This window comes from Enterobacter sp. 198 (assembly GCF_009025585.1).
Classification (GTDB): Bacteria; Pseudomonadota; Gammaproteobacteria; order Enterobacterales; family Enterobacteriaceae; genus Enterobacter; species Enterobacter ludwigii.
The window spans coordinates 1-57,020 of record NZ_WCIM01000025.1 but is presented as its reverse complement, the minus strand read 5'-3'; the positions used below and the strand labels follow the sequence as shown (position 1 = coordinate 57,020).

Below are 57,020 nucleotides of genomic sequence, written 5' to 3'. Positions count from 1 at the left end.
CTCATCGATGGGATAGCATCCGGCAATATTAAAGCTGTTCAGGTTCAGGCTGAAATCGAGCCCGGAAATCCTTGCTGGTGGCCGTTCATACTTCATCAGATACGGACGACGGGTCTTGCTGCAACGGCCGGTAAGCGTAACGCAGTTTTCGTCGTACGCTTTTACTGGCTCGTCCTTGGCCAGCCGGACTATGTATTCAGTCTGGCTGAGCTCAGGTTGTTTGTCGTCTCCGACGCTGCGGCTGTGCGCCGTAACCGAGGCTGTGATCCATTTGATGAAGCGGGTAAAGTCCCCTTCCTGAGACTCGGTGAACAGCATGACATTCTCTGTCAGTTGCCGCAGGGTATTCAGGTCCGCTGACGGCCCCAGGCCAACGGCAATGAGATTCACTTTACTCGCGTAGTGATCCTTCCAGCGCTTCACTTCTGCGGTTGTGTCGTCAGTCGGACGTCCGTCGGTAAGGAGATACACGACGGGTTTCCAGTCGCCTTTAGCCTCATGAGTGGTTTTTCTGACCTGGGTATCAATTTGTACGGTCAGCTCACGCAATGCGGCCCCAAGGCTCGTACCGCCGCCAACGGGAAGGCGGGGAGGGTAGAACGAGGCAATTTCGTGAAGAGGTACAATCGTACGGGCTACACCGGCAAATGCGATTACCGAAACCCAGGCTGTTTCAAGTGCGTGTGGATCCTTTCTTAAATCTCCGATGATCATTTGCAGACCATCAGTCATTTTTTTCAGGTTTTCACCAATCATGGACTCTGAACAGTCCAGGACAAAAAACACGGGAAGGCGTCTCATAATTTTCCTCGTACGGCTGGTACGGCCAGCAGAAAACGTTGCTGTACAGAAAGGTGCTGCCCGGAAAGCAGCACCTTTCTGTCTGTCAGAGCACCAGCTGGATTTCTGGTGGAGGAGGGGGAAGGGTATCAGTTCCGTTATTGATCCCCGCGCTTGTGCTGCCGGAAGACACGCTGGCCGATACCCATTTAAAGAAACCTGCAAACGCGGTTGAATCTAGCGTCTCCAGAGACACAACCTTATCGGTGAGCTGTTTTAAGTGCTCATGGCCTGCTTTAGGACCAACGGCGCAGGCAATGATGGATCCGAATCCCCGGCCGTGAATCGCTTTTACCGCTTCACCGTACGCCAGGGCATCAGAAGGGGTTCCATCAGTCATCAGGAATACCAGAGGACGCCAGTCTCCTTTTGTATCACCATCTGAGCGACGTACATCCCGTTCAACACACTGCATCAGACATTCAAGGGCAGCACCGGTGAACGTCCCGCCTGCGCTTGGCACAACGATGTCAGAAAACTGGAAGTCTTCCAGCGGCGTGAGAGGAATGAACTCACGCGCCTCATTGTCATAGGTGATAATGGAGATATGAACGCTTTCGAGGGCGTAGGGATCCTGGCGAAGAGCGCTAAGCATCGCCTGAATTCCAACGTTAACGGAATGGATGGACTCACCGCGCATCGAGCCGGATGTGTCGATAACAAGGTAAACAGGCAGGCGGCGCATCACATGTAATTCCTCAGGTGCGAGACAAACGAATCTGATTCTGAAGGCTCACCAATTGCCCTGAGTTTCCAGCCTGTAGCCTCGCGTATCAGCTCGGCAAAAACCATGGAGCGCTGGCTGGCGAAGGCGGGTCCGCCAGAAAGATCGAATCGTGCCATTTCAATATTACGGGCATCTACTGCCCGGATGAAGGCATTCTGAACTTTACCAAAGTGCTGCTGGAGCTTTTCACCATTGTAGATCTGAACGATGAACACAATTTTCTCGTACTGAGCGTCAAGGGAATTCAGGCGCACAATAATTTGCTCATCGTCACCATCACCGGCTCCGGTTCGGTTATCGCCCGTCAGCCAGATATTTCCTGACTTATGGCGAAGGCTGTTGAAAAAGATGATATCGCCATTCACAAGCGTTGGTTTACCATTTTCCACATTGCCGAGATCGGTCACCTTTCCGGCTGAATTACACAGGAAAGCGATCACATCAAGGTCGTATTCTTCTTCTTTTTTACCAAAGATCCCGCCGAGGAAACCTTTCTTTTCCTCATTAATATCCCAACCCAGGCCGATAGTAACGGACGAGAGATCGTATTCATTTTTTTTCAGGCTTACGCCCTGGCCTTTGCTCAGACTGACAGACATGACATCCCCTTAATTAATAAAATTATAAGACCACGTTTACTTCTGGCGGCGGCGGTGGCAGGTCTTCAAGACCGATCACTTCTTTTTTGCTGGACTCCACTTTCTGACTGCCTACCGAAATGCTCGCACTGACCCATTTAAAGAAAGCTTTAATCGTCGAACTGTCAGCTGTATCGAGCTGAACCACGATTTCAGTGATTTCTTTGAGGACGCTGGTATCGGCATCATGCCCGGCTGCACATGCCACAACAACGCCGGTTCTGGCCGCTTTAAAGTCATTCAGGCCTTTACGCCAGTCATCATTCGGACTTCCATCCGTCATCAGGAATACAAGGGGACGCCAGTCACCTTTAGTGTCAGCCGTCGTTTTCTGTACTTCTTTGGCAATGGAGCTGGCCGTCAGGGTAAGCGCTTCGCCAAGAGAGGTGGTGCCGCTGGCTGTTAGTGCTGGTATCTGGAAACTCAGGAGGTCTGTCAGGGGGACTGCCTGTCGGGCTGAAGAATCAAAGGTGATCACTGACACGTAAGCCGTTTCGAGTGCATACGGATCCTGTTTCAGCGTGGTAAGCAGCGTCTGAACGCCATTCTTAACCGCTTCGATAGGCTCTCCGTGCATAGAGCCGGACGTGTCGAGTAGCAGATATACGGGTAAGCGTCTCAAATGTAATTCCTTCTTAAGAGATCGGAAGAGGAGAGTAGTTTCAGGAAGAGGCCAGAGTTTGTAGATTTGATAAAACGGCACGACATCTGTCGGGTGGAGATTAAATACTCAGAAGCGGCATTAAAGAAATAAGTTAACCACCATTGAATTACCGACATGTGAATGGCCTCTTATCAGAGAAAAAAATTCAGACCGTACTGGAATATAAAATTTCTGAAAAAAACTCCGGCAAAAATAAACTTTCTTATGTATGAAAATCATCATACATCACAGATCTGCATGAATGGAGTGTAAATCGCCCAAAGATTGATGTGTAGCACAAGAGGATGTCAAGACACCAGGTTTTGTAGGCAGAAAGGCGCTGCTGACATTGCGGGAGGAGAATAGATCAAAACTCCGTCACGCAGATACAGAGGTGAAATATGACAAAACCGGGGTTTTCACCCCGGTCTGAGATTTAGCGTCAGGACTTTTTAGCGCTGTATTCTTTTATCAGTTCATCAACGGAGTGCAGAGCCAGCTTCTCTACCGCTTCACTTCGGGTCGAGCCACTCAGCGCAGCCAGACGGTCAATTTTTCTTAAAATCCGCATGCGTAGCGATAATGACACGGCTGTTTTTTTATCCTTATCGAGTACGACCTTCCCTGTGGACTCACCGGTTTTCAGTTCAGCATTCTGTGCGAGCGCTTCATTCATCCGGCGAAGGGTCTTTTTATCCAGCTGGCCCGGATTAACGAGATGGTATGAATGACCTGCCTTGCTGTATTTGATCTCCGCAGAATATGACTCGCGTAGCTCTTTGAGTGCCCGGGTTAATGTCGGCTCTGAGCATTCCAGACTGGTTATAATGTCGGCAGCGGAAACGGGCTTGCCGGTGCCCAGTAAGTTGGCAAGCTTAAAAATCCGGGCCTGTCTGGTATTTAATTGCATCGTAAGATTTAGCCTGCTTAAAGGGTTAGTGGTTCAATAGGCTGAAAAATGAAGGTACTGCTCATCTTTCGAATAACCGGTTGATCGCCTAACGCTTCAACCGGATCAATGTGTTCTAAGCCTGCAAAATTTACTGACGACATCTGGCTGCGACTGCATTTGCAGGACAGGATATACTCATCCTCCAGATAGCCGGTCCGCTTACTGACCCGTTGCGTAAAGCCTGACACAATCACGTTGTCGAACGGTAGCGTATGTAAAACGATACCGACCAGGCGGAACAAGCAGCCATGGACGTGGCGGGCATAGTTTTCGCGTACGGCTTTTTGCGTCATGGCTTTTTCCGTCAGCTCCGTGCCCCGGGCATTAACGCCGTAAATCTTATCAGGGAAATCTTCAATCTCAGCTAAATCAACATCCAGCAGGACTGCTGATAGCTCCGGCTTTACTTCAAATGCAACAAGCGTTTCACGCGGCCATTCAGTTTCTGCCAGCACACCCGCCAGGTATGATTCGAAAAACGCGGCGTCTGTCCGGAACTGCTGCCGGGCATCTGCCTGAGCCGTGGCGAGCCGTTTTTCATGTTCTTCAGCCTCAAACTTCCAGTTTGCATACTGTTCGGCCCAGGCCGTCCGTTGTTGCTGGTACCGGTGCTGTCGAAGGGTATTCTCACGCTCGACATCAATCAGCTCCTGCTGCCACCGGCGAAGATTTTCGGCGTGGCGCTCAGCTTTAGCTGATTCCGATTCAAACCATTTACCCAGAAAACTAATGCCTTCGCTCTCGGCAGGCTTTTCCGGCAATGCAAGATAGTCTGGCTTTTCTGGACGCACCGGTGCCGGAACCTGAAAAGGCGACGTTCTGTTATGCAGGTATACTGCTTCCAGCTCTGCCCAGCTGATGCCTGTTTTAGGATCCGGCGTCAGCTCGTGAATATTACGGATTGCGGTCACCGCTGACATGAGATCAGCGGCTTCCTCCTCAAGCGCCTGTCTGAGCCCCGGGTCGGTAGCCGTCCGGTTCCCACCTCCGGAACGCGCGGCCCGGTCAAGCCGGGTACGGTAACTCAGCCCGGTACCGGGCAAGCCCAGATTGGCATAGGTCCCCCGGCTTCCAAAAGAAACGGAAGCACCTCTCGGCCCGACACTCAGGCTCGGTGCACCGTTACTCAGGTTGAGGCGAACACCAGGAATAATGTTGATCGACTTTCTGAACCTGAACCCCATTATGATTTCCTTAATGATGCTGGGTCACGGTAAGTAATCTGATTCCATCAGCGCTTTGCTCGTTCTGTAACCCATAAAAACGAGCTCTGTCCAGAATGCCAGCCGCCCAGCGGCGATGTGTGGCGGGTTCACACATTGCTCCCTGCGACTTAAACACGGCCTGGGTAGAGTTCAGGATCCGCAGAGCGTCAGAATGCTCACCCTGAGTGACCATCAGCGCGTTTTGAATGACCTCTATCTGACCCGGGTGAATGGCCGTTTTCCCAACAAGCCCATGTGCCATATCAAGAGCCAGCTCTCTGGCCATTACGGCATGATCGTCAATATGCTCACATACGGGCGCGGTCAGGGCAAAATCACGCGGGCCGAAGACCGAAACGAGCATTTTGATGACGTAGCCCATCGGGCTATCATACAGCGTCAGGTCCCGGGGACGGCGAAGCGACACAACGTTCATAAGATCGTTGCCGCCGATTCGAAGCGCAATAATGCGGTCGTGGCAGGGATGTTCCACCAGACGGGTGGCCAGCTCCCGCATCTGAACCACGTCAAAGACGTCTTCTGTTTCCAGCGTTGGCATCATGCACAGGTGAGTCCCGCCCATGATATCCCACCATTCAGCTAACGAACTGAGGGTAAATTTCGGCAACACAAACCCGTCGACAGCGGAAAGATCATAATGCGCTTTTAACCATCTGCCCATGTCGGCATGCCGGGGGCGAATGAACACCAGAGGCCAGTCATTTTTACCCAGGCTACGCATGCTGTTACTGAGCTCGTGCAGCAGGTGCTCCAGATTTTTGAGGGCGATGGGGATGTCTGCTTCACTGACAGCATCCTCAAGGCAAATTACCAGAGAGCGCAAACCCGGGATTTTCCCATGCAGGACGGCATCAGCAATATCTTCCCGTGTTGCAGGCATGTATAGCGTGGCTCCCAGATTCCAGGGAGAAAGACGATTTTTCATCAGAGTACCTTCTTGATAATGGTTACAGCCCGATACTGGCCGAGGGTTCCCCCCATTTCTGTAACAACTATTCCCTTTTCACGAGCAAGCCCTACAAGCAAGGCAACGTCCGGGTCGTCAATAGAACGCACAAATATATGGTCCGGTACCCGACGCAATACAGCCCGGGTTGCTTCAGCAATACCGGGTTTAATACGATTGACGCTGTCCACTTTAAATTCATCGGCCAGGAACGCGATAACGTCGCGACTTGTCTGCCATAAGATCCGGGCTGACTCCGTATTCCAGCTCAGGGGAGCGAGGGATGTCGGTGTTAACTTCTTACGGAAATGAGCGACGGCATCGACAAGCATCCGGCTGCATTCGAATTCACTGAGATGCTCGCAAACCATGCACCCATGTAATCCTTCAGAGGACCATACTGACCGGGAGATCAGGCCTGATACCGGCGCACCCATGATGCCAAAAGGAATGAGCCAGTCATCATCACTTGCTGCAAGCCAGGAACAGCCACAGGGATCGGCCAGGACAACCAGTCGCGGCTGCTCAGGATAGCCCGGGCGATCTTTCAGTGCGCGTACAAGCTCTCCGGTAATTGCGCCTTTACCTGTCCATCCGTCAACAAAGACAATACCGCTGGTACCATGCCGCTCTTCAATGACGTCGAGTGCTGCACCGTCAATTCCACGATCCCGGATGATGCTGATGCCGTAATGCCATGAGGTTTTCCCCATGTCACGCAGGGCCTGGTGCAGCATAACGCCGAGCGGTACGCCAGCTCTGACAAGACTGGCCAGTACAATGGGCTCATCACCGAAGCGTTCGGCCAGAGAAATAGCGAGCTGTGTGACTTCTTTTGCAAGCCTCTCTGCGCCCCGATCCAGCGCCCGGTGAAACAAATCAAGATGCCATTGTGTTGGTGCTGGCTCCTGGCTGAGCATGTCTGAATAATGTTTCTTCCCGGACTGAATCAGCTCTTCTTTTTGATCAACCGGCGTCATCTCAATGACAACCGGCTTTAGCAGAAATTCCACGTCACCGGGCTGGTATGAGCCGGTAAATGTTTCATGTGGCTGCATTTTAATTTTCTCCAAAAATTCGCTGTGAAATGGCATCTGCAAACTGACTCTGACGCGGGATGCCAAACCAGCTGCACAGTTTCATAAAACGATGATCGCTCAGGCTGTCGCCCAGACCAATTACGGGGAAAACGCCGCGTTCAGCCCGAAGTTTTTCAAGCAGCCAGCTGACGGCCAGCCCTTTCTCAACCGGGGTGGGTAGCCAGGCCACGTTATTACTGTTGCGGTGGATGTAGAAGCCCTCGGTCGGAAACACCGTTTCTATCTCATCTGCAATGGCATTGAGCTCGTCAAGGCGGGTGCTGTCGCGGTGTTTCATCACCATATAAACCGCCGTTTCACCGTATTCGAAGTTCAGTCTTGCCCAGGCATTAATCCCTTTTGCGTCCATCATTTCAGTGATCAGTCGCTGCATCGATGTCAGCTTTTCCTGATAGGGAGCCAGCTGGCCGAGCATATGGGCCTTCCACTCCTCGTCGGGGTTGCCTTCAGGCGTGAGAATGACGGCCCCGTGCGTGGTGATTGCCCAGGAGTGGAAAGGGATCCGTACGCGGCTGATTTCTTCAGTTCCCCGTGCGGTAACGGGAATGAGTTCAGCCTGCTCCAGAAGCCAGTCCACTAACATGGACTGTTCTTCCGTCATAAAGCTTCGTGGATTCAGGGTACGATCAACGGCACCGGTACGGAATGGCTCCAGGGCCAGCTCGTCCACCATTTTACGACGGGTCTGAAAGAGCGTGTCGTCAAGGTCGCTCAGAACAACGGGTTTATTCATAGGTAACAATCTCCACGACGGGCGCAACCTCAGCCAGCGCCTTAAGAAGCTGCGCGTCAATACTTTCTGCGGGTGTCTCAGTACACACAAGAATGCGGTCAAACTGCTGGTGGGCGACGTTATAGACAAAATTGGGGATGCCCAGCCCGTAGTTATCCGTAAAGGAAATGGCGGACTCAATGGCATAACCAACGGCGATAGGGGAGCGGGTGGTCGAACCGTAAAATGCCTTTGCCCCGGCAGCTTCGAGCCGTTCTGCAAGCAGGAACGGCTCCCAGACGAATTCCCCTGTCCCGAGAACCAGAACACGCTCCCCTTTGCGGACGGAAACCTCATGGCCGAGATCGGCCGCAGGTGCGAGCATCCCCAGTCGACCCCATGACTGTTTCCCCTGGATGTCCCATTCTCCGCGTGAAGTTACGTTGACTTTCGGCATGTCCGGGACCGGTGCATCTGGTAATGTGGTCCATCCCCACTGACCGCTTACAAGAGAAACAGAAGTGACGGGTAAGGTGCTGCGCTCGGACAAGGCTTTGCCACTCCAGTCGGTAAGCGTAACGGCGATAACCTGTTCAATATGTTGAAGCTTGCCGGTATTACGCAGGGCAGAAAGCAGGTTAATAAAGGTATTACCGGTGGTTGCCTCGTCATCAATCAAAACCAGCGTTCGCGCGTTGGTAACACGACGTCTTTTCTCTTCATCATCTGGCAGATAGATCAGATGATCAGTGGCGTGGCTGTGTTCTTCCTTGAACTCGCAAAGCAACGTGCCATCAACCGGGTGACGGGTAGAGGTCAGATATACAGATTCACGATGCTGGTGGCGCACTTCATCAAACACACCGGCCCCAAGCCCAACGGCGGTTTCAGCCATACCGATAAACAGTACGGGCCCTGTCAGCGTTGAGGGGAACTGGCTGGCAAGCTGTCTGTAGGCCTGCCGCATGACTGAGGGTAGCACGGGAATGTGCCTGCCGAGTACTTTGCTGACAAACAGAAAGGCGCGTTTCGGGTTACGTCTTTCAGCGATATCAAACAGGTCATCGAGCGAAACTTCACCCTGATCGCGGATTACCTGAATCGTACCGCATGAGAGGGTACGGCGATAAATCATATCTTCGAGGTTATCAGACATAAACACGCCTTAATTCAAAAGGTTAGAGAGTGATTCCGGGTATGCAATTACATCCGTAATGGATCTCACCGCAACCGGAGAAAAGGTGTTTTTAGCGCTCTGGCGCACCATATCTTCAGACATCAGACCGAGCTTAAAGGCAGCAAATAACCCAGGAAGGTTCACCCCGCTGTGAAGGGTATAACCCACCCCCCCTGACGGACGCATGTTGGTTTCAAGCAGCACCGGGTTGCCATTCACATCGTTTCGCGTCTGAACATTCACCAGCCCGTCGGCCTTCATAACCCGGGCGCAGTCACACGCCAGTTCCCAGGCGCTACCTTCGTTTACCAGATACTGGATAGCCCCTTCCTTACGGCGTCCCACGGCTGCGAGTATTTCGCCCTTATCCGCGAGGATATCGACGGAAAATTCCGGGCCTGGCAGGTACGGCATCAAAACAAGGGGTTTAAACGACTCAGCAGCTGATGCTGCTGCAATATACTGTTGCGGACTGACCAGACGATGTTCGGGATGATTAAAGACGGCCATAGGCGAAGCACTGTCATCAAAGCGCCAGAATCCCATGCCATAGATACCCGTCACCGGCTTCACGCATACCGGGCTGTCAGTGAACGGCGGGGACGCGAGGTGTGTCTTTAATTCTGCCAGCGTATTCACCCGCCAGGATGGTACAACCGGGAGTCCCTTTTGCTCCATAAACTGAGCAAAAGTAACTTTTTCGTCAGCCAGAGTTAACCAGTCGACGCTCGTTGCACCGGTAGTAAGTGTGGCACCGGTCGATTCAATGTCTGAACGGTGTTCTTCAAACCACTGGCTGTTACGGCCAGTATGAATATGGTGGATGCCGTAGGTCTGAATGGTTTCCTGAATAAACTGGAGACGTTTTTGAGGATCTTCAGGTTCAGTCAAAGAATAATCGGCAACGGAAAGGATTTCATTTCTTTCGTTACGGTGGGAGGCAAAAACGGTAATGGCAAAATTATTTTTTTGTGCAAATGATTTTACCCCCTGAATAATATCTCGCTGGGAGGATAAACCTTCCATAAACCAAATTTTCTTGTTCATTTTTTTTAATTATCCGGAACGCCATGCAAATTTATGATTGAGAAGTGAGTCTATGAGTGTCTAAGCTACATGTCAATCATAATATGATTAATAACTTCTGTGGTTATGGAGTGAGTCAGTATTTTTTGGATTTCAGATAACGTATTGATATTTAAATTAAACATAGAAAATTAACACCCTGAAAAGATTTTCTTTTTGTGTTTTTACAGAAAACTACCAAAATTTCCCTTGTCATAGAACTTCATCATGATATGATTTTCTTCGTCAGTTAATAAACAACCCTTTGATTGTCTCGGTCATTACCATTTTAAGGAATAAAACATGGTTTCATTAGTTAAGAACCAGACGGTATCACTCAGCAAAGAATCATCTGCATTAAGCCAGCTTCATTTCGGTCTCGGTTGGGATCCGGTTAAGAAAAAAGGTCTTCTTGGAGGATTGTTTGGAGGCAACGACTCAATCGATCTCGATGCTGGCTGCGTATTAATGGACAGCACCGGTAAAACAATTGACACCATCTGGTTCCGCAAACTGGAATCCACCTGCGGCGCTGTTGTGCACAGTGGCGATAACCTGACCGGTGAGGGTGACGGTGACGATGAAGTGATTAAGGTCAACCTCTCCCGACTGCCTGCAAACGTTGAATACCTGGCGTTTACGGTAAACAGCTTCCGTGGTCAGTCGTTCAATGACGTCGAAAACGCGTTCTGCCGCGTTGTCGATCAAACCGGCAAAGAGCTGGCTCGCTACAAGCTGACTGAGCAGGGCTCACATACCGGGATCGTTATTTCTTCGCTGCGCCGTAATAACGGCAACTGGGACTTTACCGCCCTTGGCCATGCCTGTCGCGGCCGCACAATTGACGATATGCACTCCGATATCGTTTCAGCGGTTATCCGCTAATGAACCTGACGCCGGGGGGCAATGCCCCCGTTCCAGCCCAGGAGTTGCGGGTCCGGATCACCTCGGGCGGCCAGGTGGATGCTTCGGCGTTTCGCCTGTATGCCGACGGGAAGGTGCAGGGTGATGCGGACATGGTGTTCTATGGTCAGCCACGTAACGATGATGGTACCGTCAGCCTGGTCAGTGAAGGCCAGTACTCAACCTTTACTGTCGCGCTCAACCGGCTGAAACCTGATGTCCAAAAAATTGCGTTCACCGTGACCTGTGACGGTGGGCAGACGGTGTCCGGTCTTCGTAATCTTTCCATCGACGTGGAGCAAGGGGCTACCGGCCTGGTTAGCGGCAGTGTCGAATTGAGCGGCCGTCAGGAAGCAGCCTTAATTCTGGGTGAATTTTACCGTCGTAATAATGACTGGAAATTCCGCTTTGTTGCGCAGGGGTTCAACGGTGGACTTAAACCGCTGGCAGAGCATTTCGGCGTAAATATTGCCGACGAACCTGCTCCCGCAGCCCCGACTCCTCCGGTTGTAACCCCTCCGCCAGTTGAGACAAAAATCAGCCTGAGCAAGGTATCGCTGACAAAAGAGAAGCCTGCAATCAGCCTGACCAAACGGGATAACTTCGGTGAAATCCGGATCAACCTGAACTGGCACCGAGGCAGCGGCAAATCCGGCTTTGCAGGCATGTTCGGCTCCAAAGGAATCGACCTGGATCTGGGGGCCTTTGTTGAGCTTCAGGACGGGTATAAATCGGTCATTCAGGCGCTCGGTAATGCATTCGGTGATTATCGCGATGAACCGTATGTTCAGCTCAAGGGAGATGACCGGACGGGTGATGTATCAGACGGCGAGTGGCTGCATATCAATGGACGTGAATGGAAGCATATCCGCGAAGTGCTGATTTACGCCTTTATTTATGAAGGTGTTCCCAGCTGGGACAAGACTGATGGTGTGGTCACTATTCATGTGCCGGATCAACCGCCCATTGAGACCCGCCTGACCGAAGGTGAAAACCGTCGCACATTGTGCGCCATTGCCAGACTCGTAAACGAAAACGGTGCAATTAAAGTCGAGCGAATTAACCAGTACTTCAAAGGCCAGGACGAAATGGACCGGGCATTTGGCTGGGGATTTCGCTGGAGCGCCGGTTCTAAATAACACAGCAACAAAGGAAACAGGTATGAGCTTTTTCGACAAGGTAAAAGGTGCCATTAACTCTGGCCGGGACGAACTGACCCGCCAGGTTGGCCGTTTCAAAAACAAAAAATTTATGCACGGCACCGTTGCTGTATGTGCCCGTATTGCCGTATCGAGTGACGGCGTGAGTTCGGAAGAAAAGCAGAAAATGATGGGCTTTCTTCGCTCTTCAGAAGAGCTGAAGGTATTCGATACCAATGAGGTGATCGAGTTCTTCAATAAACTGGTTTCAAGCTTCGATTTCGATGTTGAAATCGGCAAGGGCGAAACCATGAAATACATCCTGGCGTTGAAAGATCAGCCTGAGGCCGCTCAGCTGGCCTTACGTGTTGGTATTGCCGTTGCAAAAAGTGACGGTAACTTCGATCAGGACGAGAAACTGGCCTCCCGCGAGATCGCTATCGCGTTGGGCTTCGACCCGGCTGAATTTGGCCTCTGATCCACATCCCTAAGGGTAAAATATGGTTTCCACACACATCGGCTTCCCGACTGAAACGGTCATTGTTTTTATTGCGCTTTCAGTCGGTGCCATCTTTATTGACCTGTTTATGCACCGTGATGACAAGCCAATCTCGCTTAAGAGTGCGGCGCTCTGGTCCGTATTCTGGGTTGTGGTTGCGATGGCATTTGCCGGTTTCCTCTATATCCACCACGGTGCTGAGGTTGCTAGTCTGTTTGTCACGGGTTATGCGCTGGAGAAAGTGCTGTCGGTCGACAACCTGTTCGTCATGATGGCCATCTTCTCCTGGTTCGCCGTTCCGGATCGTTATCGCCACCGTGTTCTCTACTGGGGGATCATTGGTGCCATTGTCTTCAGGGGCATCTTTGTCGCCATCGGTACGAGCCTGCTGAGTCTGGGGCCGTACGTTGAAGTTGTCTTCGCTATTATCGTTGCCTGGACGGCGGTCATGATGCTTAAAAGCGGTGATGACGATGATGAAATTGAGGATTACTCCCAGCATCTGGCTTACCGCATGGTTAAACGCTTCTTCCCTATCTGGCCGAAGCTCAGAGGGCATGCCTTCCTGCTTAACCAGAAGGAAGTGGATGCCGAACTGGCGAAACCAGAAAACAGCGATGTCACCATTGGCCGTGGTAAAAAAGCGGCGCTATATGCGACCCCGCTGTTCCTGTGTGTGGCTGTGGTTGAACTCTCGGACGTAATGTTCGCGTTTGACTCGGTACCGGCAATCATTGCCGTCAGTCGTGAACCGCTTATCGTCTATAGTGCCATGATGTTTGCTATCCTGGGCCTGCGTACTCTGTATTTTGTCCTTGAGGCACTGAAACAGTACCTGGTTCATCTGGAGAAGGCCGTTATCGTGCTGCTGTTCTTCATCGCGGCAAAACTCGGCCTGAATGCGACCGATCACATCTGGCATCATGGTTACAGCATTGCGGCAACAACCAGCCTGTATGTTGTACTGGGTGTACTGGCGCTGGGCATTCTCGCAAGCGTCATGTTCCCGGGCAAACCTGAATCTGAGGAAAAGGGGAGTTAATCCCCTTAAGTGTTAACCTGAACAATTACTAATCGAAGAGGTTATTTTATGAGTGTTTCTCTTTCCAAAGGCGGGAACGTCTCCCTGAGTAAAGCAGCTCCGTCAATGAAAAACGTCCTGGTGGGCCTTGGCTGGGATGCGCGTTCAACAGACGGTCAGGACTTTGACCTGGATGCTTCAGCATTCCTGCTGGCCTCAAACGGCAAAGTGCGCGGCGATTCAGATTTCATCTTCTATAACAACCTGACGTCATCCGACGGTTCCGTAACACACACCGGCGATAACCGCACCGGTGAGGGCGATGGTGATGATGAATCGCTGAAAATTAAACTGGACGCCGTCCCGTCTGAAGTTGACAAGATCATCTTCGTTGTGACCATCCACGATGCTCAGGCTCGTCGCCAGAGCTTTGGTCAGGTATCCGGTGCGTTTATTCGTCTGGTTAATGACGATAACCAGACTGAAGTCGCTCGCTACGATCTGACCGAAGATGCGTCCACTGAAACCGCCATGCTGTTTGGCGAGCTGTATCGCCACAATGGTGAGTGGAAATTCCGCGCAGTAGGCCAGGGTTATGCAGGTGGTCTGGCATCTGTATGTGCTCAGTACGGCATTAACGCCTCCTGATCGAAAAGTAACTTTTCATATCCGGGGCTGTTAATTCAGCCTCATTCAACTGTTTGCAGGAGCTAAAAATGGCAGTTTCTCTCGTAAAAGGCGGCAACGTATCTCTGACCAAAGAAGCACCAACCATGAATGTCGCTATGGTTGGTCTGGGCTGGGATGCCCGTGTAACCGATGGTCAGGGTTTTGACCTTGACGCTTCCGTATTCGCAGTAGGTGAAGACGGTAAAGTGCTGTCAGATGCCCATTTCATTTTCTTCAATAATAAAACCAGCCCTGATGGCGCAGTAGAGCACCAGGGCGACAACCGTACTGGTGAAGGCGACGGCGACGATGAGCAGGTCAAAATTGATCTGACCAAAGTCTCAGCAGACATCAAAAAACTGGTGTTTGCCGTTACCATCTATGATGCAGAAGCGCGTAAACAAAACTTCGGCATGGTGAGCAACAGCTTCATGCGCGTTTACAACAACGACAACGGCACGGAAATTGCCCGTTTCGATCTGTCTGAAGACGCCTCAACTGAAACCGCAATGGTCTTCGGTGAACTGTATCGCCATGGCGCTGAGTGGAAGTTTAAAGCTGTCGGCCAGGGTTTTGCCGGTGGCCTGTCAGCGCTTGCTTCCCAGCACGGCGTCAATGTCTAAAAGACGCTGAGTCTGACCCCGGCAATGCCGGGGTTTTTTTTGGGTAACGATCCGCTATCAGCTGTTGAATCTGAGAAAGGGGGCCGGGCGTTTTCAGAAAGCAGAGTAATGTTAATTCTGGCGTGAACCTTTTTGCAGGACCCGGGTTTATCTATGGTTGCTGGTTAAGCCAGTATTCCGTGCCTTATATCAACAGCATGCCCCTCGGATATATGTTACTTTTGCGATTTATGAAGGAACGGGATCTGGAACATAAGATACCCGGGCAATGAAAATTCAAATTCAACAGGTATAGAAACTTCAGCGTGATGAAATATGGTGTCACACCATATTTACGCCTCACCGAATATCCAGCGTCCTGAACTAAGCCTGGGGAACATATATAAACGCTGCGCTTTAAAAATAATCAAAAATCAGGAGAGTTAATATGAATCTACAATCCGGACAAAACATACCCCTTCAGCAATCTGCTATCAGGCTGAATCTTCAGTACCCTGCCAAATCCGGCTTTAAAGGCGAACCCGATACCTGCCTGTTCTTGCTTAATGCTCAGGGAAAGGTCAGTGGCGATTCTGACTTTATCTTTTATAATAATTTGTCTTCTCCTGAGGGGGCAGTCAAGCTCGTTACCGGTTCGCAGCAGTCCAGCATTGATATAGCACTGGATCGTGTTCCAGCGAACGTCAGTAAAATTGCGATCACCGTTGTCATTGATGGTGAAGATACCATCAGTGGGCTCAGTTTATTGAGCATTCAGGCTCCTGGTATCGCTGACTTTCAGGCTGAGACTCAGGGCCGCAGTGAGAAAGCAATCATCCTGGGTGAAGTATATCGGCACAATGGCGCCTGGAAGCTTCGTGCGCTCGGGCAGGGTTTCAACGGTGGACTTGAGCCTCTGGCCATTAGCTATGGCGTTGATGTCGCACAGCCAGCTCCGCAGCCAGCAAAGCCAGCTCGTATCAGTCTGGAAAAGAAACTGGAAACCAGATCTCCGCGCCTTGTAAGCCTCGCTAAAAAAGCCTCGGTCAGTCTCACTAAAAATAAACTGGACACCCTTGAGGCAGCGGTTGCATTTGTACTTGACGCATCCGGCTCGATGAGTGGCCAGTTCAGTAAGGGTAACGTTCAGTCTGTGCTGGACCGCATCGCCGTTCTTGCCGCCCAGTTCGACGACGACGGTGAAATGGATGTCTGGGGATTTGGAGAGAAGCATAAGAAGTATCCAAACGTCACACTGGACAACCTGGACACATATATTCAGTCCATTCGCGGGTCTGGAAAGCGTTCAGCCTGGGAGAACCTGCCGGGCCTTGGAGGGACAAACAACGAGCCTCCTGTGATGGAAGAAATAGTCGACTATTTTAAGGACTCGAAAATCCCAGTATATGTAGTATTTATTACCGATGGCGGGATCAGCAAGACCCGGGCGATTAAAGATGCAATCCGGCGTTCTGCCAACTACCCCATCTTCTGGAAGTTTGTCGGCCTGGGTGGTTCAAGCTACGGTATCCTCAAAAATCTGGATGACTTTACTGACCGCCGGGTTGATAACACCCACTTCTTTGCCATGGATGATTTCGGTTCGATTAGCGATGAAAAGTTATATGATAATCTACTGGAAGAATTCAGACCGTGGATCGATGAAACAAAAAGGTTAGGCATCCTTTAATACGCACCGTTTGAGCATGGTTGAATGAGCTCTACAGCAGCTTAATACTGTAGAGCCTTTCATTGGAAATCGTACAGGGAGGAGCATATGGACCGCATCAAGTACCTGAAATGGATAGCTGAAGAATCACCAACTACGGCTCAGCAGCTGGTGGCTTGGTTAAACAGAGCAAGGCACTATACGCCCGACATGAAAGAGCATCAGGCAGGTGTACAGATTCAAGAAAAGGGGATTGTTGTAGGGCTTAGACAAAGTACTAATCGTTACCAGGGAGATTGTCTGGCCATACATGTGGTACAGCTTCCGGAAGAAATACAAAACAAGGGATGGTTTAAGTCTTTTCTGAAGCTTTGCTGTGAAGCGAATCCCTGGGGCGATGTTGTAATTGAAGACGTAAAAAATCCATATTTATTAGGCTTTTGCAAGAAAATAAACTTTACTAAATTGGATGAGTTTTATTCGGATACGTTCATTGTAAACACAGATGCCATTATGAGTTTATCCATCCCACCCTTAGGGAGATACGAAACCTATCTTGATTAAACCTGCGAACCTTTACCGGTTGCGTGGGGATCGGATGGATCTCGGCTAAAGAAAAATCACATCGTGTATTTTGACCAGAAAAAACTAATCCGCCTGATGTAATGCATTTTTGCATTACTGGTTGCGTGTAATGCAAAAACGCTTTACATTAATATCTTCTCCCAACAGGAACTGAGATGATGGCAACGATAAACGTTCGGATTGACGATGCAATCAAAATGACTGCTGATGAGGTTTTAAAAAACCTCGATGTCAGTCAGACACAGGCGATCACTGCGTTCTATCAGTACATCGCTGAAAACAAAAAGCTTCCCTTTACTGCACTCATGAGTTTCAAAACTCAGGATGATCTTTTAAAGACGTTCAACGATATTTTATCCGAAGCCCTTGCCATTGTCTTAAACTTACAGGTATGGATTAATAAATCAGATATTATTGATGGCAAAATAATTCAGAAATATTATCGCAGACTTGACAGCTATTATAGCAGTGCTAAAGAGCAGCTGAATTTCCTTGAAAGCAGAACAAAAGCAGCTCAGGTTTTAAATGCGCTTAATAAAATTTTGACGGTAATTGTCGATTTCAGTAATTTTGGATACGGATATGAGCAAGTAAAAATTTCTCATCCAGAAAAAAAAGAATTCGAATCTTCTGTTTTCGATTTCGAAAACAGGCTTAAGGAAAGCTTTTAAAAAAAAGATGAGGTAGCAGGATGAAAAAAGTAAGAAACGCTGTATGCCCTCAATGTTCAGGTACGGGGAATGTTTCAGGATTCAGATCTGGAATCATAAAAATATACGCTCCCGTTCAGTACATACGGCTTGAAATGGATAATGCCATTAAAGGAATTCCAGTCTTTCGTCGATAACAGTTTCTGACCATCGCCATAACCATGTCATGGAGGAGACTAACCGTGTTTCAGAGGTGAGCTGGTGCCTGGCAAAACATACAAACTCAAATATCAGGAAGAGAGTTTAGTTGTTTATAACATGCAGTCGTGTAACTGATTAGGTACCGGCAAAAGGAGGAAATAATGTTTGAAAACTACGTCTGTAAAATCTATGTAAGTAATGATCCTCATTTTAGTAGCCATATCGAAGCAACTGCGTTTGGTTTCGATAATGGTCAGCAGCAAAAGATTCTCACCGCAGCCCATGTTGTTACCAATGCTCTTGGAAAAAACTATCCCCTTAGCAATACCCAAAAACTTTACATCAAATTTCTTAACCATCAAGGACTGCTGAACGAAGAGCCTGTTCTAGTCGATTTCATTCTCAATGAGGCTAATGATAGGGCAGACTTTAAAGACGGCATTCCGTTTGTTGACAGTGCAGAAATCGTATTACCAGCTGGAATACAACAGCCTGTAAGTAGTTACTTTAAGGTCCTAGCTCCCGCAGCTGGCATGGATACATTGGGTGTCGGATATCCAATGAATGAGAAAACAATTTCGACATTCCCTGGTGAATTTTTAGGCATTTGGCCTTTAAATTGCTCAAATCATTCTCCCCATCATCACACAACTCGCTTTGTAATCGCACATTACAACACCGAAGGATGCTCAGGTGGACCCTATGTCGTCTCCGAGGGTGACCAGCATTTTGTCATTGGAAGCCTGATTGGAATTATGTCTGGAACCAGTCCAGATATAAATCCGCACATGTCTGTTCAGTCCGCAACAGATTTTTAGGAAAGCCAGTTCCAAAGGGGCAACGGCACGGCAGTTATTTCAGGTCTGCCCTTACTAACAGCAACAGCATTAAAACTGACAACCGTGAACTGGAAAGTGCCCCAATAGTAAGTCATGATTTCTTCATCACTTTTATGGTGCACTTTTTCACCCATAACACAGCAAGTTAAGAATAAGAGGCCTGTAATGGACGCTACCGAAACTGAAGAGCTGGAAAAAATTCGCAAGAAGGCAATGGATGAAGTTACAAGTGCTCTGCAGGCGCTTGAAAATAAGTTCCCGGGTATTACTGAGGGCGCAGCAGCATTGGCGGGGTCAGGCGTCGGCGCTGCGGCTTCCTTCGGTGCTCTCTATACGCTTGGTACAACGGGAGTGTCAGCAGCAGGCATAACCTCCGGGCTCGCAACAGCAGGATCTATCGTAGGCGGTGGCATGGTGGCAGGAATTGGAATCCTGGCTGCGCCTGTAGCAGTGTTAGGGATTGGCGGATACGCGATAGTGAAACACAGGAAAAATGGGAAGCTGAAAGTCGCCCTTACTCTGGCCATTAAAAAGCTCTACGATGTTCAGGAAAAGTTAATGTCGAACGCTGAGTACTTTAAGGCAGAAATTGCTGTCATAAAGGCGCACATCGATATGCTTAATAAAAAAGCCCCCAAAGGGGGACTGGGCGCAGCGAGGTAAACACATGAGTCAGTCTCCTTATGATGATGAGCTCAGAGCCATCCGTTATATTCAGCTCCGTGGTCAGGATATCGCGAACGCTCACGAGACAATTAACAGTGATATAGAGAGCCTTAAGGCACAGTTGACCGGGCTAATCAGCGGCACTGAACTTGATGAAGCGGAGCATCTGGCGCTTAAAGAACATCATCTGCGAGAAATGACCCCCTCAGATGCTGCCATGCTTCAAACAGGCCTTAAAACCATCTATAGAGAGGCTAACCAGCGTGTATACGGTGATATTGGACTGGCCACAATACTCTCCACGGATGACCTGGCTGTTGTAGATGCCCGGATCCAGAATCATATTAAAGAATTTAATGATCGCTACGCACTCGACGCCTGGGATTATGCTATTGCCTGCGGATGCGGGCTCATAGCATCCATGCTGGATTTACTTTGCGTCAGAGCCCCGCCAAAACCTACGGTGAGCTTTACGGCAGAAGTGGATGGTATTTTCAATAAACAGGTCCAGAAAGCCTTCAATGCCATTTTGCCGGAGGACCTGAGTACAAAACTCTCAGATTTGTTTCCTATAGGGGCACCAGACAGTTCGATCAGCAGCGATTTAGTGGGTGCAGCCGTTGGCGTTTTGTCTCCCACAAATCACCGCTTAAGAGCTTTGTCACACGACCCCATACTGGGCATTATTTTCGGCATAAAGGATATGCTGAACGGGACCTGTACGGTGGTTCAGAATGGACAGATCGTGGTTTATCCTTCCAGTAAAGGCGTTACAGACGAAACCAATATTTTCAGGCTCATCGCCAGAATGTTTGGACACCTGGCATCGGATGTTAATGCCCCCTCAGCAAAAGGAAACCGTGGCATGGGTTTACCGGCTCCTTTTATGGGGCTACTTCGTATGCTTGAGGGGATCCCTGTGGGGAGTTCTAACTTCGGCAAACAAATAGAGTACATGTATGTCAACGGGTATGACTTTCGTCAGTTTATCGTGACAAGTATTCCGATGACCATAATGGAAGTTTTGATGCGGGTTTTCTTTGTGGCGAAACAGGTATCGCTGGGAAAAGGAGCTTTTGGGGAGACCTTACTGGATACCATGCCGTTGCGGCTAAATCCACGCTTCCGGATGATGCTTGCCCTGGGTTATGGAACTTCCAGTGCTGTTAACGCAGGTAAAATGTATATCACCGGCACTATTCTCAATGCGAATTATGCCTCCTGGATGGGGTTGGCCTGGAATGGTTTTCACTCACTCAAGTGGTCCCTTTATCAGCGACACTTAAAGCTTTGGGCCGGTATTGAAAAGGCGGAACTGGAAGAGCTTCAGAACAATATAGACAGCATCGAGGCATTGACCATCAGAGCAGGAAGCTTGCCAGTCAAGTAACATTCACCGGAGCACCTCTGGAACCCCATAGCCCACCAGCTGCTAAAAATGTCTGCCTTTGCTTTTAATACTCTGTTTGCCTCCTCCTGGAGGCAAATGGAAGGTCACAGCTCTTATACAGCTCACAACAGGGGCCATAAGATACTCCGGTTCTCGTTAACTGATGATCCTGACCTGTCAGCTCTCTTCCCGGATGCTGTACGAGCGTAACGGCTTATAATCGAAAGTTCTCTCATATCAAACGTCATAAAGATCTATGCTGTTACTTAGTAACAGCCTAAAGGTTGTATTTCATATTTAACAGCTTTTAGGCTGTTAATTTGATATTACAGCTTTTAGGGTGTATGTTTAGAAAACAGCCTGCAAGGTGTATCAGAGGAACTGCCGAGGCCAGCTTATGATCAATAATGATTACCCGTTAAACACGCTCAACCAGTTGCGTCCCTTGCTCATTGGTTTTCGCAAGGCGAATGGCCTGACGCAAAAAGACCTGTCCGAAAGGTTAGGGGTCACTCAACAGACATACTCACGTCTGGAAGCCAACCCTGCCAGTGCGAGCATTGAACGGCTATTCAAGGTGTTTTCCATCCTGGGCGTAAAAATCAGCTTCTCCTCGACAACCACCTCTTCAGAGAGGAAGCAGACGGAAGAAATGCTTAAATCAAACTCACCTGCACGACAGGAGAAATGGTAACGATATGAGCCGGAAACAGCAGCGCCTGGCAATCTGGATGAACGGAATCAAAGTCGGATACTGGGAAAAAAGTAAAGGGGTAGACAGCTTACAATACCTTCCTGACTGGAGTGCAGACGAACAGGGAAGGCCGCTGTCATTGTCCCTTCCTTTTACTCCCGGACAGCGAAGGCATACGCAGACGTCTGGCAATGCGTTACAAGGCCGATAGCCTGGAGCCTTTTGATCTGCTGACGGAGCTGGGAAAAGACTGCGTGGGCGCGATACAGCTGCTTCATGACGGAGACGAACCCACAGATTTATATTCCGTGAAGTGTCACCCTCTTACTGAATCAGAAATTGCGGCAACTTTGCGTAATACCACGGAGACATTGCTACCGGGCAGGCCAGAAGATAACGACGACTTACGTTTATCTATTGCCGGTGCTCAGGAGAAAACAGCCCTACTGTGGCATGAAGATCGGTGGTGCATGCCGGAGGGTAATACACCAACGACGCATATATTCAAGCTACCGCTCGGACTTGTGGGGAACATGAAAGCCGACATGAGCTCGTCGGTTGAAAATGAATGGCTCTGCTCGGTACTTCTCGAACAGTACGGGCTCCCCGTGGCAAGAACGCAGATTGCTCACTTTGAAGATCAGAAAGCGCTGGTGGTAGAACGTTTTGACCGAAAATGGTCAGGAGACGGACAATGGATCATTCGTTTACCCCAGGAGGATATGTGTCAGGCCCTGGGCGTTTCGCCATTACGAAAATATCAGGCGGACGGCGGGCCAGGTATATCGGAAATTATGGAAGTACTGAGTAATTCAGACCGCGCAGAGCATGACAAAGCGCAGTTTTTTATGACGCAGATAATTTTCTGGATGATGGCCGCAACAGATGGCCACGCTAAAAATTTCAGTATTTCTGTTGGGCCACAGGGACGTTATCACCTTACACCACTCTATGATGTGTTGTCGGCATGGCCGGTGATCGGTCAAGGGAACAATCAGATATCCTTGCAGAAGTGCAAACTGGCGATGGCCGTACGTGGCAGTAGCAACTATTACCAGATATATCGAATACAACGACGCCACTGGATCAGGCATGGTGAGATAACCGGCCTGAGTAAACAGCAGACGGAGGCGATGATAGAGGAAATCATCGCCAGAACCCCGGGAGTCATTGAACGTGTTAGCGGGCTTCTTCCGTACCAGTTCCACCAGCAGCTTGTCGAAAGTATTTTTGATGGAATGAGGCAGCAATGCAGGCGCCTGGCTGAGAAATAACAGCCGCAATTGAGAACTTGCTGGAGAACGTATGCACAGATTGTAGCTGATGCCACCAGCGGAGAAGATGGGCCTGATACTTACAAATGGAGTGTTGGGATCGCGCCTTAGCATCCGTCGGTCTGGGGATGAAAACGTACTTAACATCCAGCGAATTCCCAGACTTCACATTGCGACGGCCGCAATCACGTGAGAGAAAAAAATGGCAATTTTAGCAATGATTGCAGTTATCGCCCTGGGTGGATACGTCTACGGATTTATTAAAGTTCGTGAACTGGGTGCATTACGTAAAGAAATGAAACTGTACGTGGATCGCATGGAAGCGGCGGAGCTGGACTTACACGCAATCAGAAGCGTAGCGGAGCACCGGTTACACGGTGCAGGTAAACAGTTTGCCGATCTTTACAGCCGTATTGACGGTACAACTGTGACGCTGACACCCGAAGATCAGCTGTTACTGTCAACGATGCCATTTAATATCCAGGATGTAGAAGACATCGTAAACGAGCGCGGTCCAAAGACAATTAGCGGCCGTCCGTTCTGGGAAGTTGAGCCAGGCCAACATGACTATGAATATGGCCCGCAATATCCGTATTTCCCAGACCAGCGCTAGAAAGAGATCAAGATGAGAGAGCCAAGACCCCGCCATACCTTGCAAGTCATTCGAGTGCCTTCTCTGGAGGTTCAGAATCTGGGACTGACCAGCTTTGACAGCTGGCTTGACGAGAACGGTTATGACAAAACGAATGCCGGAAATAACCGTACCATCTGGGCGAGAGAAAGCGGATGGTATCTGAAACGTTGCAGAAATCTGAAAACTGGCACGGACGATTTCTGGTTTATCGCTTTCGATGGTAAAGGCGGAAACCTTTACCCGCTAAAAACCCAACGAGACTACCGGGCTGCATATCGTAAGCTCGAAGCCGAAGGATATGCGCCTGCGGTTATCGAGCAAATGACCACAGGCGCAGCATATAACCTGGCCTATCCACGTTCCAGCCTTAAACAAGCTGAGATGGCCATCAGCGAGCCGATGCGTAAACCTGACGTAGATATCATGGGTGAGCACTGCGAGCGTGTAGTGACGCAACGTAGTGGCGTGGCACAGGGTAAATTCAAAGTTCTGCTCATCGAGAATTTCTCGGGCCGTTGTGCGATAACCGGTTGTTTCCGGTGTGGATGGGTTGCGCTTTCAGGATGTGCAGGTGACTGCCGTAGAGAACACGCAAGACTGTAACGACAGTTATGAACGTTGATGGCATAGAATCTATGGGCATAATTCGCTGAATGAGCAGAACAAGGCTGGGCCCGAAACGGCTGGATTTGTTCTTAATTAATCTTAGTGCGCATAACAAAGATTATGTTAAATTCAATGGTAAAATCATTATAAATCAATATCTTAAATATCGAACAAGCCCCTTTCTTCCTCAAACCTCACTGTGGTAACTTTAAAAACAATGTCCGTTCCTGAGTTTGTGATGCCTTAAAGCCATGGTGAAGATAAAAGTTTTTGGCTTCTTCAGTCAGTGCATGAACCATAATCGCACGGACTCCAATATTCTCAGCTACACGGTAACAGCGCAGAACTGCATCATGCAGTAAATCGGCCCCGAGCCCTTGGCCACGGTATGAAACATCAACTGCCAGGCGAGCAAGTATGATTACGGGAATTGGATCTGGCATATTGCGCCTGAGGCTTCCCATTGCTTCCACGTGGTTAACGCTGCCGGTGGCCAGAGAGTAAAAACCGACAACCTGTTTAGTGTCTCTTTTACAAACGACGAACGTTCGTGCTGCACCAAGAGCTTGGTTTTTTAATCCCCTCTGTTTAAGCCAGTCATCAAGTACTGCCTCACCACTGACGAACTCTGCTAGTTGATGGGAGCTGGATAATGGTTCTGGTGCTGTTACACGTCCCACTGAGGTTTCCTTGCCAGAAGTTTATCAATAGCCGCCTCATCCGAAACCGGTGCATCGAGCATATCGATAAACTCTGCATACTGCTCATCGTTAAAATTAAATACGCGACGATCGAGGATCACATTCTCCGCAGCCTGACATGCCATTTCCAGGATGAAGTCCGTGCGTGATTTATGGAGAATCTCTGCTGCAGCATCAATAAGTGCTCTTTGAGATTCTTTAGCTCTAAGGTTGAGCTGAACATCTGATTTCATGAGTGCGCTCCTTGTATAGCGATTGCTTTACAAGCATATCATATGGATTCTGTATAGCAAAAGCTATACGGTTTTTTAAGTGCAGTGAAGATACGAAAGAGTCAACTTGCAACTATTAGGTAAAGCTCTTCCTCTAAATTATTTTCCTTGCTCTGGCCTACCAAATCAAACCCAACGCCCTGAATTTACTGCGTGCGATGCTTGCTAGCAGTCTCATCCGGACAATTAGCATGAAAACTATGGATTGTTATCTGGTCTAACATCTGGAAAAGTTACTGATGAGAAGGTAGTATTCGGATCGTCAGCGATCGTCTTGTGGTGGGACAGATTGTTGATTCAGATTACTTTTGTGTCCTAACTCAAACTGACGGTTTGACTGCTTTGTGGTGAGGCAGGCGGGTGGCAAAAGATGGTTTTACGGAAGAAATGCGGACTTCCGGAAACAGACAGGGACAGGACGTGTCCAGTAAAACGTTCAGGAGCAGGTAACGGGATTTCCCGGAGCCTGAATGCACAAACCCCCCGACATCTGTCATCATCTTGGCGGAAGACACAGATATCAGGGGGTCCAAAAGCAGGCGCGTGGCCTGTGAAGGATTATAACGCATGCACCACATAACACAACACCCGGCCGCCATAAGAACAGGCCGCCGTGAATGACAATCAGATTTCTGTTCACTGGTCAGATCTACCGAAAGATGAGCTAACCCGTTTCTGCCAGGATGTCGATGCCGGCACTCAGGGTAATTTCCTCATTGCACCGGTCAAAAAACTGACCCGCCGCAAACGCGGTGAGCATTCCACAAAAGCCAAATGTGAGAACCCGGCCTGGTATCGCCCGGAGCATTATAAAAAGCTCTCCGGACAGCTCGGTCATGCCTACAATCGCCTGGTGAAAAAAGACAAAGAAACCGGGCAGGTCAGCCTGCGCATGTATGTTTCTCGTCACCCTCTCTATGTCGCCGGCCGCCGTAAGGCGGGACGTAAATATGGCTTCCGTCCGGAACGTCAGCGCCTGCTCGATGCGCTCTGGCCAGTGCTCATCAGCTTCTGTGATGCCGGCAAGCATACCGTCGGCATGTGTATCTCCCGTCTTGCAAAAGAACTCAGTGCAAAGGACGCAAAAGGCAATGTCATTCCTGAAACGGAGGTGACGGTGTCACGCCTTTCACGGCTTATTGAGGAACAGGTACGGTTTGGCGTTCTGGGCCTCGCAGAAGAACGCGCCTGGGATCGTGAATCCCGCACCTGGTTGCCAACGTATGTCTATATAACCCCCGTGGGATTCCAGATGCTGGGCGTCGATATGGACAAGCTGTTTAAAGAGCAGGAGAAGAAGCTCCGTCAGAGCGCCGAGCGTGAGCAGCTGATCCGGGAAGGAGTGATGAGCGAACATGATGATGTTCAGGCCCACTCTGCGCGGAAATGCTGGTCTGGCCGTAAGCGTCGGGAGGCACTCGTTTACCGCCGCAAAAAAGGCGCGGAGCGTAAACGTGCCAACAATCTGATTAAGCTGCCGGCAGATGAACGACTCCATGCAATGTCTGAATGGATTTACCGCACCCTCCCGCCTGACGAAGCGTACTGGTGCACATCTGAGCGCCTGAAGGCTCTGGCCATCCAGCATCTTTACCAGCTGGATCTGGCGCTTTCTCCCCCGGACTAGTCACAGACGACACAACAGTCTTCTTGTTTACGGGCCCCTCACCGGGGCTTTTCGTGCTGGTTTTTTTCGGCCATTCTGCTCATTTTTCATCCTTCACTCCTTTCTTCTTCCGGTCATCATGACGTTCTGCCGGTCGTTATGGCCCGCAATGGCCACAGTCTCTTTTTTTTACACAGAAATCCGCAAACGAATAAGTGAAGTAACCCGGAAATGAATAAAAGACATTCCGCAAAACAGTCTTACTTCACCTTTTTTATCTCTCTGTTCATTACATTCCAGAGTGGATCTTTGTCTTGGGCCACTCTGTGGATAACGTAAAATGCCTTCGCATGCAGCGGCCTCACGGCCGCGCGCTCAGAAGGAAATCAAAAGTACCTCCCGTCGCAAGCGCCGGGCCTCGTTCTCGCCAGAACCAGGCACCGCATACATACCTGACCCCTGCTAAACCGACGCCGCCCCGGCCCAAAGGGCCGGAACACCCTCGCTTTAAGAGGGATGTTGTAACTAGTATCAAGAGTAGCTGTAGTTAAGTCACGGTAATCACTTCATACACGCTCGTAAGCGCCTGACGGCGCTAACGCGGAGATACAGCCCGTCAGCGGCCATCGGCCTTGACGGACTCACTCCGACCGCGCACATTAGCAATCGGAAAGCTTTAAGCGGGTATAGCTTTGCAGGGAAAGGGATGGGATTGGCAGAACCTATCAATCCGTAACGGCTGATGCCGGTTACGACGCCCCTCACCAGAATCACCCGGTTCAGCTCCGGCTGGCGTCTCCATGCCGCTTCGCGGCATACATGTTCCATGAACCCTGGACTACACAGGCTGGCCATCATGGGCGAAGGTTTACTGACAGCATCAGACTATTATTTTACCCTTTAAAGCAGGGTTGCCTAAATCCGGGAGCGCGATAAGCTTTAACGGGTGATTTTCAATCAGGATGAGTAAAATGGATATAATTCTTCCGGGAAACAAAAGCCAGGCACGACTCTGGGCAGAAACCATGATTAATCTGGAGGCCCGCAAACTCGTCAATACCGCTAATATTGTTGGCGCCCGACATCTGGGGGATGGATTGACGCGTCTCAAATTCATCGATGAAATTAAATCTGTCATTAATGGCGAATTTGAGCGTGCCCGGCGGGCAAAGTCTGACGAAGAGTGCATGACCTGCCTGCGTAACCTGCAGGCAGAAAACAGCAGTCTGCTTGAGCAGAGCCGGCAGCTCCAGACCGGTTATGCGAAACTATATGCCCAGATCAAATACGTCAGGGATGAAGACCGGATGGTCGGTTATGTCATCTCAGGAATTAAAGTGGTGCTGGCAGGTATGCAGGGCGTATTTGGCTTCGTGCTGACTTCCTCAATGACCCCCGTAGGCGTTCTTGCCGGGGCTATTCTGATTGTCGACTCGGCCAACACGATAACCCGTGAAGTTGGTCGTCAGTTCCTGAATGAACCTGACACGCAGGGTATGTTTGGTGATGGTGCCATGAACATCGCTAAATTCATGGGATTTGAACGATCAACAGGGTTAGGGATATACAACGGGATCGCGCTTGCAGGCAATATCTACAGTGTCTATGGATTAATGGCCAGACCTGGGACATGGCGTCTGTTTAACTATATCAGCACCGATTTTTACCGGAAAATCGACACCATGTCCCGGGGCAAACTGACAATGAAAATTGTGGGATGGGGGGTAAAGGCTAAGGTTGTTTTCGATCTGATCACTTCTGATGACGCTGGGAAATGAGATTCCGGCGGTAATGCCATGATTTATAGGCCAGCTTCAAAGGCATGGTAATCGTAAACAGAGTGCCAAGAACAAGAATAGCCACGCCAAAGGAAATGGCATGCATCCTCGAGCCCGCCAAAAGTGTGACCACAAAAATCAGTAACATGACTGACAGCACCCATATCAGGGCCTTAAAACGGTTTGCCAGATCGTTCAGGAGGGTATCCATCTCCGTACCCGTTTTAGCTGAACTGGCCTGCAGCCGGACAATGTCCTCTTCACTGAAGCCGTGGTTCGTCAGATCACTTTCATGGTTCATGCTTCTCTCCTTTTCCCTGCGGGAAGTTTAACATGCCCTGCGCTAATAACCAGTTAAGCCCGACCGATAACCTGTCAGGTGGTTACGGGCTATCAGTTCTTTCTCACTGATAGCCATCACGTCATCCTAAGTAAGCCAAAAGCAGACTGTACCAGACCAATAATCCCCAGGTGGCCGGCGTAAGCATAATGGGGTCAGTTTGGATATAGAGAATTATTGTACGGTAAGCCTGTTTTTTGAAAAGGCTCACCTATAGCGATAAGGTGTACTCCTGCGCTATACGCCATTTTCAGGGGATTTGACCTTAATCGAATAACCATCCATGGCAAGTCCCTTCCATTCGTTAAGGTTGCTTTTCGTATTTCGGAGGCATGAAATTGGAAGGAGGCATGAGTGAAAAACTGATATTTTTCATCGTCCACTACTTTGTCAATTTTTTATGTAATGACATTTAAGTTAAAAATACTGACTCTAGTTTCAGACACAAAAAATACCAGTTGAAAGCAGGGGGCTATGATTCAGCCTGTACAGCAGTATTTATCTCTTCAACAACCGCCATCATGGCCGAGGCATTCATACTGATTTGCGAGATTATTTCTGCGGTCTTTTCTGCCGTATTGACAGATTTTATGATCGCATCATTACTCTCACGTATTTTCACTACGGACTTTTTACAGAGTTCGCTGTTCTGCTCAGTAATACCCGAAATTTGTTTCGTAGCGGAATCTATCCTGTCCGCCAGAAGACGTACTTCAGCAGCCACAACAGAAAATCCCCGACCATGAATTCCAGCCCGAGCAGCTTCGATTGTGGCATTCAGTGAAAGCATTTTTGTCTGGACGGCGATATCATGGATAGTATTTGATATTTCAGTTATTTCTGCGGAGCGCTGTGATAATTGCTGAATATACCCATTCAGCACCGTGGTAGTGGTAATTGCGTCTTCAAGAGCAACAGACGTTTCTGCAATTGCTGCACTGACATGTGATGTCTGCTCCGCAGTTAAAGATGACACATCATATGCCTTATGCGCCGCCTGTGCTTCAAACTCATTTTTTAACTTCTGTTTTGTAATATCCTGAGCATATTTGACAACCTTCATTACCTTTCCGTTAAAATCAAAAACAGGACAGTAACTGGCCTGTAGCCACAAATCCGCACCGTGTTTCGTGATGCGCCGGTATACACCGGTCAGCGTTTCACCACAACTTAATCTTTCCCAAAAAAGTGCATACTCAGCAGATGTACTGAAAGTTTTATCGCAAAATAATGAATGGTGTTTACCCTGGATATCTGCCAGGCTATATCCTGCAGCATTTAAAAAATTATCATTAGCTGTGATAATGTGTCCCGATGGATAAAATGTGATCATTCCCATAGAAAGACTTGCAGCTTTTAATAACGCATCCTTTTCAAGAGCTATGACAATACGCTCTGTTATATCACTGGCTATTTTTATGATGCTTTTTACTTTACCCCCCCTGCTTTTAATAGGGATGTAGTTAGCTTCAAGCCATATTATCGAGCCATCTTTTTTATAACGCATGAACTTGTCAGAAAACGAGTACCCGGCAGAAAGTTTTAGCCAAAAAGACTCATAATCTGTACTTTTTACATAGTCTTCATCACAAAATATGCGATGGTGCTGTCCAATCAATTCGTCTCTTTCATAACCAACAACATCAAGAAATTTTTTATTTACGTCATAAATGACGCCATCTGTTGAAAACTCTATAAAAGCTGCGTGATCCTGCAGCGCCTTCAGAACAGGTTCTGAAGAATGAATGAATTTTTTAAGCATTTTTTAGTCCTGGATAGTTTTTTATCTAAAAAGTCAGGCTCATAAAAAGAAACAGAGTTGGCGACAAGCATATGCCATACAATATTCATGGAATCAACAGGATAGTGTCTATCAGGAGAAAAGGCAACAGATAAACATGGACATTAAAAAAAATTGTATAACTATATTGAAGTAGGAGTTTAAGTTCAATAGCATAAGATTAATGTGTTGATTTATTCTCCGACGGTTGGTTTTGTCGATACCACAATGTTTTCTATAACATTTGGTTATAAAGAGCGCTTTTTTTTCAAGAGAAAGGAATTTACATATACCGAAAGTTTATTAAAACTGTTCCTGCTAACTGAAAGCACCACTTTATTTAAAGAAATACATAAATATATCACTTTAGTGAGATAAACGATTTAAATGATTAATTCCAACCAGAGAAACGAAGAAAAAAGACAGCTTTCTTTATATAACATCGAACTTTTGAATACCGGCTCAGATGAACGTTTCGATCGACTGACGAGAATAGCGGTAAGGTTGTTTGATGTTCCAATAGCGCTGGTTACACTAATTGATGAAGAACGGCAGTACTTCAAATCCTTATGTGGTGTGGAACTGCAACCAATAAATAAAATGGTGTCATTCTGCAATTGGATTTTAAAAACCGGACAGCCTTTGGTCATTGAAGACACATTGATGAATCCAAACTTTTTAAAAAATCCTCTGGTTACCGGCTATCCTTTTATACGTTTTTATGCAGGATATCCGGTGCGTTTACCCGGCGGAGATATAGCCGGTGCAATCTGCGTGCTTGACAGTTCGCCAAAAATCTTTTCCCCAGAGCAAATGTCTTTGCTCATGGACCTCGCAGCAATTGTAGAAGACGAGTTTGAATTATTACAAATAGCCATTAAAGATTCTTTAACTGAACAATTTAACAGCCGCTCCTATACCCTCTTTCTTGAAAAAACCTTCCGCAAAGCACGATTAAAAAAGAGCGTGTTTAGTGTCATCGTTATTGATCTCGATGAGTTCAAATTTATCAATGACACCTTTGGACACCATGAAGGCAATAGAGTGCTGAAGGCTTTCGCCCGCATCCTTGAAGAGGTTACAGCAGGCAATCACATGATTGCCAGACTCGGTGGTGATGAATTCAGTATTTTACTTACTGACTGACTGCTCAGAGGCTGATGCTGTATCAGTTGTAGAAAAAATCAAGCTAGCTGTGCATAACTTAAATCAATCCGCTACAATATCCGGTATATTATCATTTTCAGCAGGTACTGCAGAATTTAATGCAGAGAAACATAAGGTACCTTCCGACATAATGAAAGAGGCAGACATGAAAATGTATGCCATAAAAAATGGAGAGATATCCTGATCCGGTATGTTATACATTATCAGACACTCGCTCACCACAGTCTCCAACCTCAGTAATGTGGCCCGACAGGACTGTGCAGGTGAAAAAGAGAGAACCGATACGACGCACTTATGACAAAGTCCGGAGCAGAAACTCTATATTTGATTGTTTTGAAAACTTAGAATAGACATGGACTACAGAGCAGTCTTGCAACCTCTTGAGTTGCGACAGTGATATCTAATACAGATTCCTGCCAGTTCTCAATCAGTCTGAGAAGATAATGCATTAGACGAAACCGTGTTTCTCAGCGCCGAGCATATTGCTGAGTTGAGGTGATGCTGGCGTGGCCCATCGCGCCTTTAATGCTGATCAATTCCTCGCAATAAGCAAACATCGCGGTCGCAAAGTTTATCCCTGGATCGTGCAGCGCCCTAGTCAGACATGCGGTCGATCGTCAGGGGGCAACCTTCTGATGCGCCACTTCTCTCGCCCCGGACCTTGTCAATCCACATTGCTAGCCGCATCTGATGCAGATACTAGTGTCATCTGCTTCAAATGCACGAAACAGCTGGCCGTACCCCTCCGGCGGGTGCGCCGATAACCAAAACGCCTTCGTTCGAGCGCAAGCTTTGTGATACGCCCTGATAAATGTGCTTCAGCAGCTGTACGCTGATGCACATTTATCAGGGCATATTATCTAGCTGACTCTTGAACGCAGACGTTTTGGTTATCGGCGCATCTGGCTGATGCTGCGTCAGGAGGGGCTGGCGTCTGAACGGTTTCCGCTTCTGCGTCTGGATGCCCCGAGCCTGACCTGGCCGATGGAGCTTGGAGAAAGAAATACTGAAAAGTTTGTCCGTCTGTTCCTGTTGCCGGGAGTAGGTCATTGTGGCGGTGGTGAAGGGTTAAATCAGATAGATTTGCTTTCTCCGCTGATGGAATGGACCGAACAACATAAGGCACCAGATGTTCTGATTTCGGGCAAGTTGGCCTCTGATACTCATGAAAAAGTGGCAATGCCACCAATGCAGCCGCAGGGAACAATGTCTGAAGGCAAAATGAAAGCAGAATCTCTTTTTCATGGTCTACAGCTGACCAGTTCTCCGGTTGCTGCAGCTATGCCATTACTCTACGTGCTGCTCACCGCTGTTGTGCAGGGCTTCAGGTTCAGCTCTCTGGCGAACTTCCGCGTTTCATGCGCGGTATACGCTGAACCGTTATCCTTCAGCCACTGTATCGGAGTATCCGGCAACCTGTCACCGAAACGCTTTTCCACCGACCTCAGCATCACATCCTGCACCCTCGAACTGTCGTAGCCTCCGGTGCTTGCCGCCCAGTCTATGGCCTCTCTGCCACAGCAGTCCCGCGCGAACGTGACCCGCAGTTTTTCACCGTTGTCACAGCCGAACTCGAAGCGGTCCGAACTCCACCACATATTGCTTTCTGCTACCGCGTATTAGACGTCAACTAGTTTTGCCGACTGGCGCCAACTACTCTGGCCGCATCCATTGATAGGTGGTTTTAAGCCACGCTGGTTACTGCCTTCGCTGTCTTTTTCCGGTAACTTTCTCCTTTTAGCTCGAAAATATATCCGTGATGGATCAGCCGGTCGGCTGCTGCCACAGCCATCGTTTCATCCACGAAGATGCTGCCCCACGTGCTGAACGGATGGTTGCTAGTGATGACCAGACTGCCGCGCTCATCGCGATGCGCGATCAGTTCGAACAACACTCCCGTTTCCGCGTTGTCGCGTTTGACATACCCGAGGTCGTCTATCACTATCACCCGGTAGCTATCCAGTTTCAGCAGAAGCTCGTTCAGTTTTAGTTGTGTCCGCGCTTTACGCAGCTCCTGCAGCAGCTCTCCGGCACTGTAGAACCGGGCCCGGTAGCCCAGCCTTACAACACCATCCACGATCGCCTCCGCCAGAAGGCTTTTTCCCAGGCCGCTGGCACCGAACAACAGGACGTTTTCTACGGCATCAACCCAGTCTGTCGTTTCGCAGAGCTGCCAGAACTGAGCGTTATTCAGTTCCGGCACCTGACTGAAGTCATACTCACCCAGCGTTTTCGCCACCGGCAACCGGGCTTCCTGAGAGTCTGCTCTGTGCCAAATGCTGACGCTCAGGAATTGAGTTTCAGGTACTTTAAAAGCGAGGCTAGAGACTCGACAGGTCCAGCGTGACAACTAGGTGAGCGGGTTTCATCCCAGGGCATTGCATCATCAGTGCAGAAGTCTCCTGCACATTCCATTTCAAGACGTTCGTCAATTAAACCAACAGGAACCCAGACATAAGGTACATCTCGCAGACTGTTAGGCACAGTTGAGCCACATACATTGCAAAAATCTGTACGGTACCCCGTTGGCTTAGACCATGAAGCAATGCAGTTTTCCCCTTTAATCCAGCGAAACTCACTGTCTTTGACTAGTGTGGCGAGATTGTAACCCACGCCGCTCTGCTTTCTGCAAAGCGAGCAATGACAACGATAAAACACTGCTGGTTTATGAGTAAGTTCAAATTCAATTGTTCCACACAAACAAGATCCATTCATTTCAAAACCATTCCTGCAAGGCCTAAGAGATTTTATGAAACATTACCATCTTTTTTGTACTGAATAGGAGCGCTCTTTTTGGCAACTCAAAATCAGCTATCAGTCGGTCTGAATATCCGCTCTTCGCTCATAACGGACTGCGCTCACTTATTGCAGTGAGCGTTACCTTGTGTTTAATGCCAGCCTGGTATAGTCAGGTTGACAGTACCGGTTTCAGGTCTTCGTCATTAAAAACGGTTCCGGTCTTCAGGACGCCATAACACCAGTGCACCAGTTTCCGCATCAGCGCGCCAATGGCCACCATTTTAGGTTTACCCCGCAGGCACATCTCATCGTAAATATCACGCATTCGCTTATTGTAGATTTTTCCGCACAGGGCGGACATGTAAAGCTTCGCTCTCAACTGAGGGGGGCCGATTTTCGACATCCGCGGCCGGCGCCGGACCGATGTGCCTGAGCGTTTCTCGATCGGCACCACGCCCAGAAAGGCGGCAGCCTGCTCAGCCGATACAAAGTTATGGCTGCGAAGCACGACCAGCATATGCATCCCCAGCTGGGGACCAACCGATTTAATTGAGGTCAGCAGTGTATAATCACGCCTCAGTGCAGGGCTGGCTTTGATATGTGCTTTTATCTGCCGCTCGATATTACTTACCTCCTCGCGCAGAAGCTGCGCCATACGCCTGCAGGAACTGATAATATCTGCAGGTGTGTCTGTCGACAGGTATTTTTCCAGCCTGTTCTCCTCACGCAGGGCATCACCCAGCAGAACATCCCGCCGTCGCAGGAGTGCACCGAGATATCTGATTTCGGGTGCCGGCGGCTCCCAGCGGTGTGGCTTCTTAAGGAATGCGTAACAGGCCAGCATATACGCATCCACCTTATCCGTTTTTGTCATGATTCCCATGCCACGCGCAAACTCCCGACTACGGTGAGGGTTGGCCAGAGAAACCCGGAAACCGGCATCATGTAATTCAGTGGCCAGCCGTTCGTGATAAACACCGGTAGCTTCCATTACCACATGAACATCTTCCGGACTGCAATGTTGAAGCCTGAGCCAGCGAAGAATATTTTCAACTGAATGTCTGTTATTCTGGATGTTACGGGTTTTTATGCGTCCTTTGATACCGTCATAAAGCATGCAAAGATCCAGGGTTTTTTTACTTACGTCAATGCCGACTGGAAACATGGTCAAACTCCTCTCACATAAACCGTCACGCCTGTTCGCCTTGTACATACGGAGTCGAGCTCCCGGTAACCGTTCAACCTTATGTGCTGGCGTGAAAGGTGAAGCGGAGGGCCATGTGCTGCAAATCAAGGTTCAGCGGTGCCGACTTTTCTGACCTTAAGGGAAGGGGGCAGCTCACTCTGCTTCAGTGGTGGTAGCTAATCACCACAAACTGTTAGATACAAGCCACCGTGGCGGATGTCACCCAGGTCGACAAACTGCTGCACGGCGACGAGAACGTCGTCTGCGCCGATGACGGCTACACAGGCGTCGAAAAGCGCTCCGAGCATGCCGACCGAGAAGTGATCTGGCAGGTCGCAGCACGCCGCAGCACCTACAAGATGCTCGATAAACGCAGCGCCCTGTACAAAGCCAAGCGCAAGATCGAGAAGGCCAAGGCGCAAGTGCGAGCGAAGGTAGAGCCCCCGTTTCGCGTGATCAAGCGGCAGTTCGGCTACACCAAGGTACGTTTCCGAGGGCTGGTGAAGAACACTGCACAACTGGTGACGCTGTTTGCCCTGTCGAACCTATGGATGGCCCGCCGACATTTGCTGGCAAGCGCAGGAGAGGTGCGCCTGTAATGCGGAAAATGGCCGTCGCAAGGTGCTCGCGACGGCTGAAAGCACCGAAATGAGCGGGTGATCCGATCGTTTTTGATCGGTTCACCGCTTTCAAAATCAGCAGTGGCAGAAGTCAGCCGGAAATACAGGGCTACTTCAGACCATCCCTAGCTAGGGCTCGTAGTTCGGCGCAAGGCTGAAGTCGCTTGGCTGCTTCGCTGTGCAGATCCATGACCCACTTTCCATCAAACTCCCGGTCGTAGTTCCACAAGCATCTCGCGAGTCTTGCCGGCCCGCTCCACTAACAAGACCACAACATCTCCAACGTTCTTGTCGTCTAGCCGGGCCTGTAATGTGGTGACGTCGTCAACGGCGATACCGTCGATGCTGATAACGCGATCGCCGGGCACGATGCCGCCTGCGGTGACCTCGACGCCGACGAGCCCGGCCCTGTGCGCCGCCGAGCCCGGCGTCACGCGCAATACGAATACGCCCTTACTGCCGGTCAGCGCCTGCAGACGCGTGTTGAGCTGCTCATCCACCTCGATGCCCAGCGCCGGACGGATGTACTTGCCGGTCTTTATGAGTTGCGGCACCACGCGCATGACGGTATCGACCGGCACCGCAAAGCCTATTCCGGCCGAGGCGCCAGACGGACTGTAGATGGCGGTATTGATGCCGATCAGCCGCCCAGCCGAATCGAGCAGCGGGCCACCGGAATTGCCGGGGTTGATGGCGGCGTCGGTCTGGATCAGGTGATCGATGGCCGGGCCGCCCGCTTCTCCCGGCAACGAGCGGTCGAGCGCGGAGACGATACCAGTGGTGAGCGTCCAGTCCAGGCCGAAGGGGTTGCCGATAGCAAACACCTTCTGACCCACCTTGAGGTCGGCACTGGTGCCGACCGGCACGGCCGGCGGGCGCTTGAAACCGACGCCGATCTTGAGCACGGCGATGTCGTGCGCGGGGCTCGTCCCCACCAGCGCGGCCTGGTAGTCGCGGCCGTCGGCCAGTTTGACGGTGGCTTCGGACGCGCCCTGGATGACGTGGAAGTTGGTGACGACGTGGCCGGCGTCGTCCCAGATGAAGCCCGAGCCAGTGCCGCGCGGCACGGAGAACACGTTGCGCGTCCAGACATCGCGTACTAATTGCGCGGTGGTGATGTAGACCACCGAGGCGCGCGATTTTTCGAACAGTTCGATGGTGGTTTTCTCGTCCGCCGCCAGATCGCCACGCGCCATCACGGTGCGTTCTGCTGCCTCGCGCGGACTGAACCAGGCCTCGATGGCAGACAGAAACTGCCACAGCAGCATGAGCGCGGCAATACAGGCGGTGATGAAGAGCCAGCGCCGGACGAAGCGGTCCGGCGCGGGGCGTTGGTACGGGTCGAGATAGGCCATGAGACGTCTCCTGTTGATGGGCAATCAGCACCACAGCCCGCTCGGGCGCCAGCGCGGTGGGCGCGTCGCCAAAGCGGATTCCGGCAAAAAATGGGGCGCGCGGAGTGGCAACGCTGATGCTGGCCCAGGCGCCAACGTCAGCAGGCGTGCGATGCGCTCTTGCGTTGCCGGACGCGTGCGCAAGCAGGAGGGCTCGGGATTGCCCCATCCCGGCCATAGCCAGGCACGCCAGGAGCGGCTGACCCGCTCGATTTTCGCCAGCGCGGACGCCAGCTCCTGCGGGTCGCCAGTCAGTTCCGCCGCAAGGCGGTCAGCGTCGAACTCACGCACGCGAGACAAGCCGAGCTGTGCGAGCAGGGCCAGTTGGGGCGATGCGGCCAATAACAATAGACCAGGCCAATAGACCTCCGCCGCGCCAACCAGCAGCGCGGGCAGGCTGAGCAGGATCGCGATCTGTCCCATAAGGGCCAGTAGGCACGTGAGGCGACTGACGGAATCCGCCAGCCCCATGATACGCAGATCCTCATTAGTGATGTGCGCGACCTCGTGCGCGAGCACACCCGCCAGCTCGCGTGGGCTCAGGCTGCGCAGCAGGCCATCGGTGAGGGCGATCGATGCCTCCTGCTTCGATCCGGTGGCGAAGGCGTTGACGACGGCACTGGGCACATAGTGCGGCACCGGCGTGGCGGGCAGCTCGCGCAACAGGGCCCACATCTCGTGGGCTTGTTGCGGGTGCAAGGCCCGTACGCGGTACAGGCGCAAGCTCAGCGCCGACGCGGCTACCGGGTCCAGCAGCAACGCACCTGCAACGGCAAACAGCGCGAGCCACAGGCAGCCTTCCCCAAATGGCAGTCTCCCTGCTGCGGCTGCGATCCCGACCAGGGTCAGGACCAACAGCCCGGTCTGCAGGCGGTTGAGCCAGCGGTGTTGCAAGAGCGCAGTGCGCGGATCACTCGGATGATGACGGGTCATGCTCAGAGGTCTCGGCGGCGCGGTCGCCGCGCTTGCGCAGCAGCCAGTAGGTCGCACCCAGAGCCAGCGTGCGCCTGCCAGCGCGGCTATCTTTGCGGGGCTCGCGTCGGAGTCGAGGATCACGAACTTGCGGGAGAGTGCGATCACCGCGATCAGGACCACCGTCTTAACCTGGATGATGCTGTCCCGACGCAGCGCCACGCGCACGATGGAATGCTTGAACTCCATCGCGATCAAGAGCGTCATGATCATGCCGAACACGCTCTGGAATACCTTGTGGTCCAGGGGATTGAAGGCATCGAGAACCAGCAGCGTGAAGACGATGGAGATGAGCTGGAACAGCGACACCATGATGATGACGGCGATCACCGCCGACAGCACGAGCGCGACGACCTGCTCGAAGCGCTCGTAAAAACTCATGATGGCCAATTGGTCACGCAAGACCTGAAATGGGTTAAGGCGTTTTGATTTCATGACTATGAACTCCCTGGAAAACGGCTGCTGTCAAGACGGCGGCGCATTGCACTGATGTGTCCTTCAATCAACTCGGTCGACATGCCAAGCGTCGACATCACCTGTTCCGCCAGCCCAATAGCTGCGGCAAAGGATTGCTGATAAACGCGCACGTTAGGCATGGCGCGAAATGCATCGGCCGCGGTCGTACTTCTGCATGACACCCACAAGGTTAGCGCCGGACGGCGCTCGGCAATCGCCTGGGCGATGCGCAACGCTTGCTGGGCATGGGCGAACGTTAGCACCACCAAGTGCGCATGCGTCAAGCCGGCAGCCAGCAAGGTATCGGGCCGACTGGCATCGCCATGGAACACCGGCGCGCCGGCGGCACGCGCGGCCTCTACCTTCTGCGCGTCCGCCTCCAGCAGCAGATGCGCCACGCCGGCGTGGCGAAGAATCTCGCTGACTGTCAGGCCAAGCTCGCCCGCGCCGCAAACGATGACATGGTCTCGATATCGCGTCGTCTGCGCGGCGATCTCGACTTCTTCAGCCTGGGGTGGCTGAATGACGCCGCCGGTGCGGCTCAAGAACCGGGCAAGTACATCGTGATGGCGGATCAGTAGCGGTGCCAGGGCCATGCTGAGCACCAGCGCGACCAGCATGGGTTGGACGACGGTCGCGGGGATCAGATGCTGCTGCAAGACCGTGCCCAACAACAGCAGGGCGAACTCGCCGCCGTGCCCCAACGCTATGCCCGTGCGCCAGGCATCGAGGGCGGACAGGCGCGTCGCCCGCAAGGCCAGCGTATTGAGCAGGATCTTGACCGGTACCAGCACCACCAGCCACGCCAGCACCGCCAGCGGTGCCGAAAGAATCTGTGCTGCGTCCAGTTGCAGGCCGATGGTCACGAAGAACACGCCCGACAACACATCGCGAAACGGCCTGAGGTGGCTTTCCATGTGGTGCCGGAAGTCGCTCTCGCCCAGCACCATCCCGGCGAGGAAGGCCCCCAGGGCGGCGGATACGCCGACCGCGTGCGCAGCAGCGGCGGCAGCCACCACCACGCACAAGGAGACGAGCACGAACGATTCCTCGTGGCCCCGCCGCGCCACCCAGCCCAGCAGGCCATGCAACAGACGGCGCGAGACGAGGGCCGCTGCCGCGAACAGCAGCAGCACACCGAATACTTCGAGCAGCACATGCTCGATCTTCGGCGACTCGCCGCGCGCCCAGATCGCCAGCAAGGCCAGCAGGGGCACGCTGGCCAGGTCCTGAAAGACCAGCACGGCGATGGCACTGCGTCCGTGGCGGGTGGTGAGCTCGCCTTGGTCGGCCAGTTGTCGGCTGACCAGCGCCGTGGACGACATGGCCGCCGCAGTGCCGAGCAGCGCGGCGCTCTGGCCGGGCTGCCCCAGCCACATCAATAGCAGGATCAGCGGCGGGGCCACGGCGATCATCTGCAGAGCGCCCGCCATCAGCACCGTCCTGCGGGCGAGCCAGAAGTCTCCGAGGGAGAATTCCAGTCCGACCATGAACAACAGCAGCGCCACGCCCAGCTCGGACAGAAAGCTCAGCGTCTCCCCCGGCGCGATCACGCCGATGACTGAGGGGCCCAGTACAACGCCGACAGAGAGATACCCCAGCAAGGCGGGCACTCTGAACGCCGCCGTCGCCATCGCCGCCAGGCTGCAAGCTGCCAGCAGGATTAGTGTAGTGCCGAGCAAGCCCTGCATCGGTCAGCGTCCCACTTGCGTCGACGTCCAGCGCACGATGTCCTGCGCGCCCATCACGCCGGCCTGACGGGCGATTTCCCGCCCACCCTGGAACAGGGCAAGCGTCGGGATGCTGCGGATACCGAACTGCGTGGCCAGGTGGGGCTCAGCCTCGGTATTCACCTTCGCCAGCCGGATCCTCGGTTCGAGCTGGTGCGCCGCTTGCTGGAACTGTGGCGCCATCATCTTGCACGGCCCGCACCATGGCGCCCAGAAATCGACCAGCAGCGGCAGATCGCTGCGCTCCACGTGGCGCGAGAACGTCGCCGTGGTCAACTCGATGGGCTCGCCCGTGAACAAGGGCTGCTGGCAGCGGCCACAGTTGGGATGTTCCGATAGCTTCGCAGTCGGTACGCGGTTGATGGACTGGCAATGCGGGCAGACAAGGTGAAGATCATTCTTCATGGTTCGCCTCCTTGGACCACAGTGAGGCTGCCTCGTTTCGGGTCACAGACAATGCCGACCAATCAACGCCTTGGAGCCAATCGTTCCCGTTTTTGCTTACTCCGGCCTCTTCCAGATGAGCAGCGATGAATGCTTCGGCCTGCATGAGCCACCTTCGGACAGCATCTTCCTTACTAGGAATCAGCAGGATTTCAGAGACGCTGCTGGCATTCAGCCCGTCCACACGGATAAGCAGAAAAATGCGCCGCCACAAACGCGGCATGTCCTTCAGCAGGTCAAATGCAAAAGCGAACTCGCTCGACCGATCAATCAGCTCCTCCTGTTCCGCGATCGTTGCGACATCGGGATGCTGACTGCCAGCGAAAATATCGGCCAGCTTGAGTGTGTCATCGTGCTGATAAAATTCGAAGATTTCCTCTTCCACCATGGCCTCGGCCACGTCTTGGGCATCCGGTTCGACCGGCGCGTCCAGAGAAACGAATTCGCCAAATTGCCGGCTGCTTGCCACTTCGTTATCCAGGACGGCGAACAGATGCTTCAAAAGACCGGTGTAAGCCTCTTTTTCCCCCGGCACGGATTGCCATTCCACCTTAGCTCGGACAATCGCTTCATCCACCACGTCGCGCAGCGTCGGATAATCGCGCGGTAAATCGCCGACGGCCCGCAGATAAGCCAGCTCACGCCTTGCGACAGCCTCAAGTTTCGACAGTAGAGGCATTCGGGTCACCTCGGCCTCATGGGCGGCTGATGCGGGTTTTGCGGCAATCCGCACCTTGAGCTCGCGCAAGCGCTCGCGTCGTGCTTTGCGCTTGATTTGATCCTGAGCATGCAGTCGGTCAAAATGCTTCTTGGCCTGACGGAACAACGACTGTGCGAGCATCTGCGCGAGGGGCGTCAGCTCGTCATGTGATGCAGTAACGCTGACAATCTTTTTGCCGGGCAGGTGCATATAGCCACTGGCCAGAAATTGCCGCTTGATCTTGTCGCGATCAAGGACGATTTGAAGTCGCGCTGAATCTTTAGTGTGTTTGTCGAGCAATGGCTTGAGGGCGTGCTCGATCACATTTCCCAAAGCTCTCTGCCAAGGTTCATGAAACTCTTTGTCGATAGCTCGATAGCTATATTGTATCTGCATGTATGACTCCTTCGATGTCATTTCTATGGAGGCATGAATCGAGGATGCTCATATCCATAGATTTTGGTTTGGCACGCTCTTACCCCAGGCGCGTTTTGCGAAGACTCCAACTCAAGAACAAAAGCGTGACGCCATAGACTGCCGCATGGAAACCCAACAGCCAGCCTGCGGCCACGAATGACTCGACCGGACGGGTAAAAAATATCCACAAGACGATAGCACCAAGGATAATCGAGAGCAGTCCACTGAGGGCAAGCCAGATTTCACCCTTGATTTCCCGACGCAGCCGAACGGCGGCGGATATCTCCAGCACACCGGTGAAAATCGCCCAGAAGCCCACGCTAGCCCATAAAAAAGAAGCCAAGACTATCGTGGCGACCCAAGGAGCAACCAGGACGACGACGCCCGTAAGTATGCCGACAATGCCGCTGAACAGCAGCCAGCCCCAGCGCTCTTTTTTCTGGATATGGCGCACCGCTGCAAACAAGTTGAACGCGCCATTGACCAAGGAAAATGCGCCGAACATGATGGTCATGGCCAACAGAGCCGATTGTGGCATCCAGAACGCGAGGGCTGCAAAAATCAATGCCAAGACACCGCGCAGCACAAAAAGCCACCAATTTTGGCTCAGCGAACACAGTGCTTTGGTGGGGTCATCCGCATTGGAATTGGCGATGGTGTCTGTGTTCATGCAATATCTCCTAAAGATCTATACAAAATAAAAAATCAAACACTCATGGGACAAGAGAGGGGGCGCTATGCGCCCCCTCTCCAGCGGTTTCAGAACAACCTGGACAGTTTTGCCTTGACTTCATCGAGCCAGCCTTTTCCGCAGCCTCCCCCTCCCGTCTTTTCCTTGATTTTCTTGAGTTCAGCGTACAGGGGCTCAAAGTCCTTCCTTTTTCCATAGCCCAGCAGTTCTGCCATTTCCAACTGCTGCCGGGCTTCGTTCAACAATGTCTCCAGGCGCTCATTGGATGCTTCGCTGCGCTGACCATCTTCTACCAGGGGCTCGGCGCGCTTCAGGAGCAGCTTCGCACGCAGGACGGGCAGCGGAAGCACGCTGCGCTCCTCGACCAGCGTGCTGAGCGCTGACTGCAGCGCGGCTTTGGCTTCTTCGATCTTGCCCTGATCGATCAGCGGCACGACTGCCTTCACGGCTGCGGGATAGGACGCCAAAGGGATGTTGGTGACCGTGATCACGATTTCACTGGCCAGCAAAGCCAGCACGTGGCGAGCCTGTTGCACCTCGCCATGTTTGAGGGCATCCAGCGCCTCGTCGGTCATCGCCTCAATGGTTTCCGTGTTGGCGAACAAGTCGTGCACGATGGTGCGCACATCAACGCCGGCCAGGGCTAGCGTGGGTTCGCGCGCGACGATCAGCTCCAGCTTTCCCGTCACTTCGGCCAGCGTTGCCAATGCGCGTGCAGTGTCCTTGCCGTCAAGTGCGGCCAGCGCTGATTTGGTCAGCGACAAGGCCGAGACTGCCTCATCGAGGACTTGTTTACGTTTGTCTGCCGCCTGCGAGTCCGTTTCTTTCTGAACCTCAGGCTGTACCTCCGTGACGACTTCAGGCTTGGACTCTGGACTGACAGGAAGGCTGCTTACCGCGGCCTGTTCGTTTTTTCCTTCGTTCGTCGCATTGGGATTCGGTGTTTGCTCATTCATGGTGATATGCCTCGTATGAGATAGTGAAAATAGGCGAATCTATTGGGGCTGAATGCGAACATCGCGAGACTGACCGACAGAGCAGTCAGCCCCTTCATCACCTCAAAACAGCTTTTGGATGCGCGTCTTCAACTCGTCGAACCATCCCTTGCCGCTTTTGCCACCAGCCGACTTTTGCTCAATGGACTTCACCTGATCGAAGATGGGTTTGAAGTCCGCCTTCTTGCCATAACCCAGGATCTGCGCCATCTCGATCTCCGTGCGCACGGACGACAGCAAGGTGCTGAGCTCCTCGTTCTGCTTGGCATCGCGCCTGTCGGTCTCGGCCAGCTTTTCAGCTTTTGCCATCGCGGCTTCGGCCCGTAGCACGGGCAGAGGAAAGGCGACCGAGGTCACCACCAGCGTGTTCAGTGCTCGGGCGAGTTCCGCTTTGGCGTTGTCGATCTTGCCGCTGTCGATGAGCCGTGCGGCCGACTTGATCGCTGCCGGGTACGTTGCCATCGGAAGGTTGTCGGTTTGGATTACGATTTCGCTGGCCAGATTGGCAACGATGGGCCGGGCCTTTTGCACCTCGCCATCACCCAACAACTCCCGAGACAACTTGACCGCTTTCTTTACCGATTCCACGTTGGCGTGGATATCGTGGGTGATGACGCGTACATCGACCGGCGCCAAAGCAAGTTTGGCGTCGCGTGCCAATACCAGTTCCAGCTTTCCGCTGGCCAGTTCCAGCGCAGCAAGCGCCTCCTTGGTCTTGTTTGCATCAAGGAGGGTCAAAGCCTCCTGGGTCTTGGTGAGCGCCGTGATGGCGTCTTGAGTGAGCTCGGCACGCTTTTTATCGGCTTCCTGGGCGGCCTTGTCATCTACCTGTGGCTGTGCCGCCTTGGATACGGCAGAGGGTGCTGCAGCACCTGGGCTAGAACCTGCCGCCGATTGGGCCAGAGCCGGTCCGCTCAGTCCGACGACGACCGCCAGGGCAAGTGCGGAGAAGGTGTATTGTGGCTGTTTGATATTCATGATCTTGGGCTCCTGATTGAAGTTAGTTGACTGAGATTTCAATCTGTTTCGGTTTGGCTTGCTCGGCCTTGACAAGCCGCACTTCCAGCACGCCGTCTTTCATGGAAGCCGTCACCTTGGTCGGATCAACGTTGTCAGGCAAGACAAAGCTGCGCACAAAGCGGCCATACGCACGTTCGATGCGGTGGAACTTCTTGCCCTGCTCCTCTTTTTCCAGTTTGCGCTCGCCGCTGATGGTGAGCACACCGTTTTCCGCGCTGACGCGCACGGCATCCTTGGGGACCTCCGGCAGATCCAGCTTGAGGAGGAATGCGTTCTCATCCTCGCTGATGTCCGCCATTGGAGCCCAGTCCGCCGTGGTCATGGCTTCGTTGCCGGTACGGGCGCCCTGTCGCTGGGGTATTCGTCCGAACATCGTCGCCAGGCGGTTTTGCAATTCATCCAGTTCCCGGAAGGGGTCCCACGGAGTCAATGCAGACATATCGGTTCTCCTTGAACAATGCCGACGAATTGGATGACGCACTGAACAGAGCCGTCGGTTTACTCTGAATGGCACCTACTACTGTTTTCAGTTCCGAACAAGTCCTTGAGTCAATTGACGGATATCGCTTTCGTCGAGCGTTTCCCGCGCCAGCAGCTCGCGCGCACAGCGCTCCAGCACCGCGCGGTTGATGTCGAGAATCCGGTAGGCGCGCTCGAACACGCCCATCACGATGTCGCGGATAGCCTGATCGATGCGCGCCTGGGTCGATTCGGCCACCCGGCAACAGCCTTGGCCAGCAATGTCTTGCCGGTGCCCGGTGGGCCGACCAGCAACACGCCCTTGGGAATGCGCGCCCCGAGACGGCCATAGTCCTGCGGATTCTTCAGGAAATCGACGATCGCGACCAGCTCCGCCTTGGCCTCATCCCCCCCCCCGCCACATCGGCGAACGTCACACCGGTGTTCTTTTCCACGAACACCTTGGCGCGGCTCTTACCGATGTTGAGAAACCCGCCCATGCCCTGCTTCTCGGCGAAGCGGCGGAACAGGAAGAACCAGACGCCAAAGAAGGATACCGCTGGCAGGATCCACGACAGCACATCGCTCAGCCAGGTGCTCTCCAACACGCGGGCATAGGGTACGTCGTACTTCGACAGGCGATCGGCAAGATCGGGTTCGACCCTCGTTGCCACGATCGTCGTCTTGCCCCGGCTGTCCGGCGACTTCAGGCGCCCGGTCACCGTACGATCCGACACCAGCACTTCGGCCACGCGCCCCTCGTCCAGCGCCTTCTCGAACTCGCTGTAGGGCACCGGCTCGACGGTTTTCGCCGTCTGCCAGTAGCTCTGCAAACTCAGCAACAGCAGGAGGGCAACGATCCAGTAGCCGGTATTCCATTGATTCTTTTTTTCCATGGACCGTGTTCCTCAAAAGTCGAGTTGCCAGAGGATCAGGTGAACAGACGGGCCGCACCGTCACGCAAACGGATGGCCAGCGAGCGGGAGGGCAGTGCCGCCGCTGATGAGCAGCCCCCACGGCGTGGCCGACCGCGGATCACGCTTGTAGACGACCGCGTGACCCGCGGCCACGACCGCCACCGCGATCGATGCCAGGGAGGCTGCCCATGCCAGGCTGATGGAGTCGGACACGGCAGCCTCGCCCGCCATCAAGATGCGTCGCTCGCCGACTTCTTCTTGCTCGAGTCTTTGCCAGCGTCGCCGTGCGGCGTCTCGGTCGCCTTCGCGACATCCGGCTGCTCCGGCTCGGCCGGGGTCTGCGGTGGCTCTTTGCGTTCGAACACCACGCGTTCGGCCTTGTCGTCCCAGCGTGCGCTGGCGTGATCGCCCTTGCCGATGCCGCCACCGAGCATCTCGCGCGCCAGCGCAGTTTCCAGCTCGCTGCGGATCAGGCGCTTGAGTTCACGCGCACCGAACTCGGGCTTGTAGCCTTCTTCCGCGAAATGGTCGATCAGCGTCTGATCGAAAGTGAGCGTCACGCCCTGGCTGGCGGCGCTGCGCGCCACGCGATCGAGCTGCAGGCCGACGATGTGGCGGATCTCCTCCTTGCCCAGCGCATGGAAGACGATGATCTCGTCGATGCGGTTGAGGAACTCGGGCCGGAAGTGGCCGCGCAGCACGTCCATGACCTCGGCCTTGGTCTTTTCGTACTCCTCGCCAGCCGCCTCACGCGCCTTCAGCCGTCGCTGGATGATGTCCGAACCCAGGTTGGACGTGGCGATGATGATGGTGTTGGTGAAATCCACCACCCGGCCCTTGCCGTCGGTGAGGCGACCGTCGTCGAACACTTGCAGCAGGATGTTGTAGACGTCAGGGTGTGCCTTCTCGATCTCGTCGAGCAGCAGCACGCTGTAGGGCTTGCGCCGCACCTTCTCGGTGAGCTGACCGCCTTCGTCGTAACCGACATAGCCCGGAGGCGCGCCCACCAGCCGCGCCACGGTATGGCGTTCGCCATATTCCGACATGTCGATGCGCAACAGGGCGTGCTCATCGCCGTAGATCGATTCGGCCAATGCCTTGGCGAGCTCGGTCTTGCCCACCCCGGTCGGGCCCAGAAACAGGAAGGTAGCCACCGGTTTACTGCCTTCGCGCAGGCCGGCGCGGGATAGCCGCACGGCATCGGCCACGGCACGGACCGCCTCGTCTTGTCCCACCAGGCGCTCGTGCAGCCGTTGTTCCAAGTGCAGCAGCTTTTCGCGCTCTTCCACCGTCAACTCGTTGACCGGGATGCCGGTCAGGCGCGAGACAACCTGCGCCACGTGTTCCGCCTTGACCTCGGCACTGCCGGAGGCCCGCTCCCGCTCCCAGTCCTCGACGAGCTTCTTGAGCTCGGCCTCCTTGGCTTCGATGCGCTTGCCGAGCTCGGCGGCCTGGTCGTACTGCTTGCGCGCGGCCACGTAATCCTGTTCACGCCGTAGCTGGTGCAGTTCGGACTCCAGCTCCTGCACGGCCACCGGCCGGGCCGTGGCCGACAGCTTCACGCGCGCGGCCGCCTGGTCGAGCAGGTCGATCGCCTTGTCCGGCAGGAAGCGCGCCGTGATGTAGCGGTCGGACAACTCGGCCGCCGCGATGATCGCGTCCTCGGAGATGCTGACCTTGTGGTGCGCCTCGAAGGTGTCGCGCAGGCCGCGCAGAATCATGATGGTCTGGGCCACCGTCGGCTCGGGCACCGTCACCGGCTGGAAGCGCCGCTCCAGTGCGGCATCCTTCTCGATGTATTTCTGGTACTCGTTCAGCGTCGTGGCGCCGATCAGGTTGAGTTCACCGCGCGCCATCATCGGTTTGAACACGTTGGCCACGTCCAGCCCGCCTTCGCCACCGCCCTGGCCGGCACCGACGATGGTGTGCACCTCGTCGATGAACAAAATCAGCTCGCCCTGGTGCTCGGTCACCTCCTTCAGCACCTTCTGCACGCGCTCCTCGAACTCGCCGCGATATTTGGCGCCGGCCACCATGGCGTTGATGTTGAGTTCCACCAGGCGCTTGTCGCGCAAGGTCTCGGGCACTTCACCCGCCACCATGCGCTGCGCCAGCCCTTCGACGATGGCGGTCTTGCCCACACCCGGCTCGCCGATCAGCACCGGGTTGTTCTTCTTGCGCCGGGCCAGCACCTCGATGGTGGTTTCGATCTCCTGCGCGCGGCCGATCACCGGGTCGAGCTTGCCGTCGCGCGCCATCTTGGTCAGGTCGCGCGAGTACTTGTCGAGTTCTGGCGTGTTGGTCGGCGTCTCAGCGCGGCCATCCTCGGCGCCCTTGCCGACCACCTTGCTGACCTGTTGGCGCAGCGCCTGCGGCGTCAGGCCGTAGCGGCGCAGCAGGTTGGCGGCCAGCCCTTCGCCTTCCTCGGCCAGACCGATCAGGAAATGCTCTGGACCGACATAAGAATGGCCGAGTTCATTGGAGGCCACGAAGGCGCGGCTGAGCGCATCCTTCACGCGCGGCGACACGCCGATCTCGCCCTCGAAGGGCTTGTCCCCGCGCTTGGCCTCAGACTCGATCTGCCGCTTGAGGTCATCGACCTTGATCTTGAACTGACCCAGGATGGTCTTGACCACGTCGCTGTCGGCCAGCGCCAGCAGCAGATGTTCGGTATCCACCTCGGAGCGGCCAAATTCGGCAGCGTGTTTGGCGGCCTCCTGCAGCAAGGCTTCCGACTGTTCGCTGATGCGGCTGGCCAACCCACTGCCGCGACGGCGCGGCGCACCCGAACCTGCGGTGGCGGGCTCGCCAAACGAGGCATCGACCACGTCATCGGTATCGGCGGCAACTGGCGTCGCGTCTTCGCCGATGCGGAAGAAGTCACTGCCGAGGAAGTCCTCGAACAGGCCGCTGCGCGAGCCGAACAAGGCTTCCAGCGGCGAAACGGTGCGCTTTTGCTGGCGCACTAATTGCCGGTAATGGTCGTCGCACAACAGCATGGTGCTGTTACGACCGTTGAGATTGGCTTCCACCCGCACGGTGGCGGGTTGGCCGCAGACCTGGCATTGTTTTCTGGCCATGCTGATGCTCCTGAGAAGGTTGAAAAGGTTGAGGCGACGAGGCATCGCGAGCCGCGACTCCTCGTCTCGTGCCGGGTTTTTCTTGTGACGAACGAGCCGGCGACGTCAGCCGTTGATCGGGATCGAGCGTCCCTGCTTCGGCGCGCTGACCTCGCGCTTGTCGATCGTGACCGTGAGCACCCCGTTCTTGAACGATGCCTTGATCGAATCCTGGTTGGCGTCGTCAGGCAGGTTCAAGGCACGCTGAAAGCTGCCGTAGGAGCGCTCCACACGGTGGAAGCCACCTTCCTTCTTCTCCTGTTCCTGGCGCTTCTCGCCACGCACCATCAGCACGTCGTTGTCGAGAGTTATCTGGATGTCCTTCTCCTCGACACCGGGCACTTCCAGGGTAATCTTGTACTGCTTGTCGGTTTCCTGGATGTCCAGGGCCGGCTTCAGCATGCCCGACCAATCGGATGGCCACTGCGGCATGTTCAACGCCGGAAAACCGAAGCCCCGGAATGCGTCATCGAACAGCCGGTCGATTTCCCGATGCAGTTGCAGGATCGGGCTGACTGGCCCGCTCGCCGCTGGCAGGTCATTGCGCTGCACCGGCAGGGAAGAGGCGGTCTGCTGCTCTTGCTGCTCGTTCTTGAACCAGTTCCAGGGAGCCAACTTCTTGAAATCGATGTCCATGTCATACCTCCAGAAAAATTGGAAAACGAGTTACTCAAGCCCTTTGCCTGCTGCGACGGGCAGTGCGCCCAGGCGACACGGGCTGCTCGGATGACTTCTGCTGTTCACGCTTGCGCATCACCTCCTTCTTTGCTCCGGCTCGGGTCTGATCATTGATGCACTGATCGATTTCACTTTGACGAAGCCGCCACGTCCCGCCCACCTTGAAAGCCGGAATTTCCCCGTGTGCGGCGAGCCGATAAATCGTCCGCTTGCCGACTTTCAAGTACGCAGCCAATTCATCGAGCGTGAAAATCACCTGTAGGTGCGCTTTCATCTCACCCTCTCCAATCGCGTCGCTTTGCGGTTCCGGCCAAGGAAATCCTTGCAATACTTTGTAATATTAGACCTACTATGAATAACTTCAAGAATCAATGTGCAGCGTTCTCCCGCCCCATTGATGCAGGTCAACTGCTCAGGCAAGGCGCAGCGGGGCGGTCTGATCAGGCAATGGACAGCGCCTGGCTCGTCAGCCTGCGTGTACCACAGGCGCCTCGATCAAACACCGATCCTCACGTTGTAGCCGAGTGCCCGCAGCCCCTTGCTCGTCTGCATGTTCCTTGGCGGAAACTCGTCTGGGCGCGCCCAGACGACGATTTCCCCGAGGCTGCTCAGGCCAACGTGCGGAATTGCCCAGTCGTCGCTGCGGATCGCGTTCCAGAGTCGGGCCGAAACACTTCCGTTGCCCCAGACAACGTAGTTCAACAGTATCCGTCCGGCCAACACACCTTCCCGACACCGCCGCCGAAGGCCATGGCCCATCAAGCGGATTTTCCATGCGCCCTCAGCGCCGTACCTACAGCAAATCTTTCAAGGCTCAGGTCATTCAGGAGTGTTCTGAACCCGGTGCCTCCATCGCAAACATCGCCTTGGGCTACAGCCTCAATGCGGCTTTGTTGAATAAATCGAACTTTTGCTGAGTTGAAGGATCAGATCACGCATCTTCCCGACAACGCAGACCGTTCCGTGGCAAAGCAAAAGTTCAAAATCACCAACTGGCCCACCTACAATAAAGCCCTCATCAACCGTGGCTCCATAACTTTCTGGCTGGATGATGAACCTATTCAGGCCTGGTATGAGTCGGCAACGCCTTCATCACGGGGAAGACCTCAGCGCTATTATGATCTCGCCATCACCACCGTTCTGGTCATTAAACGCGTGTTCAGGTTGACCCTGCGGGCTGCACAGGGTTTTATTGATTCCATTTTTACACTGATGAATGTTCCGTTGCGCTGCCCGGATTACACCAGTGTCAGCAAGCGCGCAAAGTCGGTTAATGTCAGTTTCAAAACGTTCACCCGAGGTGAAATCGCGCATCTGGTGATTGATTCCACTGGGCTGAAGGTCTTTGGTGAAGGCGAATGGAAAGTCAAAAAACACGGCAAAGAACGCCGTCGTATATGGCGAAAGTTGCATCTGGCAGTTGACAGCAACACACATGAAATCATCTGTGCAGACCTGTCGCTGAACAATGTGACGGACTCAGAAGCCTTCCCGGGTCTTATCCGGCAGACTCACAGAAAAATCAGGGCAGCATCGGCACACGGCGCTTACGACACCCGGCTCTGTCACGATGAACTGCGGCGTAAGAAAATCAGCGCGCTTATCCCGCCCCGAAAAGGCGCGGGTTACTGGCCCGGTGAATATGCAGACCGTAACCGTGCTGTTGCGAATCAGCGGCTGACCGGGAGTAATGCGCGGTGGAAATGGACAACAGATTATAACGGAAGTGCGGACAAATTCCTGGACCTTCAGGAGTTAATTTATGCATTCATACGAGGACCGGATTCGGGCCGTCGAACTCTATTACCGGTACGGAAAGAAAGCCTCCGTTGTCGTCATGGAGCTGGGATATCCTTCCACAAAACAGCTGGGCCGTTGGGTTCGGATTTATGAAGAGAAGGGCGATTTACCCAGGGAATTAAAACCAAGAGAACGCTATTCACGTACACAGAAAATTGCTGCTGTTGAGCATTATCTTACTCACGGTGGTTGCCTGTCGTACACTCGCCGAGCCATCGGCTACCCCAGTAACGAAATTCTAAAGCGCTGGATTGAAGAGTTTACCCAAATGCGCGTCCCCTGGTCATTCGCTCAGGCACAAGCAAATGCTTCAGCCCGGAAGAGAGGTCTCAGGCCGTCCGGGAGCTCTGTAACCTACGTGGAACCGCGCGTAAAGTTGCACAAAGCATAGGCGTCAGCGTCCCGGTCCTGTACAAATGGAAGAAAGACCTTATCAGTGACGAGGCTTATCAATCCATGCGCAAACGAAAGGCAGCCCCTCAGGATAAAAATCAGGATACTTTACTCGGTGAAATCCAGCGTCTCAGGAAGCAGGTTCATCAGCTGCAGCTCGAACGTGACATACTGACAAAGGCGAATGAACTGATAAAAAAAGATCTGGGCGTCAGCTTTCTGAAACTGAAAAACAGGGAGAAAACCCTGATAGTTGATGCCCTTAAGAAAAAGTACCCCGTTGCTGAGTTGCTAAGCGTTCTGCAACTTGCCCGCAGCTGTTATTTTTACCACAAAGCCAGCAAACGTCTGTACGATAAGTATGCGGAAATACGCGTGATCATGGCCGATATCTTTGAGGAGAATTACCGCTGTTACGGCTACCGGCGCCTTCACGCGATGCTTCGCAGTAACAACAGAGTTATTTCTGAAAAGGTTGTCCGCAGACTGATGGCAGAAGAGCAGCTCGTTGTTAAGCGCACCAGGCGACGACGATATAACTCTTACTGTGGCGAAATCGGTCCGGCACCGGAAAATTTACTCGCCCGGGATTTTAGTTCCTGCAGGCCAAATGAGAAGTGGCTGACCGATATTACGGAGTTCCAGCTTCCGGCTGGAAAAGTCTATCTGTCGCCGGTTATCGACTGCTTTGATGGCCAGGTTGTAAGCTGGTCGATAGGAACACGCCCGGACGCGACGCTGGTGAATACGATGCTCGATGACGCACTCGATACGCTCAGCGAACATGATAAACCGGTGATACACAGCGATCGTGGTGGCCATTACCGGTGGCCGGGCTGGCTTGAGCGTATCAACACCTCCGGACTTATAAGGTCCATGTCGCGCAAAGGATGCTCGTCGGATAATGCTGCGTGTGAAGGCTTCTTCGGGCGTATCAAAAACGAAATGTTCTATGGCAGAGACTGGGCGGGTATCACGCTGGAAAAATTTATCTGCTTCCTGGACAGGTACATACGCTGGTATAATGAGAAACGTATCAAGCTATCATTAGGTGCAATGAGTCCTGTGAAGTACCGGCAGCATCTTGGGATCACAACATAACAGTCCAGGAAAACATCCGCAGCCCCAAAAGTGACATTACTAAATGGTTATAACAAAGCCTGTCAAGGCCAAGTTCAGATGTCCGGAGCAGGGCAAAGTTCAAATGTCCTCCAATACTCAGTAGATTGCAGAAGTAAATTCATGTGGAGACAGCCTATAACCTAATGGTAAAATTAGATTTTAGGGAAGGTGCGAACAAGTTCCTGATATGAGATCATCATATTCATCCGGAGCGCATCCCAGAGGGACATCATGAGCCATCAACTCACCTTCGCCGATAGTGAATTCAGCACTAAGCGCCGTCAGACCCGAAAAGAGATTTTCCTCTCCCGCATGGAGCAGATTCTGCCATGGCAGAATATGACCGCTGTCATCGAGCCGTTTTATCCCAAGGCGGGCAATGGCCGACGGCCCTATCCGCTGGAGACCATGCTGCGTATTCACTGCATGCAGCATTGGTACAACCTGAGCGACGGTGCCATGGAAGATGCCCTGTACGAAATCGCCTCCATGCGCCTGTTTGCCCGATTATCCCTGGATAGCGCCCTGCCGGATCGCACCACCATCATGAATTTCCGCCACCTGCTCGAGCAGCATCAACTGGCCCGTCAACTGTTCAAGACCATCAATCGCTGGCTGGCCGAAGCAGGCGTCATGATGACCCAAGGCACTTTGGTGGATGCCACCATCATTGAGGCACCCAGCTCTACCAAGAACAAAGAGCAGCAACGCGATCCGGAGATGCATCAGACCAAGAAAGGCAATCAGTGGCACTTTGGCGTGAAGGCCCACATTGGTGTCGATGCCAAGAGTGGCCTGACCCACAGCCTAGTCACCACCGCGGCCAACGAGCATGACCTCAATCAGCTGGGTAATCTGCTTCATGGAGAGGAGCAATTTGTCTCAGCCGATGCCGGCTACCAAGGAGCGCCACAGCGCGAGGAGCTGGCCGAGGTGGATGTGGACTGGCTGATCGCCGAGCGTCCCGGCAAGGTAAAAACCTTGAAGCAGCATCCGCGCAAGAACAAAACGGCCATCAACATCGAATATATGAAAGCCAGCATCCGTGCCAAGGTGGAGCACCCGTTTCGCATCATCAAGCGGCTGTTCGGCTTCGTGAAAGCCAGATACAGGGGGCTGCTGAAAAACGATAACCAACTGGCGATGTTATTCACCCTGGCCAACCTGTTTCGGGTGGACCAAATGATACGTCAGTGGGAGAGATCTCAGTAAAAACCGGAAATAACGCCAGAAATGGTGGAAAAAATAGCCTAAATAGGCTGATTCGATGTGTTTGCGGGAAAAAAATCGGCCCAGATCCGCGAAATTTTAATCAGCGAGTCAGCTTGGGAAGAAATGACCTGCTTATTCGCACCTTCCTTAATTGTGAGGTCGACATGACCAAAAAAAACATTGTGTATGGACTCTTTCATTATTATTCATTTCGCTTATAAAAAAAACGCTCCCGGACGGGAGCGTAAGCCAGTGACTTCGGCGTCAAATGAGGGTCTGACAAGTGGAGATGCGGGTTAATTCTGGGTGATCTGGCTGCGATGCTTTTCCGCCTGTTGCTGATGAATAACGGAAGACTGGCCATTATTCGCCTTCTCATGCACAACAGCGGCTTTCTCATGCTCGCTCATTTCGGAAAATGGCTTAGCAGTTTCTTGGGTGTTCTCAGGTTTGGCTTTCATCATTTTTTTATGCATTTCAGCCATGTCCTGATGGGCGGCGGAATTGCCGTTTTGCATCATTTCATGGGACATTGCGGCCTGATCGTGACCGCTCATATCCATCATTTTCATGCTCTCCCCCTGAACTGCACTTTTTTCAGCGGATGATTGCATCTGATGGGCAGGCGCCTGGGCATTATTTACCTGGTCATGCATGTTCATTGTCTCTGCAGCCCAGGCAGATGAAGCGACAGCCATCATGGCAATAAAGGATACAAGGATCTTTTTCATGGTTGGGTCTCCGGTGTTTTCATACCCGAACAATCAATGCTTATAACAGAGAAAGCATTTGATCTCAGGGCTGGTTGATCATCACGCCAGGAACCGGGCGATTGAATTATCACGCTGTCCTGATTTATGGCTGATTATAAAAAACCGCCTCTGTTTATCGCGTGACTGAACGATGACATTTTTGTCACCTTCCGGGTTTCTCCTGAATAACGGTATTAATCCATTAACAGACGCACACTGAACACAATTTCCCGCCCCTGCTGTTCTGCTGACAGCTCGCCGCCGTGAGCATGAATGATCGACCTTGTAATTGATAATCCCAGCCCCGCGCCTTCCGTGTTGTAGAACCTTGATGAGTCTGCGCGATAGAACCGGTCAAACAAACGTTCCAGATTAGCGGGAACCTGGCCGGACATCGTATTCGTAATCATCACGTTCACACAGTCACTGTCACGCTCAAGGTGTATCGCTGTACAGGTGTTATCGGGAGAATACTTGATTGCATTGGAAAGCAGGTTACTGAAAGCACGTCGGAGCATATCGCTGTCTCCGGCAACAACGCCCTCTCCTTCAACCGTGATTGTCTTTCCTGTTTCGTCTGCCAGGGGCTCGAACAACTCACGTAATTCATTCAGTTCGGCTGCCAGATCCACATCATGTTTATCCAGCCGCAGCAGACCATGCTCTGAACGTGCCAGAAAAAGCATGTCACTGGTCATTCGTGACAACCTTTTCAGTTCTTCCAGGTTAGCGAATAAAATTTCGCGGTAATGCGAAACATCCCTTTCCTTAGCCAGTGCAAACTGCGTCTGCATCATCAGATTACTGACTGGTGTGCGCAGCTCATGCGCGATGTCAGACGAGAAATCTGACAGTTTCCGGAATGCCCCCTCCAGGCGATCAAACATATTATTGAACTCCTGCATGGTCTCAGAGATTTCCGGCGGAGCCAGATCGGGATTTAGACGCTGATCCAGGCTGTGTACGGTCATGGAGGAAGCCAGACTGGTCATTTCCCGTAGCGGTTTCAGACCAATACGTGTGGTCAGCCAGCCCAGAAAAACAGAAATAAAGACCAGACCGATATTGAACCAGAACAGCCAGGTACTGAGTTTGTCCATAAACAGGGTGTGATACCCAGTATCCGTGGCAACCGTAATGATGACATGTTTGCTTTTACCCTGTTCCGGCGTCACGGCAACCCGCCGCGAGATACTGCGGTACACGGTGTTATTTTCTTCCGTCTGGATCATATAGTCGAGAATATCACCCGACTTATTAAGCAGGACCGCTGGAACAACAGAATTTTTGGCATAGAGTTCAACAATTTTTTCATTTTCCATGTTTTTTATAGAAATGAATAAGCCATTGTGCCCCACCATCGCATCGTTTATTTTTTCTGATAATGACTTAATATCCGTTTTGTTCCTGAACGTCTCTGTTTTAAGAAACTCTTCGGTGAGCTGAAGTTTACCTGTCAGAAAATCGCGGTCCTGATTATCGAAATAGCCATT

The 57,020-nt window shown here is 52.4% G+C and carries 56 protein-coding genes and 9 pseudogenes (1 of these 65 running past the window's edge); 27 read left to right on the top strand and 38 right to left on the bottom strand.

The window, feature by feature from the left end; translation table 11 throughout:
* From F8561_RS16880 to F8561_RS16830, 11 genes are all read right to left on the bottom strand, one after another.
* Window positions 1-801: the 5' portion of a TerY-C metal binding domain-containing protein gene (locus F8561_RS16880; protein WP_001253653.1), read on the bottom strand. Its footprint begins 240 nt before the window's first position; 801 of the gene's 1,041 nt are visible here — the first part of the coding sequence; its start codon is at window positions 799-801; its stop codon lies beyond the left edge, outside the window.
* 85 nt (window positions 802-886) lie between these two features.
* Complete coding sequence (locus F8561_RS16875) at window positions 887-1,525, bottom strand: vWA domain-containing protein (protein ID WP_023327716.1); 639 nt, start codon at window positions 1,523-1,525, stop codon at window positions 887-889.
* Complete coding sequence (locus F8561_RS16870) at window positions 1,525-2,166, bottom strand: TerD family protein (protein ID WP_000116681.1); 642 nt, start codon at window positions 2,164-2,166, stop codon at window positions 1,525-1,527. Before F8561_RS16870 ends, F8561_RS16875 begins: the two co-directional genes overlap by 1 nt.
* 22 nt (window positions 2,167-2,188) lie before the next feature.
* On the bottom strand, window positions 2,189-2,827 hold the full coding sequence (locus tag F8561_RS16865) for a vWA domain-containing protein (protein WP_023327715.1): 639 nt from the start codon (window positions 2,825-2,827) through the stop codon (window positions 2,189-2,191).
* 463 nt (window positions 2,828-3,290) lie between these two features.
* Entirely contained in the window at window positions 3,291-3,758 is a 468-nt protein-coding gene (gene terW, locus F8561_RS16860) for a tellurium resistance protein TerW (RefSeq protein ID WP_001176767.1), read from the bottom strand.
* A 17-nt stretch (window positions 3,759-3,775) separates the two neighbouring features.
* Window positions 3,776-4,984, bottom strand: a complete 1,209-nt coding sequence (locus F8561_RS16855) for a DUF4236 domain-containing protein (protein ID WP_023327714.1) — start codon at window positions 4,982-4,984, stop codon at window positions 3,776-3,778.
* Between the two features lie 10 nt (window positions 4,985-4,994).
* The gene (locus F8561_RS16850; protein ID WP_000797363.1) at window positions 4,995-5,951 is read right to left on the bottom strand and encodes an HpcH/HpaI aldolase/citrate lyase family protein; all 957 of its coding nucleotides are present in this window, start codon (window positions 5,949-5,951) and stop codon (window positions 4,995-4,997) included.
* Window positions 5,951-7,030 (bottom strand): cysteine protease StiP family protein, encoded by a 1,080-nt coding sequence (locus F8561_RS16845; RefSeq protein WP_023327713.1) that lies wholly within the window; start codon window positions 7,028-7,030, stop codon window positions 5,951-5,953. Before F8561_RS16845 ends, F8561_RS16850 begins: the two co-directional genes overlap by 1 nt.
* A gap of 1 nt (window position 7,031) precedes the next feature.
* Window positions 7,032-7,805: a hypothetical protein gene (locus F8561_RS16840; RefSeq protein ID WP_001040062.1), complete on the bottom strand. Its 774-nt coding sequence runs from the start codon at window positions 7,803-7,805 to the stop codon at window positions 7,032-7,034.
* Complete coding sequence (locus F8561_RS16835) at window positions 7,798-8,940, bottom strand: phosphoribosyltransferase domain-containing protein (protein WP_023327712.1); 1,143 nt, start codon at window positions 8,938-8,940, stop codon at window positions 7,798-7,800. Before F8561_RS16835 ends, F8561_RS16840 begins: the two co-directional genes overlap by 8 nt.
* Window positions 8,941-8,949: 9 nt before the next feature.
* On the bottom strand, window positions 8,950-10,008 hold the full coding sequence (locus F8561_RS16830; protein WP_001035171.1) for an ATP-grasp domain-containing protein: 1,059 nt from the start codon (window positions 10,006-10,008) through the stop codon (window positions 8,950-8,952).
* A 321-nt stretch (window positions 10,009-10,329) separates the two neighbouring features.
* Here F8561_RS16830 and F8561_RS16825 point away from each other — a divergent pair, with 321 nt between their 5' ends.
* From F8561_RS16825 to F8561_RS16745, 16 genes and pseudogenes are all read left to right on the top strand, one after another.
* A complete protein-coding gene (locus F8561_RS16825) occupies window positions 10,330-10,911 on the top strand; it encodes a TerD family protein (protein WP_000254136.1) in 582 nt (193 codons plus the stop codon).
* Complete coding sequence (locus F8561_RS16820; RefSeq protein ID WP_001054786.1) at window positions 10,911-12,068, top strand: TerD family protein; 1,158 nt, start codon at window positions 10,911-10,913, stop codon at window positions 12,066-12,068. The genes F8561_RS16825 and F8561_RS16820 overlap by 1 nt, the downstream gene beginning before the upstream one ends.
* Window positions 12,069-12,090: 22 nt before the next feature.
* Window positions 12,091-12,546, top strand: a complete 456-nt coding sequence (locus F8561_RS16815) for a tellurite resistance TerB family protein (RefSeq protein WP_000007448.1) — start codon at window positions 12,091-12,093, stop codon at window positions 12,544-12,546.
* A 22-nt stretch (window positions 12,547-12,568) separates the two neighbouring features.
* Window positions 12,569-13,609 (top strand): tellurium resistance membrane protein TerC, encoded by a 1,041-nt coding sequence (gene terC, locus F8561_RS16810; protein WP_000255079.1) that lies wholly within the window; start codon window positions 12,569-12,571, stop codon window positions 13,607-13,609.
* Window positions 13,610-13,657: 48 nt separating this feature from the next.
* Entirely contained in the window at window positions 13,658-14,236 is a 579-nt protein-coding gene (gene terD / locus F8561_RS16805) for a tellurium resistance membrane protein TerD (protein ID WP_000116680.1), read from the top strand.
* 68 nt (window positions 14,237-14,304) lie between these two features.
* Window positions 14,305-14,880, top strand: coding sequence for a TerD family protein (locus tag F8561_RS16800; protein WP_020996162.1), 576 nt, complete (start codon window positions 14,305-14,307; stop codon window positions 14,878-14,880).
* Between the two features lie 427 nt (window positions 14,881-15,307).
* Window positions 15,308-16,549 carry a vWA domain-containing protein gene (locus F8561_RS16790; RefSeq protein ID WP_008786868.1) on the top strand — a complete coding sequence of 414 codons (1,242 nt, stop codon included), beginning with the start codon at window positions 15,308-15,310 and terminating at the stop codon, window positions 16,547-16,549.
* Between the two features lie 87 nt (window positions 16,550-16,636).
* Entirely contained in the window at window positions 16,637-17,092 is a 456-nt protein-coding gene (locus F8561_RS16785) for a hypothetical protein (RefSeq protein WP_033147098.1), read from the top strand.
* Window positions 17,093-17,268: 176 nt separating this feature from the next.
* The gene (locus F8561_RS16780) at window positions 17,269-17,784 is read left to right on the top strand and encodes a type II toxin-antitoxin system RelB/DinJ family antitoxin (protein ID WP_223998217.1); all 516 of its coding nucleotides are present in this window, start codon (window positions 17,269-17,271) and stop codon (window positions 17,782-17,784) included.
* A 341-nt stretch (window positions 17,785-18,125) separates the two neighbouring features.
* A complete protein-coding gene (locus F8561_RS16775; RefSeq protein WP_023327708.1) occupies window positions 18,126-18,782 on the top strand; it encodes a trypsin-like serine protease in 657 nt (218 codons plus the stop codon).
* Window positions 18,783-18,968: 186 nt separating this feature from the next.
* Window positions 18,969-19,466: a hypothetical protein gene (locus tag F8561_RS16770; protein ID WP_023327707.1), complete on the top strand. Its 498-nt coding sequence runs from the start codon at window positions 18,969-18,971 to the stop codon at window positions 19,464-19,466.
* Between the two features lie 4 nt (window positions 19,467-19,470).
* Window positions 19,471-20,859 carry a hypothetical protein gene (locus F8561_RS16765; protein ID WP_023327706.1) on the top strand — a complete coding sequence of 463 codons (1,389 nt, stop codon included), beginning with the start codon at window positions 19,471-19,473 and terminating at the stop codon, window positions 20,857-20,859.
* Window positions 20,860-21,259: 400 nt separating this feature from the next.
* Window positions 21,260-21,553, top strand: coding sequence for a helix-turn-helix transcriptional regulator (locus tag F8561_RS16760; protein WP_032636197.1), 294 nt, complete (start codon window positions 21,260-21,262; stop codon window positions 21,551-21,553).
* A 4-nt stretch (window positions 21,554-21,557) separates the two neighbouring features.
* Window positions 21,558-22,827, top strand: a pseudogene (locus F8561_RS16755) (type II toxin-antitoxin system HipA family toxin).
* A gap of 202 nt (window positions 22,828-23,029) precedes the next feature.
* Window positions 23,030-23,440 (top strand): hypothetical protein, encoded by a 411-nt coding sequence (locus F8561_RS16750; RefSeq protein ID WP_023327703.1) that lies wholly within the window; start codon window positions 23,030-23,032, stop codon window positions 23,438-23,440.
* Between the two features lie 12 nt (window positions 23,441-23,452).
* Entirely contained in the window at window positions 23,453-24,064 is a 612-nt protein-coding gene (locus F8561_RS16745; protein ID WP_223998213.1) for a hypothetical protein, read from the top strand.
* A gap of 197 nt (window positions 24,065-24,261) precedes the next feature.
* Here the strand turns inward: F8561_RS16745 and F8561_RS16740 are convergent, their stop codons facing one another.
* Together F8561_RS16740 and F8561_RS16735 are read right to left on the bottom strand one after the other, a co-directional pair.
* A complete protein-coding gene (locus F8561_RS16740; protein ID WP_013087269.1) occupies window positions 24,262-24,747 on the bottom strand; it encodes a GNAT family N-acetyltransferase in 486 nt (161 codons plus the stop codon).
* Window positions 24,735-25,001, bottom strand: coding sequence for a DUF1778 domain-containing protein (locus F8561_RS16735; RefSeq protein WP_007869691.1), 267 nt, complete (start codon window positions 24,999-25,001; stop codon window positions 24,735-24,737). The genes F8561_RS16740 and F8561_RS16735 overlap by 13 nt, the downstream gene beginning before the upstream one ends.
* 652 nt (window positions 25,002-25,653) lie before the next feature.
* Here F8561_RS16735 and repA point away from each other — a divergent pair.
* A complete protein-coding gene (gene repA / locus F8561_RS16725) occupies window positions 25,654-26,667 on the top strand; it encodes a plasmid replication initiator RepA (protein WP_023327701.1) in 1,014 nt (337 codons plus the stop codon).
* A 950-nt stretch (window positions 26,668-27,617) separates the two neighbouring features.
* Entirely contained in the window at window positions 27,618-28,424 is an 807-nt protein-coding gene (locus F8561_RS16715) for a DUF4225 domain-containing protein (protein ID WP_023327700.1), read from the top strand.
* Here F8561_RS16715 and F8561_RS16710 read toward each other — a convergent pair.
* Together F8561_RS16710 and F8561_RS16705 are read right to left on the bottom strand one after the other, a co-directional pair.
* Window positions 28,399-28,725, bottom strand: coding sequence for a hypothetical protein (locus F8561_RS16710; protein WP_023327699.1), 327 nt, complete (start codon window positions 28,723-28,725; stop codon window positions 28,399-28,401). The two genes, F8561_RS16715 and F8561_RS16710, sit on opposite strands and share 26 nt — an antisense overlap.
* A gap of 511 nt (window positions 28,726-29,236) precedes the next feature.
* Window positions 29,237-30,526, bottom strand: a complete 1,290-nt coding sequence (locus tag F8561_RS16705) for a methyl-accepting chemotaxis protein (RefSeq protein ID WP_049015823.1) — start codon at window positions 30,524-30,526, stop codon at window positions 29,237-29,239.
* 405 nt (window positions 30,527-30,931) lie between these two features.
* Here F8561_RS16705 and F8561_RS16700 point away from each other — a divergent pair, with 405 nt between their 5' ends.
* The 4 genes and pseudogenes from F8561_RS16700 to F8561_RS24420 all read left to right on the top strand — a co-directional run.
* Window positions 30,932-31,690, top strand: coding sequence for a diguanylate cyclase (locus F8561_RS16700; RefSeq protein ID WP_049015821.1), 759 nt, complete (start codon window positions 30,932-30,934; stop codon window positions 31,688-31,690).
* Window positions 31,662-31,895 carry a diguanylate cyclase domain-containing protein gene (locus F8561_RS24665; protein WP_080277803.1) on the top strand — a complete coding sequence of 78 codons (234 nt, stop codon included), beginning with the start codon at window positions 31,662-31,664 and terminating at the stop codon, window positions 31,893-31,895. Before F8561_RS16700 ends, F8561_RS24665 begins: the two co-directional genes overlap by 29 nt.
* 647 nt (window positions 31,896-32,542) lie before the next feature.
* Window positions 32,543-32,701, top strand: a pseudogene (locus F8561_RS16690) (IS3 family transposase); the annotation flags it as partial.
* Window positions 32,696-32,863 (top strand): annotated as a pseudogene (locus tag F8561_RS24420) (tannase/feruloyl esterase family alpha/beta hydrolase); the annotation flags it as partial. The pseudogenes F8561_RS16690 and F8561_RS24420, both read left to right, overlap by 6 nt.
* Window positions 32,864-33,009: 146 nt before the next feature.
* Here the strand turns inward: F8561_RS24420 and F8561_RS16685 are convergent.
* The 4 genes and pseudogenes from F8561_RS16685 to F8561_RS16670 form a co-directional block, all read right to left on the bottom strand.
* A pseudogene (locus F8561_RS16685) lies at window positions 33,010-33,327 on the bottom strand (DDE-type integrase/transposase/recombinase); the annotation flags it as partial.
* Between the two features lie 68 nt (window positions 33,328-33,395).
* Window positions 33,396-33,980: pseudogene (gene istB / locus F8561_RS16680) on the bottom strand (IS21-like element helper ATPase IstB); the annotation flags it as partial.
* A 17-nt stretch (window positions 33,981-33,997) separates the two neighbouring features.
* The gene (locus F8561_RS16675; protein ID WP_001554382.1) at window positions 33,998-34,426 is read right to left on the bottom strand and encodes a GFA family protein; all 429 of its coding nucleotides are present in this window, start codon (window positions 34,424-34,426) and stop codon (window positions 33,998-34,000) included.
* Window positions 34,427-34,619: 193 nt separating this feature from the next.
* Window positions 34,620-35,615: an IS110 family transposase gene (locus F8561_RS16670; protein WP_033147120.1), complete on the bottom strand. Its 996-nt coding sequence runs from the start codon at window positions 35,613-35,615 to the stop codon at window positions 34,620-34,622.
* Window positions 35,616-35,839: 224 nt separating this feature from the next.
* Between F8561_RS16670 and F8561_RS16665 the strand changes: the two are divergent.
* A pseudogene (locus tag F8561_RS16665) lies at window positions 35,840-36,235 on the top strand (IS5/IS1182 family transposase); the annotation flags it as partial.
* A gap of 224 nt (window positions 36,236-36,459) precedes the next feature.
* Here the strand turns inward: F8561_RS16665 and F8561_RS16660 are convergent.
* The 17 genes and pseudogenes from F8561_RS16660 to F8561_RS16580 form a co-directional block, all read right to left on the bottom strand.
* Window positions 36,460-37,611, bottom strand: a complete 1,152-nt coding sequence (locus F8561_RS16660) for a S1C family serine protease (protein WP_032629948.1) — start codon at window positions 37,609-37,611, stop codon at window positions 36,460-36,462.
* Between the two features lie 24 nt (window positions 37,612-37,635).
* A complete protein-coding gene (locus F8561_RS16655; protein WP_151887720.1) occupies window positions 37,636-38,583 on the bottom strand; it encodes a zinc metalloprotease HtpX in 948 nt (315 codons plus the stop codon).
* Window positions 38,561-39,057: pseudogene (gene psiE-GI / locus F8561_RS16650) on the bottom strand (heat resistance protein PsiE-GI). The gene F8561_RS16655 and the pseudogene psiE-GI overlap by 23 nt, the downstream one beginning before the upstream one ends.
* Window positions 39,058-39,059: 2 nt before the next feature.
* Window positions 39,060-40,769, bottom strand: a complete 1,710-nt coding sequence (gene kefB-GI / locus F8561_RS16645) for a heat resistance system K+/H+ antiporter KefB-GI (protein ID WP_023326110.1) — start codon at window positions 40,767-40,769, stop codon at window positions 39,060-39,062.
* Between the two features lie 3 nt (window positions 40,770-40,772).
* The gene (trx-GI, locus tag F8561_RS16640; protein ID WP_000786816.1) at window positions 40,773-41,213 is read right to left on the bottom strand and encodes a heat resistance system thioredoxin Trx-GI; all 441 of its coding nucleotides are present in this window, start codon (window positions 41,211-41,213) and stop codon (window positions 40,773-40,775) included.
* A complete protein-coding gene (locus tag F8561_RS16635; protein ID WP_023326111.1) occupies window positions 41,203-42,348 on the bottom strand; it encodes a hypothetical protein in 1,146 nt (381 codons plus the stop codon). Before F8561_RS16635 ends, trx-GI begins: the two co-directional genes overlap by 11 nt.
* Window positions 42,349-42,427: 79 nt before the next feature.
* On the bottom strand, window positions 42,428-43,039 hold the full coding sequence (gene hdeD-GI / locus F8561_RS16630; RefSeq protein ID WP_001090779.1) for a heat resistance membrane protein HdeD-GI: 612 nt from the start codon (window positions 43,037-43,039) through the stop codon (window positions 42,428-42,430).
* 89 nt (window positions 43,040-43,128) lie between these two features.
* Window positions 43,129-44,016: a heat resistance protein YfdX2 gene (yfdX2, locus tag F8561_RS16625; protein ID WP_004118195.1), complete on the bottom strand. Its 888-nt coding sequence runs from the start codon at window positions 44,014-44,016 to the stop codon at window positions 43,129-43,131.
* Window positions 44,017-44,118: 102 nt separating this feature from the next.
* Window positions 44,119-45,033: a heat resistance protein YfdX1 gene (gene yfdX1 / locus F8561_RS16620; RefSeq protein WP_023326112.1), complete on the bottom strand. Its 915-nt coding sequence runs from the start codon at window positions 45,031-45,033 to the stop codon at window positions 44,119-44,121.
* A gap of 22 nt (window positions 45,034-45,055) precedes the next feature.
* Window positions 45,056-45,514 carry a small heat shock protein sHSP20-GI gene (gene hsp20-GI / locus F8561_RS16615; protein WP_001275372.1) on the bottom strand — a complete coding sequence of 153 codons (459 nt, stop codon included), beginning with the start codon at window positions 45,512-45,514 and terminating at the stop codon, window positions 45,056-45,058.
* An 87-nt stretch (window positions 45,515-45,601) separates the two neighbouring features.
* Window positions 45,602-45,793 carry a hypothetical protein gene (locus F8561_RS16610; protein WP_004118789.1) on the bottom strand — a complete coding sequence of 64 codons (192 nt, stop codon included), beginning with the start codon at window positions 45,791-45,793 and terminating at the stop codon, window positions 45,602-45,604.
* A pseudogene (locus F8561_RS16605) lies at window positions 45,793-46,430 on the bottom strand (ATP-dependent metallopeptidase FtsH/Yme1/Tma family protein); the annotation flags it as partial. The pseudogene F8561_RS16605 and the gene F8561_RS16610, both read right to left, overlap by 1 nt.
* Window positions 46,431-46,490: 60 nt before the next feature.
* Window positions 46,491-46,682, bottom strand: a complete 192-nt coding sequence (locus tag F8561_RS16600; protein ID WP_017146640.1) for a hypothetical protein — start codon at window positions 46,680-46,682, stop codon at window positions 46,491-46,493.
* Complete coding sequence (gene clpK / locus F8561_RS16595; protein ID WP_004118202.1) at window positions 46,682-49,531, bottom strand: heat shock survival AAA family ATPase ClpK; 2,850 nt, start codon at window positions 49,529-49,531, stop codon at window positions 46,682-46,684. The genes F8561_RS16600 and clpK overlap by 1 nt, the downstream gene beginning before the upstream one ends.
* Before the next feature lie 105 nt (window positions 49,532-49,636).
* Entirely contained in the window at window positions 49,637-50,206 is a 570-nt protein-coding gene (gene hsp20 / locus F8561_RS16590) for a small heat shock protein sHSP20 (protein WP_000350436.1), read from the bottom strand.
* Between the two features lie 34 nt (window positions 50,207-50,240).
* On the bottom strand, window positions 50,241-50,522 hold the full coding sequence (locus tag F8561_RS16585; protein WP_004118205.1) for a helix-turn-helix domain-containing protein: 282 nt from the start codon (window positions 50,520-50,522) through the stop codon (window positions 50,241-50,243).
* Between the two features lie 221 nt (window positions 50,523-50,743).
* Window positions 50,744-51,007 (bottom strand): hypothetical protein, encoded by a 264-nt coding sequence (locus F8561_RS16580; RefSeq protein ID WP_001295708.1) that lies wholly within the window; start codon window positions 51,005-51,007, stop codon window positions 50,744-50,746.
* A 159-nt stretch (window positions 51,008-51,166) separates the two neighbouring features.
* Here F8561_RS16580 and F8561_RS16575 point away from each other — a divergent pair.
* The 4 genes and pseudogenes from F8561_RS16575 to F8561_RS24570 form a co-directional block, all read left to right on the top strand.
* Window positions 51,167-51,970: pseudogene (locus tag F8561_RS16575) on the top strand (IS5 family transposase); the annotation flags it as partial.
* Between the two features lie 40 nt (window positions 51,971-52,010).
* Window positions 52,011-53,542, top strand: a protein-coding gene (locus F8561_RS16570; protein ID WP_151887719.1) for an IS3-like element ISKpn38 family transposase whose coding sequence is annotated in 2 segments (ribosomal slippage) — window positions 52,011-52,308 and window positions 52,308-53,542 — 1,533 coding nt in all. Because the reading frame shifts where the segments join, the coding sequence is not laid out codon by codon here.
* 252 nt (window positions 53,543-53,794) lie between these two features.
* Window positions 53,795-54,775, top strand: a complete 981-nt coding sequence (locus F8561_RS16565; protein ID WP_015065606.1) for an IS5-like element ISKpn26 family transposase — start codon at window positions 53,795-53,797, stop codon at window positions 54,773-54,775.
* The gene (locus tag F8561_RS24570) at window positions 54,757-54,996 is read left to right on the top strand and encodes a hypothetical protein (RefSeq protein WP_305956163.1); all 240 of its coding nucleotides are present in this window, start codon (window positions 54,757-54,759) and stop codon (window positions 54,994-54,996) included. The genes F8561_RS16565 and F8561_RS24570 overlap by 19 nt, the downstream gene beginning before the upstream one ends.
* A 75-nt stretch (window positions 54,997-55,071) precedes the next feature.
* On the opposite strand, the gene F8561_RS16560 is transcribed toward F8561_RS24570, so the two are convergent.
* Both F8561_RS16560 and pcoS read right to left on the bottom strand, forming a co-directional pair.
* Complete coding sequence (locus tag F8561_RS16560) at window positions 55,072-55,506, bottom strand: hypothetical protein (RefSeq protein ID WP_004118347.1); 435 nt, start codon at window positions 55,504-55,506, stop codon at window positions 55,072-55,074.
* A 215-nt stretch (window positions 55,507-55,721) separates the two neighbouring features.
* Window positions 55,722-57,020 (bottom strand): copper resistance membrane spanning protein PcoS (pcoS, locus tag F8561_RS16555; RefSeq protein ID WP_151887718.1); only part of this gene is annotated, 1,299 nt, incomplete at its 5' end.

Bases quoted from the DNA above. Each gene is read 5' to 3' on its own strand.
- F8561_RS16635 (WP_023326111.1), bottom strand. From the start codon at position 42,348: ATGCAGATACAATATAGCTATCGAGCTATCGACAAAGAGTTTCATGAA.
- F8561_RS16830 (WP_001035171.1), bottom strand. From the start codon at position 10,008: ATGAACAAGAAAATTTGGTTTATGGAAGGTTTATCCTCCCAGCGAGAT.
- F8561_RS16845 (WP_023327713.1), bottom strand. From the start codon at position 7,030: ATGCAGCCACATGAAACATTTACCGGCTCATACCAGCCCGGTGACGTG.
- F8561_RS16705 (WP_049015823.1), bottom strand. From the start codon at position 30,526: ATGCTTAAAAAATTCATTCATTCTTCAGAACCTGTTCTGAAGGCGCTG.
- clpK (WP_004118202.1), bottom strand. From the start codon at position 49,531: ATGGCCAGAAAACAATGCCAGGTCTGCGGCCAACCCGCCACCGTGCGG.
- F8561_RS16560 (WP_004118347.1), bottom strand. From the start codon at position 55,506: ATGAAAAAGATCCTTGTATCCTTTATTGCCATGATGGCTGTCGCTTCA.
- hsp20-GI (WP_001275372.1), bottom strand. From the start codon at position 45,514: ATGTCTGCATTGACTCCGTGGGACCCCTTCCGGGAACTGGATGAATTG.
- F8561_RS16715 (WP_023327700.1), top strand. From the start codon at position 27,618: ATGGATATAATTCTTCCGGGAAACAAAAGCCAGGCACGACTCTGGGCA.
- F8561_RS16780 (WP_223998217.1), top strand. From the start codon at position 17,269: ATGATGGCAACGATAAACGTTCGGATTGACGATGCAATCAAAATGACT.
- kefB-GI (WP_023326110.1), bottom strand. From the start codon at position 40,769: ATGCAGGGCTTGCTCGGCACTACACTAATCCTGCTGGCAGCTTGCAGC.
- hdeD-GI (WP_001090779.1), bottom strand. From the start codon at position 43,039: ATGAACACAGACACCATCGCCAATTCCAATGCGGATGACCCCACCAAA.
- F8561_RS16565 (WP_015065606.1), top strand. From the start codon at position 53,795: ATGAGCCATCAACTCACCTTCGCCGATAGTGAATTCAGCACTAAGCGC.
- F8561_RS16775 (WP_023327708.1), top strand. From the start codon at position 18,126: ATGTTTGAAAACTACGTCTGTAAAATCTATGTAAGTAATGATCCTCAT.
- terW (WP_001176767.1), bottom strand. From the start codon at position 3,758: ATGCAATTAAATACCAGACAGGCCCGGATTTTTAAGCTTGCCAACTTA.
- F8561_RS16840 (WP_001040062.1), bottom strand. From the start codon at position 7,805: ATGAATAAACCCGTTGTTCTGAGCGACCTTGACGACACGCTCTTTCAG.
- F8561_RS16675 (WP_001554382.1), bottom strand. From the start codon at position 34,426: ATGAATGGATCTTGTTTGTGTGGAACAATTGAATTTGAACTTACTCAT.
- yfdX2 (WP_004118195.1), bottom strand. From the start codon at position 44,016: ATGAATGAGCAAACACCGAATCCCAATGCGACGAACGAAGGAAAAAAC.
- terC (WP_000255079.1), top strand. From the start codon at position 12,569: ATGGTTTCCACACACATCGGCTTCCCGACTGAAACGGTCATTGTTTTT.
- F8561_RS16750 (WP_023327703.1), top strand. From the start codon at position 23,030: ATGGCAATTTTAGCAATGATTGCAGTTATCGCCCTGGGTGGATACGTC.
- F8561_RS16825 (WP_000254136.1), top strand. From the start codon at position 10,330: ATGGTTTCATTAGTTAAGAACCAGACGGTATCACTCAGCAAAGAATCA.
- yfdX1 (WP_023326112.1), bottom strand. From the start codon at position 45,033: ATGAATATCAAACAGCCACAATACACCTTCTCCGCACTTGCCCTGGCG.
- F8561_RS16700 (WP_049015821.1), top strand. From the start codon at position 30,932: ATGATTAATTCCAACCAGAGAAACGAAGAAAAAAGACAGCTTTCTTTA.
- F8561_RS16855 (WP_023327714.1), bottom strand. From the start codon at position 4,984: ATGGGGTTCAGGTTCAGAAAGTCGATCAACATTATTCCTGGTGTTCGC.
- F8561_RS16770 (WP_023327707.1), top strand. From the start codon at position 18,969: ATGGACGCTACCGAAACTGAAGAGCTGGAAAAAATTCGCAAGAAGGCA.
- F8561_RS16800 (WP_020996162.1), top strand. From the start codon at position 14,305: ATGGCAGTTTCTCTCGTAAAAGGCGGCAACGTATCTCTGACCAAAGAA.
- hsp20 (WP_000350436.1), bottom strand. From the start codon at position 50,206: ATGGACATCGATTTCAAGAAGTTGGCTCCCTGGAACTGGTTCAAGAAC.
- F8561_RS16580 (WP_001295708.1), bottom strand. From the start codon at position 51,007: ATGGGCCATGGCCTTCGGCGGCGGTGTCGGGAAGGTGTGTTGGCCGGA.
- F8561_RS16835 (WP_023327712.1), bottom strand. From the start codon at position 8,940: ATGTCTGATAACCTCGAAGATATGATTTATCGCCGTACCCTCTCATGC.
- F8561_RS16820 (WP_001054786.1), top strand. From the start codon at position 10,911: ATGAACCTGACGCCGGGGGGCAATGCCCCCGTTCCAGCCCAGGAGTTG.
- F8561_RS24665 (WP_080277803.1), top strand. From the start codon at position 31,662: ATGAATTCAGTATTTTACTTACTGACTGACTGCTCAGAGGCTGATGCT.
- F8561_RS16660 (WP_032629948.1), bottom strand. From the start codon at position 37,611: ATGGCCTATCTCGACCCGTACCAACGCCCCGCGCCGGACCGCTTCGTC.
- F8561_RS16710 (WP_023327699.1), bottom strand. From the start codon at position 28,725: ATGAACCATGAAAGTGATCTGACGAACCACGGCTTCAGTGAAGAGGAC.
- F8561_RS16875 (WP_023327716.1), bottom strand. From the start codon at position 1,525: ATGCGCCGCCTGCCTGTTTACCTTGTTATCGACACATCCGGCTCGATG.
- F8561_RS16765 (WP_023327706.1), top strand. From the start codon at position 19,471: ATGAGTCAGTCTCCTTATGATGATGAGCTCAGAGCCATCCGTTATATT.
- F8561_RS16655 (WP_151887720.1), bottom strand. From the start codon at position 38,583: ATGACCCGTCATCATCCGAGTGATCCGCGCACTGCGCTCTTGCAACAC.
- F8561_RS16745 (WP_223998213.1), top strand. From the start codon at position 23,453: ATGAGAGAGCCAAGACCCCGCCATACCTTGCAAGTCATTCGAGTGCCT.
- terD (WP_000116680.1), top strand. From the start codon at position 13,658: ATGAGTGTTTCTCTTTCCAAAGGCGGGAACGTCTCCCTGAGTAAAGCA.
- trx-GI (WP_000786816.1), bottom strand. From the start codon at position 41,213: ATGAAGAATGATCTTCACCTTGTCTGCCCGCATTGCCAGTCCATCAAC.
- F8561_RS16585 (WP_004118205.1), bottom strand. From the start codon at position 50,522: ATGAAAGCGCACCTACAGGTGATTTTCACGCTCGATGAATTGGCTGCG.
- F8561_RS16790 (WP_008786868.1), top strand. From the start codon at position 15,308: ATGAATCTACAATCCGGACAAAACATACCCCTTCAGCAATCTGCTATC.
- F8561_RS16850 (WP_000797363.1), bottom strand. From the start codon at position 5,951: ATGAAAAATCGTCTTTCTCCCTGGAATCTGGGAGCCACGCTATACATG.
- F8561_RS16815 (WP_000007448.1), top strand. From the start codon at position 12,091: ATGAGCTTTTTCGACAAGGTAAAAGGTGCCATTAACTCTGGCCGGGAC.
- F8561_RS16785 (WP_033147098.1), top strand. From the start codon at position 16,637: ATGGACCGCATCAAGTACCTGAAATGGATAGCTGAAGAATCACCAACT.
- F8561_RS16735 (WP_007869691.1), bottom strand. From the start codon at position 25,001: ATGAAATCAGATGTTCAGCTCAACCTTAGAGCTAAAGAATCTCAAAGA.
- F8561_RS16600 (WP_017146640.1), bottom strand. From the start codon at position 46,682: ATGGCGGGCGAGGCTGCCGTGTCCGACTCCATCAGCCTGGCATGGGCA.
- F8561_RS16670 (WP_033147120.1), bottom strand. From the start codon at position 35,615: ATGTTTCCAGTCGGCATTGACGTAAGTAAAAAAACCCTGGATCTTTGC.
- F8561_RS16870 (WP_000116681.1), bottom strand. From the start codon at position 2,166: ATGTCTGTCAGTCTGAGCAAAGGCCAGGGCGTAAGCCTGAAAAAAAAT.